At 69.1% G+C, this 53,981-nt stretch carries 44 protein-coding genes (1 of these 44 running past the window's edge); 29 read left to right on the plus strand and 15 right to left on the minus strand.

Features of this window, described 5'->3' with window-relative positions:
• Positions 1 to 527, plus strand: the 3' portion of a protein-coding gene (locus tag RN51_RS09280) for a glycerophosphodiester phosphodiesterase family protein (RefSeq protein ID WP_045263811.1). Its footprint begins 460 nt before the window's first position; only the last 527 of its 987 coding nucleotides appear in the window; its start codon lies beyond the left edge, outside the window; the stop codon is at positions 525 to 527.
• 17 nt (positions 528 to 544) lie between these two features.
• On the opposite strand, the gene RN51_RS09285 is transcribed toward RN51_RS09280, so the two are convergent.
• Both RN51_RS09285 and RN51_RS09290 read right to left on the minus strand, forming a co-directional pair.
• The gene (locus tag RN51_RS09285; protein ID WP_045263761.1) at positions 545 to 1,006 is read right to left on the minus strand and encodes a hemerythrin domain-containing protein; all 462 of its coding nucleotides are present in this window, start codon (positions 1,004 to 1,006) and stop codon (positions 545 to 547) included.
• A 70-nt stretch (positions 1,007 to 1,076) separates the two neighbouring features.
• Positions 1,077 to 1,475, minus strand: a complete 399-nt coding sequence (locus tag RN51_RS09290) for a YccF domain-containing protein (protein ID WP_045263762.1) — start codon at positions 1,473 to 1,475, stop codon at positions 1,077 to 1,079.
• 87 nt (positions 1,476 to 1,562) lie between these two features.
• Here RN51_RS09290 and RN51_RS09295 point away from each other — a divergent pair, with 87 nt between their 5' ends.
• From RN51_RS09295 to ligD, 7 genes are all read left to right on the plus strand, one after another.
• Positions 1,563 to 2,522, plus strand: coding sequence for an ABC transporter ATP-binding protein (locus RN51_RS09295; RefSeq protein WP_045263763.1), 960 nt, complete (start codon positions 1,563 to 1,565; stop codon positions 2,520 to 2,522).
• A complete protein-coding gene (locus RN51_RS09300) occupies positions 2,519 to 3,538 on the plus strand; it encodes an ABC transporter permease (RefSeq protein ID WP_045263764.1) in 1,020 nt (339 codons plus the stop codon). The genes RN51_RS09295 and RN51_RS09300 overlap by 4 nt, the downstream gene beginning before the upstream one ends.
• 153 nt (positions 3,539 to 3,691) lie before the next feature.
• The gene (locus tag RN51_RS09305; RefSeq protein ID WP_045263765.1) at positions 3,692 to 6,802 is read left to right on the plus strand and encodes a lamin tail domain-containing protein; all 3,111 of its coding nucleotides are present in this window, start codon (positions 3,692 to 3,694) and stop codon (positions 6,800 to 6,802) included.
• Positions 6,803 to 6,930: 128 nt separating this feature from the next.
• Complete coding sequence (locus RN51_RS09310) at positions 6,931 to 7,542, plus strand: LysE family translocator (protein ID WP_045263766.1); 612 nt, start codon at positions 6,931 to 6,933, stop codon at positions 7,540 to 7,542.
• 88 nt (positions 7,543 to 7,630) lie between these two features.
• Complete coding sequence (locus RN51_RS09315) at positions 7,631 to 10,102, plus strand: ATP-dependent helicase (protein WP_045263767.1); 2,472 nt, start codon at positions 7,631 to 7,633, stop codon at positions 10,100 to 10,102.
• Positions 10,103 to 10,162: 60 nt separating this feature from the next.
• Positions 10,163 to 11,338, plus strand: coding sequence for an SseB family protein (locus RN51_RS09320; RefSeq protein ID WP_052674662.1), 1,176 nt, complete (start codon positions 10,163 to 10,165; stop codon positions 11,336 to 11,338).
• Positions 11,339 to 11,441: 103 nt separating this feature from the next.
• Positions 11,442 to 12,515 (plus strand): non-homologous end-joining DNA ligase, encoded by a 1,074-nt coding sequence (gene ligD, locus RN51_RS09325; RefSeq protein ID WP_045263768.1) that lies wholly within the window; start codon positions 11,442 to 11,444, stop codon positions 12,513 to 12,515.
• Positions 12,516 to 12,554: 39 nt separating this feature from the next.
• Here ligD and RN51_RS09330 read toward each other — a convergent pair whose 3' ends face one another.
• Entirely contained in the window at positions 12,555 to 13,598 is a 1,044-nt protein-coding gene (locus RN51_RS09330; RefSeq protein ID WP_045263769.1) for an ATP-dependent DNA ligase, read from the minus strand.
• Between the two features lie 46 nt (positions 13,599 to 13,644).
• Positions 13,645 to 15,096, minus strand: a complete 1,452-nt coding sequence (locus RN51_RS09335) for a phytoene desaturase family protein (RefSeq protein ID WP_045263770.1) — start codon at positions 15,094 to 15,096, stop codon at positions 13,645 to 13,647.
• 72 nt (positions 15,097 to 15,168) lie between these two features.
• Here RN51_RS09335 and RN51_RS09340 point away from each other — a divergent pair, with 72 nt between their 5' ends.
• Positions 15,169 to 15,657 (plus strand): hypothetical protein, encoded by a 489-nt coding sequence (locus tag RN51_RS09340; RefSeq protein ID WP_045263771.1) that lies wholly within the window; start codon positions 15,169 to 15,171, stop codon positions 15,655 to 15,657.
• Positions 15,612 to 16,193 carry a GNAT family N-acetyltransferase gene (locus RN51_RS09345; RefSeq protein WP_197073223.1) on the plus strand — a complete coding sequence of 194 codons (582 nt, stop codon included), beginning with the start codon at positions 15,612 to 15,614 and terminating at the stop codon, positions 16,191 to 16,193. The genes RN51_RS09340 and RN51_RS09345 overlap by 46 nt, the downstream gene beginning before the upstream one ends.
• On the opposite strand, the gene RN51_RS09350 is transcribed toward RN51_RS09345, so the two are convergent.
• Positions 16,178 to 16,951 carry an AraC family transcriptional regulator gene (locus RN51_RS09350; RefSeq protein ID WP_231579264.1) on the minus strand — a complete coding sequence of 258 codons (774 nt, stop codon included), beginning with the start codon at positions 16,949 to 16,951 and terminating at the stop codon, positions 16,178 to 16,180. The two genes, RN51_RS09345 and RN51_RS09350, sit on opposite strands and share 16 nt — an antisense overlap.
• An 81-nt stretch (positions 16,952 to 17,032) precedes the next feature.
• Between RN51_RS09350 and RN51_RS09355 the strand changes: the two genes are divergently transcribed.
• Positions 17,033 to 18,322, plus strand: a complete 1,290-nt coding sequence (locus tag RN51_RS09355; RefSeq protein WP_045263772.1) for a CynX/NimT family MFS transporter — start codon at positions 17,033 to 17,035, stop codon at positions 18,320 to 18,322.
• Between the two features lie 22 nt (positions 18,323 to 18,344).
• On the opposite strand, the gene RN51_RS09360 is transcribed toward RN51_RS09355, so the two are convergent.
• Together RN51_RS09360 and RN51_RS09365 are read right to left on the minus strand one after the other, a co-directional pair.
• Positions 18,345 to 19,580, minus strand: a complete 1,236-nt coding sequence (locus tag RN51_RS09360) for an acyl-CoA dehydrogenase family protein (protein ID WP_045263773.1) — start codon at positions 19,578 to 19,580, stop codon at positions 18,345 to 18,347.
• Between the two features lie 62 nt (positions 19,581 to 19,642).
• Positions 19,643 to 20,305 carry a TetR/AcrR family transcriptional regulator gene (locus RN51_RS09365; RefSeq protein WP_045263774.1) on the minus strand — a complete coding sequence of 221 codons (663 nt, stop codon included), beginning with the start codon at positions 20,303 to 20,305 and terminating at the stop codon, positions 19,643 to 19,645.
• Positions 20,306 to 20,365: 60 nt separating this feature from the next.
• Here RN51_RS09365 and RN51_RS09370 point away from each other — a divergent pair, with 60 nt between their 5' ends.
• The 3 genes from RN51_RS09370 (at position 20,366) to sucD (ending at position 22,930) form a co-directional block, all read left to right on the plus strand.
• Positions 20,366 to 20,719, plus strand: coding sequence for a DUF2510 domain-containing protein (locus RN51_RS09370; RefSeq protein ID WP_045263775.1), 354 nt, complete (start codon positions 20,366 to 20,368; stop codon positions 20,717 to 20,719).
• Between the two features lie 114 nt (positions 20,720 to 20,833).
• Complete coding sequence (sucC, locus tag RN51_RS09375) at positions 20,834 to 22,000, plus strand: ADP-forming succinate--CoA ligase subunit beta (protein WP_045263776.1); 1,167 nt, start codon at positions 20,834 to 20,836, stop codon at positions 21,998 to 22,000.
• 27 nt (positions 22,001 to 22,027) lie between these two features.
• On the plus strand, positions 22,028 to 22,930 hold the full coding sequence (sucD, locus tag RN51_RS09380; protein ID WP_017204065.1) for a succinate--CoA ligase subunit alpha: 903 nt from the start codon (positions 22,028 to 22,030) through the stop codon (positions 22,928 to 22,930).
• A 254-nt stretch (positions 22,931 to 23,184) separates the two neighbouring features.
• Here the strand turns inward: sucD and RN51_RS09385 are convergent, their stop codons facing one another.
• Complete coding sequence (locus tag RN51_RS09385) at positions 23,185 to 24,660, minus strand: NCS2 family permease (protein WP_045263777.1); 1,476 nt, start codon at positions 24,658 to 24,660, stop codon at positions 23,185 to 23,187.
• 90 nt (positions 24,661 to 24,750) lie between these two features.
• On the opposite strand from RN51_RS09385, the gene RN51_RS09390 reads away from it, so the two are divergent.
• The 9 genes from RN51_RS09390 (at position 24,751) to RN51_RS09430 (ending at position 36,534) form a co-directional block, all read left to right on the plus strand.
• A complete protein-coding gene (locus RN51_RS09390; RefSeq protein WP_045263778.1) occupies positions 24,751 to 26,133 on the plus strand; it encodes a DUF6350 family protein in 1,383 nt (460 codons plus the stop codon).
• 63 nt (positions 26,134 to 26,196) lie between these two features.
• Positions 26,197 to 26,784, plus strand: a complete 588-nt coding sequence (gene purN, locus RN51_RS09395) for a phosphoribosylglycinamide formyltransferase (RefSeq protein ID WP_045263779.1) — start codon at positions 26,197 to 26,199, stop codon at positions 26,782 to 26,784.
• A gap of 36 nt (positions 26,785 to 26,820) precedes the next feature.
• Positions 26,821 to 28,428 (plus strand): bifunctional phosphoribosylaminoimidazolecarboxamide formyltransferase/IMP cyclohydrolase, encoded by a 1,608-nt coding sequence (gene purH, locus RN51_RS09400; protein ID WP_045263780.1) that lies wholly within the window; start codon positions 26,821 to 26,823, stop codon positions 28,426 to 28,428.
• A gap of 103 nt (positions 28,429 to 28,531) precedes the next feature.
• Positions 28,532 to 29,455 (plus strand): class I SAM-dependent methyltransferase, encoded by a 924-nt coding sequence (locus RN51_RS09405; RefSeq protein ID WP_052674663.1) that lies wholly within the window; start codon positions 28,532 to 28,534, stop codon positions 29,453 to 29,455.
• A gap of 76 nt (positions 29,456 to 29,531) precedes the next feature.
• Entirely contained in the window at positions 29,532 to 31,043 is a 1,512-nt protein-coding gene (locus tag RN51_RS09410; RefSeq protein ID WP_045263781.1) for a DNA-3-methyladenine glycosylase 2 family protein, read from the plus strand.
• Positions 31,040 to 31,537 carry a methylated-DNA--[protein]-cysteine S-methyltransferase gene (locus RN51_RS09415; RefSeq protein WP_045263782.1) on the plus strand — a complete coding sequence of 166 codons (498 nt, stop codon included), beginning with the start codon at positions 31,040 to 31,042 and terminating at the stop codon, positions 31,535 to 31,537. Before RN51_RS09410 ends, RN51_RS09415 begins: the two co-directional genes overlap by 4 nt.
• Positions 31,538 to 31,845: 308 nt before the next feature.
• Complete coding sequence (locus tag RN51_RS09420; RefSeq protein WP_045263783.1) at positions 31,846 to 33,777, plus strand: ABC transporter ATP-binding protein; 1,932 nt, start codon at positions 31,846 to 31,848, stop codon at positions 33,775 to 33,777.
• Positions 33,774 to 35,588, plus strand: a complete 1,815-nt coding sequence (locus tag RN51_RS09425) for an ABC transporter ATP-binding protein (protein WP_045263784.1) — start codon at positions 33,774 to 33,776, stop codon at positions 35,586 to 35,588. Before RN51_RS09420 ends, RN51_RS09425 begins: the two co-directional genes overlap by 4 nt.
• 127 nt (positions 35,589 to 35,715) lie before the next feature.
• Complete coding sequence (locus RN51_RS09430) at positions 35,716 to 36,534, plus strand: hypothetical protein (RefSeq protein WP_045263785.1); 819 nt, start codon at positions 35,716 to 35,718, stop codon at positions 36,532 to 36,534.
• A gap of 100 nt (positions 36,535 to 36,634) precedes the next feature.
• On the opposite strand, the gene RN51_RS09435 is transcribed toward RN51_RS09430, so the two are convergent.
• Entirely contained in the window at positions 36,635 to 37,093 is a 459-nt protein-coding gene (locus RN51_RS09435) for a GNAT family N-acetyltransferase (RefSeq protein WP_045263786.1), read from the minus strand.
• Positions 37,094 to 37,268: 175 nt separating this feature from the next.
• Between RN51_RS09435 and RN51_RS09440 the strand changes: the two genes are divergently transcribed.
• The gene (locus tag RN51_RS09440) at positions 37,269 to 39,488 is read left to right on the plus strand and encodes an NADP-dependent isocitrate dehydrogenase (RefSeq protein WP_045263787.1); all 2,220 of its coding nucleotides are present in this window, start codon (positions 37,269 to 37,271) and stop codon (positions 39,486 to 39,488) included.
• 195 nt (positions 39,489 to 39,683) lie between these two features.
• Here RN51_RS09440 and RN51_RS09445 read toward each other — a convergent pair whose 3' ends face one another.
• Together RN51_RS09445 and RN51_RS09450 are read right to left on the minus strand one after the other, a co-directional pair.
• The gene (locus RN51_RS09445) at positions 39,684 to 41,174 is read right to left on the minus strand and encodes a L,D-transpeptidase (protein ID WP_231579265.1); all 1,491 of its coding nucleotides are present in this window, start codon (positions 41,172 to 41,174) and stop codon (positions 39,684 to 39,686) included.
• A gap of 108 nt (positions 41,175 to 41,282) precedes the next feature.
• Positions 41,283 to 41,687, minus strand: coding sequence for a RidA family protein (locus RN51_RS09450; RefSeq protein ID WP_045263788.1), 405 nt, complete (start codon positions 41,685 to 41,687; stop codon positions 41,283 to 41,285).
• Between the two features lie 25 nt (positions 41,688 to 41,712).
• Here RN51_RS09450 and RN51_RS09455 point away from each other — a divergent pair, with 25 nt between their 5' ends.
• The 5 genes from RN51_RS09455 to nagB all read left to right on the plus strand — a co-directional run bounded on the left by RN51_RS09455 (position 41,713) and on the right by nagB (position 49,241).
• Positions 41,713 to 42,930: an alanine racemase gene (locus RN51_RS09455; RefSeq protein ID WP_231579266.1), complete on the plus strand. Its 1,218-nt coding sequence runs from the start codon at positions 41,713 to 41,715 to the stop codon at positions 42,928 to 42,930.
• On the plus strand, positions 42,921 to 46,193 hold the full coding sequence (locus RN51_RS09460; protein WP_045263790.1) for a family 20 glycosylhydrolase: 3,273 nt from the start codon (positions 42,921 to 42,923) through the stop codon (positions 46,191 to 46,193). Before RN51_RS09455 ends, RN51_RS09460 begins: the two co-directional genes overlap by 10 nt.
• Positions 46,194 to 46,272: 79 nt before the next feature.
• The gene (locus tag RN51_RS09465; protein ID WP_045263791.1) at positions 46,273 to 47,460 is read left to right on the plus strand and encodes an ROK family transcriptional regulator; all 1,188 of its coding nucleotides are present in this window, start codon (positions 46,273 to 46,275) and stop codon (positions 47,458 to 47,460) included.
• A gap of 43 nt (positions 47,461 to 47,503) precedes the next feature.
• Positions 47,504 to 48,469, plus strand: coding sequence for an ROK family protein (locus RN51_RS09470; protein WP_197073224.1), 966 nt, complete (start codon positions 47,504 to 47,506; stop codon positions 48,467 to 48,469).
• Complete coding sequence (gene nagB, locus RN51_RS09475; RefSeq protein WP_045263792.1) at positions 48,462 to 49,241, plus strand: glucosamine-6-phosphate deaminase; 780 nt, start codon at positions 48,462 to 48,464, stop codon at positions 49,239 to 49,241. Before RN51_RS09470 ends, nagB begins: the two co-directional genes overlap by 8 nt.
• Before the next feature lie 29 nt (positions 49,242 to 49,270).
• Here the strand turns inward: nagB and RN51_RS09480 are convergent, their stop codons facing one another.
• From RN51_RS09480 to RN51_RS09495, 4 genes are read right to left on the minus strand one after another with little or no spacing between them, the layout of a single operon-like run.
• Positions 49,271 to 49,678 (minus strand): NUDIX hydrolase, encoded by a 408-nt coding sequence (locus tag RN51_RS09480; RefSeq protein WP_045263793.1) that lies wholly within the window; start codon positions 49,676 to 49,678, stop codon positions 49,271 to 49,273.
• The gene (locus RN51_RS09485; RefSeq protein ID WP_045263794.1) at positions 49,671 to 51,035 is read right to left on the minus strand and encodes an FAD-binding oxidoreductase; all 1,365 of its coding nucleotides are present in this window, start codon (positions 51,033 to 51,035) and stop codon (positions 49,671 to 49,673) included. The genes RN51_RS09480 and RN51_RS09485 overlap by 8 nt, the downstream gene beginning before the upstream one ends.
• Positions 51,036 to 51,045: 10 nt before the next feature.
• Positions 51,046 to 51,417, minus strand: a complete 372-nt coding sequence (locus tag RN51_RS09490; RefSeq protein WP_045263795.1) for a YrdB family protein — start codon at positions 51,415 to 51,417, stop codon at positions 51,046 to 51,048.
• A gap of 9 nt (positions 51,418 to 51,426) precedes the next feature.
• A complete protein-coding gene (locus tag RN51_RS09495) occupies positions 51,427 to 53,436 on the minus strand; it encodes a sigma-70 family RNA polymerase sigma factor (RefSeq protein ID WP_052674665.1) in 2,010 nt (669 codons plus the stop codon).
• Positions 53,437 to 53,981 lie beyond the last annotated feature (545 nt).

Below are 53,981 nucleotides of genomic sequence, written 5' to 3' on the forward strand. Positions count from 1 at the left end.
TCGCGAGTCTCGGCCTGGACCTGGCCCCGCTCATCGACCAGGAGCTGCGTGAGGCGGGATGGGCCGCGGGCGAGCTGCCACTGGTCATCGAGAGCTTCGAGTCGACGGTGCTCGGACAGCTGCGCGAGCGCGGCATCTCGGCCTCGTACATCTACCTGATCGAAGCCTCGGGGCGTCCCTACGACCTCCTGGTGGCCGAGGGCAAGCGGGCTCTCACGTACAAGGAGACGGTCGCGCCGAAGGGGCTCGATGCTCTCGTCGGCCGGTTCGACGGCATCAGCGTGAGCAAGAAGATGCTGCTCGATCGCGGCAACACGATCGTCGCGGATGCCCATGCGCGAGGTCTGCAGGTCTTCACGTGGACGTGTCGACCGGAGAACGCCTTCCTCGCCGCCGAGTTCCGCGGGGCGGGCGGTCGCGGAGAGTTCGGCGACTACGAGGCGGAGTGGAGCGTCATCGCACGCCAGGGCATCGATGGGGTGTTCGTGGATCACCCGGATCTGGGCGTCGCCTTCTTCCGCGGCTGAGGCATTCCCCGACCCGGTCAGAGCGGGCCGAGCACGCTCTTCACGTCGCGGTCGAGCGTCAGCGTGCGCAAAGGTCCGAGGATCTCCCGTTCCTCGAATCGGAAGTGCGACTCCATGATCGCCGCGATCCCGTCGAGATGTCCGCCGATCGTCGCCGAGTCATCCCCTCGCTCCGCCGCACTGCGCAGCGAGGCGAGCAGGTGGGCGAGCATCGAGTGATCCTGCATGAGCTTGTCGATGACTCCGCCGAGCTCGGGATGTTCGGCGCGGAGGGAGGGGAAGAGCTGTCGGTCTTCTGCACCGTGGTGACCGTCGAGAGCGGCGCAGAAGCCGATGCAGTAGAGCACGAGCTCCGACGTGGCGTCCGGGACTTCCTGCCCCTGATCGAGAGCCTCGCGGGTCGCGGCGAGGGCGGCACGCAGGCGGGAATGCGCCGAGCGCAGCTCCTGATCCCACGCGATCAGACGGGCGGAATCCATCGGGCCAGTGTAGATCGGCGCAGTGTAGATCCGCGCAGTGGAGATCGGCGCAGTGTCGGCAGCGTCTCGCTCAGAGGGTGCGGTCGAAGGCGCCGCGGCGTGTGGAGACGATCTCCTTGCCCAATGGCATGAGGGAGACGGGGACCATCTTGAAGTCCGCGATGCCCATCGGGATGCCGATGATCGTGATGCACAGCAGGATGCCCGAGACGATGTGGCCGATCGCGAGCCACCAGCCGGCGAGGATCACCCAGAGCACGTTGCCGAGGAACGAGCCGACTCCGGCGGTCGGCTTGCTGATGACCTCTCGTCCGAAGGGCCAGATCGCATAGGCGGCGATGCGGAACGAGGCGATCGCCCAGGGGATCGTCACGATCGGGATGCACAGCAGGATTCCGGCCAGGACGTACCCGAGGAACAGGGCCCAGCCGGCCAGGATGACCCAGATGATGTTGAGGATCGTGCGCATGAGCCGATTGTGTCACCACCGTCGCCGGGACTGAGCATCCGCCCGGAGGTCCCGGATGGGACGGTGTCCGGATGCCAGACTGACCGCATGACCGGAATCGTTGTGCAAGACGTCAGCAGAGCGTTCGGGGCGGTGCAGGCGGTGAGGGGTGCCACGCTCCGTGCGCAGCCGGGGCGCGTGACCGGCCTCGTGGGGCCGAACGGTGCGGGCAAGACGACGCTGCTCCTGATGCTCGCCTCCCTGCTCGCTCCCGACTCGGGGACGATCAGCATCGGGGGAGTCGATCCGTCGGTCGATCCGCTCGCCGCGCGCCGTCTGCTCGGCTGGATGCCGGACACGCTCGGTGCCTGGCCGTCGCTCACGGCTCGGGAGACCATCGTCACGACCTCCCGCCTGTACGGGATCGAGAAGCCCGCGGCGGACGTCCGCGCCCAGCAGCTGCTCGCCCTCGTCGGTCTCGCCGACCTCGCGGACTCCCCGGCCAAGGTGCTCTCCCGCGGGCAGAAGCAGAAGCTCGGACTCGCGCGGGCCCTCGTGCACGACCCGCAGATCCTTCTCCTCGATGAGCCCGCCTCCGGTCTCGATCCCGAGGCGCGGGTGCAGCTGCGCGTGCTGTTGCGCGGCCTCGCCGCCGAGGGCCGCACGGTGCTGATCTCCAGCCACATCCTGTCCGAGCTCGACGAGGTCGTCGACGACGCGGTGTTCCTCGTCGCAGGTTCCGTCGTCGATGCCGCCCCGGCGCAGCGCGTGATGCGAGCCTGGCGGGTGCGTCTGGCCGGAGCCACGGAGGAGCGGACGAAGGCCGACGCGTGGCAGGTGGCATCGACCCTCGGCATCGCTCCCGAGTCGCTCGGACAGGATCGGGGTGCCGTGCTCGTCGGCCTGGAAGGGGAGGAGGCCGCAGCGCAGGCACTGCGGCACCTCGTCGAGGCCGGGCTCCCGGTCGTGGAGTTCGCTCCAGCGCAGAGTCAGCTCGAGCACACCTTCCTCCACCTGCGACAGGCGTCACCGACCCCAGCACCCACCGGAACGGAGGCGGGCGCATGAGCCTCGCGAACATCGGCATCATCGCCCGGCTCGAGCTGACCCAACGGCTGCGCAGCGTGGGGTGGTACGTGATGCTCGGCATCTTCGCCCTGGTGCTGCTCGGCGTCACTGCCCTGTCTTTCGCGGTGTACTCCTGGGGTGACGCGATCGGCGCCGGCGTCTACTCGATCGTCGTCAACATCGTCCTGCTGCTGGTGGTGCTGGTCTCGCCGACGCTCAGCGGCAACGCGATCAACGGCGACCGGGATGCTGCGACCCTCGCCGCGGTGCAGGTGACTGCCGCGTCGACCGGCGACATCATGCTGGGCAAGCTCGTCGCAGCGGTCGCCACCGGCGGTGCCTTCCTGGCCGTGGCGCTTCCGTTCCTCGGTCTCTCCCTGCTCGGCGGAGGCACGAATCCCGTCGTGCTGCTCGTCTCTCTGCTCGTGCTCGCCGCCGAGATCGTGATCGTCGCGGCGATCGGCGTGGGTCTGAGCGGCCTCATCGCCCGCCCGCTGTTCTCCGTGGCGACGACGTACCTCGTGGTCGCCGCTCTCGTGTTCGGCACGCTGATCACTTTCGGCCTGGGCGGCATGGCGGTGCGCGGCGAGGCCACCGTCTACTCGCGCCCCTACGATTCGAACGGCGTCCCCGACTGCGACCGCTGGGACGTCAACAGCACGCAGGAGGTGCCGCGGTTCGATCTGGTCTGGTGGACCCTGGCGGCGAACCCCTTCGTGGTGCTCGCGGATGCCACTCCGACCGAGTACGCGACAGGCGGCTACCCCGTCGACCTGTTCGGTCAGATCAAGTACGGCGTGCGCAGCGCCCAGCAGTCGCCGCTCGAACAGCGCTGGGACGCATGCGATACCGATGGCGGATACCCCACACCGCGCGATGTCATCGATTCCACGGTGCCGAGCTGGTTCGTCGGCCTCGGGGTGCAGGTTGTCATCGCCGGATCGCTGTTCGCGGGGGCATGGGTGCGCACCCGCACTCCGGCCCGACGCCTGCCTCCCGGCACGCGTATCGCCTGACGGGAATCGCCACCTCCTGTTCACCTGGTGTGCATCCGAGGGATCCTCGGCGGCCATCCGGAGTCGGTGGTCTGGGCTGGTACCCGACTGAGTCCCGTCCGGACCGGCCCCGTGTCTCGCGGAGCTGCCCGCCCAGCCACCCAGGAGTCCTCCATGCCCCGCATGCATCGTGCTGCGGCGGTCACGGCGGTGTGCGCATTGAGCGCTGCCGCCCTGCTCGCCGCTCCCGCCGTCGCGATCGGCGCCGATCCCGGCATCCGCCCCACCGAAGCGATCTCCGCAGCTCCGAGCCTCGTGCTGAACGAGATCGTCTACGACGACGCGGCGACCGGCCTCGCCGATCAGGTCGAGATCTACAACGTCGGTACCGAGACGATCGACCTCACCGGCTGGACGATCGCCGACGAGAAGCGCGACAGCTTCGGCACAGCGCCGGATGGCACGTCGCTCGCACCGGGGGAGTTCCTGGTGCTCGTGAAGGATGTCGACTTCGCCTTCGGACTCGGCAAGGGCGATGAGGTCGTCCTGTTCGATCCGAGCGGCGCCGAAGCGGACTCCTACGCATATGCGAAGACCGCTCCGCTGTCGGTGTGGGCACGGTGCCCTGATGGCACCGGGGCCTGGGCTCCTGCGACGAAGGCGACGCCCGGAGCCGCGAACGACTGCGCGGTCGCGCCCGTCGACGGCTCCATCGTCATCAACGAGGTGGACTCGCAGCCCGCCGACTGGGTGGAGTTCTACAACCCCGGCACCGAGGCGCTCGACATCTCGGGCTACGAGATCCGCGACAACTCCGACGACCACCGCTGGCAGTTCCGTCCAGGCACGTCGATCTCCGCCGGCGGATTCCTCGTCGTCGAGGAGGGGACCATCGGACTTTCCGGCGGCGTCGAGGCCGCGTTCCGCGAGCCGATCGGCATCGGCAGCGCCGACCGCATCCGGCTCTTCGACGTCGCGGGGACGATGATCGACGACACCCTGCCCTGGCAGGGCCACGCGGCGATCGACGGCGACTTCGCCGCAGCCACGCTGGCCCGCTGCCCCGACGGCATCGGGGCGTTCGTCCTCGCCCACCCGACTCCCGGCGCGACGAACTCGTGCGTCATGCCTGACGTCGTGATCAACGAGATCGAGTCGAACGGCGACACCACCGACTGGGTCGAGATCGTCAACACCGGCGGCGCGGCGGTCGACCTCTCCGGCTGGACCGTGATGGACAGCGACCCGACGGGGCACGCCGCCGAGACCACGCCGCTCCCGTCCGGGACGATCCTGCAGCCGGGCGGCTACTTCGTCTTCGACCAGCCGGCGAACTTCGTCTTCGGTCTCGGCAACGGCGACACCGTGACGATCCGCGACGCGAACGGCAACACGGTCGATGAGCACGTCTACACCGCGCACGCGGCCGGCGTCCTCGCCCGCTGTGCCGACGGCGTCGGGGACTTCGTCGACATCGCGGTCTCGACCAAGGGGCTGCGCAACGCCTGCGGCAACCCGGTGCGGATCAACGAGGTCGAGTCCGACGGCGGCTCACCCGACGATTGGGTGGAGCTCGTGAACCCGACGGACGCCGCACTCGATGTGTCGGGCCTCGTGGTGAAGGATGACGATGACGCGCACGCCTACGCGATTCCGGACGGCACCATCATCGGGGCGGGCGAGTACCTCGTGATCGAGCGGGCTCAGCTCGGCTTCGGACTCGGCGCGGGCGATGCAGTGCGGGTGTTCGACGGAGATCTGCTCGTGGATTCGACCTCGTGGGGCGATGGCCACGCCGCGACGACCTGGGGCCGTTGCCCCGACATGACCGGCTCCTTCGCCGTCACCGCTGCTTCCACGAAGGGCGTCGCGAACGTCTGTGCCGGCGAGGTCGCCGTGGGGACGTGGCCCGGCTCGCCCGAGGTGCGCGTGGTGGACAGCATCCCGACGTTCCTCGAAGACAGTTCGGGACTCGACGTGCAGGAGACCGCCGACGGGGCGTTCCTCTGGGCGGTCGACAACGGCGAGGGGCGCATCTGGAAGCTCGAAGCGCACGCCGACGGCTCGATCACGAAGGTCGACGGCTGGGATGCGGGCAAGCGGGTGCGCTTCCAGAAGGATGCAGCGAACCCGGGAGCCGCAGGTCCGGACACCGAGGGCATCACGGTCGACGGCGACGGCTTCGTCTACGTCGCATCCGAGCGCGACAACAGCGCCAAGGGTGTGAACCAGAACATGGTGCTGAAGGTCGATCCCGACGCCTCGGCCGGCGACCTCGTCGCTCAACAGGAGTGGGACCTGACCTCGCTGCTGCCCGCGGTGGGAGCGAACCTCGGCATGGAGGCCGTGCAGTGGGTTCCGGACTCCGCGCTCGACGGAAAGCTCTTCGACGACCGGAAGGGCGCAGCGTACGACCCGAAGGACTATGCGGGACACGGGGGCGGGCTGTTCCTCGTCGCGGTCGAGGACAACGGTCATGTGTACGCCTTCGCCCTCGGCTCCGACGGCTCGGCGACGCTGGTCTCGGAGATCGCTCCCGGCCTGGCCGGTGTGATGGCGCTCGACTACGACAGCGTGCGCAACAGTCTCTGGGCGGTGTGCGACGACGGGTGTCAGGGGCGCTCGGCCGAGATCACGCTGAACGGAACCGCGCAGCCGGGCATCGCGCACTACGCCCGCCCGGCGGGTATGCCGGACATCAACAACGAGGGCTTCGCCACGGCGCCGGCCTCGCTGTCGATCGACGGGCAGCGCCCGGTCTGGTGGTTCGCCGACGGTTTCGCCTCGGAGGCGCTGCGCACCGGGACCCTCCCCAGCGGCGGCGGCACCCCCGGAGGCGAGAGCCCGCCCCTTCCCGGTACAGAGCTCGTCGACGGCAACCGCGGCGGTCTCACCGTGGATCCCGCGGTCGCGACGCGAGGGCAGACGGTCACGATCACCGTCGATGCGAAGGCCGCGGGCACGGACGTCGCGGTGTGGATGTACTCCGACCCGATCCGCATCGCGACGGGCGCGCTCACGGAGGGCGGCACCATCGCGGCGAGGATCCCCACGGATGCGCCGCTCGGCGCACATCGGATCGCGGTGTTCGATGCGAGCGGCGCTCTCCTCGGCTGGGCCGACATCCGGATCTCTGCGGAAGCGGGAGCAGAGGCCGGTGCAGGAGCCGGCGCAGGTGGGCTCGCGGCCACCGGCTCCGAGCTTCCCCTCGCGGCTGCAGTCCTGGCGCTGCTGCTGCTCGCCGCCGGCGCGGCGACGGTGCGGCGCCGACGGCGCGGGGCCTGAGTTGTGAGCGGGGGTGCGAACTGCTCGTGCCCCCGCGCACCCGCCTCATCTTCCTCCAGGGGGTGCGCGCACGACGCCCGACCGACTAGACAGGGTGTGAGCGCGGGGAACCGCAGGAGAGGACGTCGATGAGCATTGCATTCCTGCTGACCACGCTGGTGATCGTCGCCACACCGGGTACCGGCGCCGTCTACTCCATCGCCGAGGGCATCTCGCGTGGGCGCAGAGCCGGCATCATCGCCGCATTCGGCTGCACGCTCGGCGTCATCCCCCACATGATCGCGGCGATCACGGGTTTGGCCGCGATCCTGAACGCCTCCGCCGTGGCATTCGAGACGATCAAGTGGGTCGGCATCGCGTACCTGCTGTTCCTCGCGTGGCAGACCCTGCGGGACAAGTCGCTGATCCAGGCGGATGAGGACCCTGCCCCGCGGTCGTCGTGGCGCGTGATCGGCACGGCGGTGCTCATCAACGTGCTGAACCCCAAGCTCACGATCTTCTTCTTCGCGTTCCTCCCGCAGTTCGTGCCGTCGCAGGCGCCGGACGCCGCGTGGCAGATGGCAGGACTCAGCCTCGTGTTCATGGTCCTGACCTTCGTCGTCTTCGCGATCTACGGCATCTTCGCCGCCACCATGCGCACTCAGGTGCTGGGTCGTCCGAGGGTCGTGACCTGGCTGCGCCGCTCCTTCGCCGCGACCTACGTGCTCCTGGCTGGACGCCTTGCAATGGAGAGCCGGTAGCGTCACCCGGCGCCCAGCCGCGGTACGCCTCCGGGGCGCCGCTATCCCGTGCCGCGGTGTCGGTGCCGACGCCTAGACTCGAAGGGCCATGACCGAAGCTCCTCTCATCGTCCCCTCCACCGCCGGTCCTCGCTCGTCGGGAGCCCCGGGGCAGGACGAACTCCTCGCCGGCCTCAACCCGCAGCAGCTCGAGGCCGTCACCTATCGCGGCCCGGCGCTGCTCATCGTCGCGGGCGCCGGATCGGGCAAGACCAGCGTGCTCACCCGGCGCATCGCCTCGCTGCTGCGCAGTCGCGAGGCGTGGCCGAGCCAGATCCTCGCCATCACCTTCACGAACAAGGCCGCCGGTGAGATGCGCGAGCGCGTCGAGGGACTCATCGGCGACGCCGCGCGCGGCATGTGGATCTCGACCTTCCACTCCGCGTGCGTGCGCATCCTGCGCCGTGAGGCCCAGCAGTTCGGGTTCACCAAGAACTTCACCATCTACGACTCCGGCGACTCGCGCGCGCTCATCAAGCGACTCGTGAAAGAGCACGAGGCTGACGCGTACGGTCTCACCCCCGCCGCCGTGCAGGGGCGCATCTCCAAGCTGAAGAACGAGTTGTCCGATGCCGAGGCTTATGCGCGTCAGGCCAACATGTCGGATCCCGCCGAGCGCGTGTTCGTCGAGGTGTTCGCCGACTATCAGCGGCAACTGCAGAAGGCCAACGCCTTCGACTTCGATGATCTGATCGGCCAGACCGTCTACCTGTTCCGTGCCTTCCCCCAGGTGGCCGACACGTACCGCCGTCGGTTCCGGCACATCCTGGTCGACGAGTACCAGGACACCAACCACGCCCAGTACGCGCTCATCCATGAGCTCACGCGGCCGGTGTCGGGCGCGGGCGCGGCATCCGAGCCATATGCCTCGAACGGCATGATGATCTTCGAGCCCGACCCCGAGCCGGCGCCGGGGGCAGGCGAGGCCGGCGCGTCGCTCACGGTCGTCGGTGACTCGGACCAGTCGATCTACGCCTTCCGTGGTGCCGACATCCGCAACATCAGCGAGTTCGAGCGCGACTTCCCCGGGGCGAAGGTCGTGCTGCTGGAGCAGAACTACCGCTCCACCCAGAACATCCTGTCCGCCGCGAACGCCGTGATCGGCAACAACTTCGACCGCAAGGACAAGAAGCTCTGGAGCGACAAGGGCGATGGCGACGCCATCATCGGCTTCACCGGGTACTCCCAACACGACGAGGCGCAGTTCGTGGCCGACGAGGTCGAGGCGCTCCACCGCAAGGGGATGCCGTACTCGGAGATGGCCGTCTTCTATCGCACGAACTCGCAGTCCCGCGCGCTGGAGGAGATCTTCATCCGCTCCGCTGTGCCGTACAAGATCATGGGCGGCACGAAGTTCTACGAGCGCGCCGAGATCAAGGACGCGCTCGCCTATCTCGTCGCTGTCGCCAACCCCGCCGATGAGATGGCCGTCCGCCGCATCCTCAACAAGCCTCGACGCGGCATCGGCGACGTCACGGAGACGGCGATCGCGCGCTTCGCGGAAGAGCACGGGATCTCGTTCCGCGACGCTCTGTCGCTTCCGGGCCAGCTCGGGGTCGGCCCGAAGATCCAGGCCGCGATCGCGCAGCTCGACGCGGTGCTCGCCGAGGCGACGGCGATCATGCTGCCGGCGACGGGCGAAGTGCCGCCTCCCACCTCGGTGGCCGACGGGCTGAGCCTGCTGCTGTCGAAGAGCGGTTACCTCGACGCGCTGCGAGCCAGCCGCGACCCGCAGGACGAGGCTCGTGTCGAGAACCTCGACGAATTCGTCGCCGTCACGCGCGACTTCGCCAGGAACAACCCTGAGGGCACCATCACCGACTTCCTCACCGAGGTCGCGCTGGTGTCGGACGCCGACGATCTCGACGACGAATCCGGTTCCGTGTCGCTCATGACGATGCACACGGCCAAGGGCCTGGAGTACGACGCGGTGTTCGTCACCGGCGTGGAGGAAGACCTCATCCCGCACCGCATCTCGGCGGGAGAGCCGGGTGGGCCGCAGGAGGAGCGTCGACTGTTCTACGTGGGGATCACCCGCGCCCGCAAGCGCCTGCACCTGTCCTTGGCGATGACCCGCGCACAGTTCGGTGAGGTCACGGTCGCGATGCCCAGCCGCTTCCTGCAGGAGATCCCCGCCAACCTGATCGACTGGCGGCAGTCCCCGGGCGATGTCAATTCGCGTGGCGGGATGCAGTCGCGTGCGCTGAACTCGCGCCGTCAGGGCGGTTTCGGCAGCTCGGGCTCCGGGGACCGCTTCGCGGTGAAGTCTTTGCCGGGGCGAGACTCCTTGAAGCCGCTGTCGACGGCCATGGACAAGTTCCCCAACCGGGTCACGGCCAAGATGCGCGACAACGGCGATCTCGAGCTCGCCGCCGGCGACCGCATCCGTCACGTCGACTTCGGCGAGGGGCGAGTGGACGCGGTGACCGGCGAGGGTGCGAAGCGCATCGCGCACGTGCGCTTCGACTCGGCGGGACAGAAGAAGCTCCTCATCAAGGTCGCGCCGATCGAGAAGATCTGACCCACTTCGGTTCCCGGCGTCGGCGGAGCGTCGGGAGGTTTGACGGTTAGGCTGGCTCATATGGCCCTCTTCTCCCGCCGCAAGAAGTCCGGTGACGATGTCGTCACCCCCACCACGCAGCCAGACACCGCCGATGCTGTCGAGACCGGCGCCGCGCTGTCCGACAGCACGGCATCCGAGAGCACGGCGTCCGAAGGCACCGTCGAGGAGCAGCCAGCGGCGCCGTCGATCGGGATCTCGGTGCAGGCGTTCCGCGGCGTCGGCGCGGAAGCCGGTCCTGAGGTCGAACTGCCGTCCTCCGACGCGCCGTCGAGCACGCCGACGCCGCCCGCACCCTCTGCCGCGCCGCAGAACCCGCCGCGTCCCGCTGCGCGGGCCGAGGCGTCCCCGGAGCGGCGTCTGCCCCTCGCCTCCGCGCTGCCTCCGGAGCAGACGGAGACGGTCGCCGGCATGAAGGACAACGTCCTGCTGCGTGAAGCCCTCACCGAGATCGAGGCGGGCGCGACCAACGACCAGTTGCTCGGCGTCATGCGTCAGGCGCTCCAGGGCCACCTGTACATCCGCGTGAACGGCGATGCGCGTGCGCAGATCAGCGAGGGCAAGGCGCTCTCGGTCGCAGTCGTCCGCGACAGCGAGGACCGCCAGTACATGCTGGCCTTCAGCTCGGCCGCCGCCGTGCGCGATTCCGTGCAGCTCGAAGCCGACCCCTCGTCGACGTCGGCGGTCGCTCAGCCCGTCACCTCGGTGCTGCAGCAGGTGGTATCCGGTGACTTCGCCGGTCTGATCGTCGACAACGCCTCGGCTCCGCACCGGGTGGTCTTCCCGACCGAGCTCCTGCAGAAGACGCTCGAGCAAGCCGACGTCGACATGACCGTGAAGAGCATCCTCGCTGCCCCCCGCCAGCAGGATTCCGCTGTCAAGGTCGGCGAGGCACTCGCGACCACGCGTATGTGGGTCGCGGTCAACGACGGCTCCGGCGGGGGGCCTGTGGGCATCGCCGAGGCGCAGACGACGGATGGACGTCGCTTCCTGCAGCTGTTCTCGCACCCGCTCGAGGTCATCGCGCTCGGCCGAGGTGACCGTCCGCTCCCGTTCGCACCCGAGCAGCTCGCGAAGGTGCTCACCGGTCATGCCGACATCGCCGGTGTGATCGTCGACTCGGCGGGCCCGTCGATCGTCGTCGAGCGGGATGCGCTCACGCCGGTCCTGGTGCTGGCCGTCGACCTGGGCGACTGACGGGCGCATCGAACCCGGCTTCTCGAAGCCGGCTGAGTCGAGCCCGGTGCGCTGCCGCGTGGGCGGGGTTCCGTCTGTGCTGACCGCGCTCTAGGGTCGGAGCATGGCCTCAGAACGCGTGACCCTGATCGTCGCCGACCTCGACGGAGAACGCGAGGTCGCGCTCTCCAGCCCGAACCGCGTGGTGTGGCCCGACCTGGGCATCACCAAGGCGGAACTCGCGGAGTATGCGCAGCTGGTCGCCGGTCCCTTCCTGGCGGCCAACGGCAACCGCCCGGTGTCGCTGGAGCGGTTCCGTGACGGCGTCGGCCCGTCCGGAGGGGCCAGGGCGGACGGCTTCTTCTCCAAGAACCCGCCCAAGGGAACGCCGGATTTCGTCGACGCCGTCACGGTGACCTACAACAGCGGACGCCGGCACCCGCAGATCGTCCTGAACCGTGCCAGCGCGATCGTCTGGGCAGTGCAGATGAACACGATCGTGTTCCATCCGTGGGCATCGCTCGCCACCGACCCCGACAACCCCGTCGAACTGCGCATCGACCTCGATCCGCAGCCGGGCACCGACTTCGCCGACGCCGTGACGGCCGCCCACACCCTGCGCGACGTGCTGCGCGAGGCGGGTCTGGAAGCCTTCGCCAAGACCAGCGGCAACCGCGGCCTGCACGTGTTCGCGCCGATCGAGCCGACCCACGAGTTCCTGGATGTACGTCACGCCGTCATCGCCGCCGGACGCGAGCTCGAGCGGCGGATGCCCGAGCAGGTCACGACGAACTGGTGGAAGGAGGAGCGGGGAGAGCGCATCTTCGTCGACTTCAACCAGGCCAACCGGGACCGGACGATGGCGGGCGCCTACAGCCCGCGTGCGCTGCCGGGAGCGACGGTCTCGACGCCGGTCGCGTGGGAGGAGCTCGATGGCCTCGACCCGACGGTGTTCACTGTCCGCAGCGTTCCGACGCGTCTGGACGAGGTCGGCGATCCGTGGGCGTCGATGCAGGAGACTCCCGGACGGATCGACACGTTGCTGGAGTGGTGGGAGCGCGACAAGGAGAACGGGCTCGGTGAGCTGCCCTTCCCGCCGGAGTTCCCGAAGATGCCCGGCGAGCCGCCGCGGGTGCAGCCGAGCAAGAAGGTCGCGGCCAACTGGGAAGACGACGGTACTCCAGCCGAGAAGGGCTGACCCCCGCCGTCAGCTCAGTGCATCTCAGCTCAGTACATCTCAGCTCAGCACGTCGGCGAGGTCGTAGCCCGCGACGGTGTCCAGCTGATCGTAGGTGCACGAGCGGGCGTCGCGATCGGGCCGCCAGCGCTCGAACTGCACCGTGTGACGGAAGCGAGCGCCTTCGAGCTGGTCATATCGCACCTCGAGCACGCGCTCCGGACGCAGCCGTACGAACGAGACATCCTTCGATCCGCTGAAGCGCGATCGCTCGCCCTCCGCTGTCACGGCTTCGCCCGACTCGTCGCGCTCGACCAACGGGGCGAGCTCCTCGACGAGTTCCTGCCGACGGGCATCGCTCCACGCCGCCACACCTCCGACCTGGCGAAGAGTGCCGTCGTCGTCGTACAGCCCGACCAGAAGGGAGCCCACCCCCGAGCCGGACTTGTGGATGCGGTAGCCGAGCGCGACCACGTCGGCTGTGCGGGCGTGCTTGATCTTGAAGAGGGTGCGCTTGCCGGGCGCGTAAGGCTGGTCGAGCGGCTTCGCCACGACGCCGTCGAGCCCGGCACCCTCGAACTCGGCCAGCCAACGCACCGCGGCCCCGCGATCGCGGGTCGTGCGGGTGAGATGCAGCGGGTGCTCCACCGTCTCCATGAGGGTCTCGAGGCGCGCCCTTCTCGTCTCGAACGACTGGGCGAGCAGGTCGTCCTCCCCGGCGGCGAGCAGGTCGAAGGCGATGAACATCGCGGGTGTCTCCGCGGCGAGCTTCGCGACGCGCGAGGCAGCGGGGTGGATGCGCTGGCTGAGCGCCTCCCAGTCCAGTCGCTGCGATCCGTGCGGACCCGTGGCCACGACGATCTCGCCGTCGAGCAGGCACGGTTCCGGCAGCAGCTGGGGGATCGCATCGACCAGTTCCGGGAAGTAGCGGGTCAGGGGCTTCGCGCCTCGTGACCCGATCTCCACCGTGTCGCCGTCCCACGCGATGAGCCCGCGGAAGCCGTCCCACTTCGGTTCGTACAGGAGTCCGCCGGAGGACTTCGCCGGGTCGGGGACGGCCGGCACCGCTTTGGCGAGCATCGGCGCGGGGATCTCGTAGCGCATGGTCCCATCCTGGCCGCGAGCGATCTGCGACGGAAGAGGAGTTCGCTCAGCCGAACAGGTCGGACAGCTCCGCAGGTTCTCCTGCATCCCGCAGCGCCGTGCGTGCAGCGTGCCAGCCGGCCATCCCGTTCACGGACGGACCGGGGGGCGTCGAGGCGGAGGCCAGATACACGCCGCGCATCGGCGTGCGCCACGGCGCGGGGGAGAGCACCGGGCGCCGTAGCGCCTGGCGGATGTCGAACACGCCGCCGGAGATGTCGCCGCCGATCTCGGTCGGGTTGATCGCCTCGCGCGATGATGCCGGTACCGCGTGGTGTGCCAGGATCAGGTCGCGGAACCCGGGGGCATAGCGCTCGACCTGCGCGGTGATGAGCTCTGTGGGGTCGAGGTCGGAGCCCGGGGGGACGTGGATGTACGCCCAGAAGACGGCTTTGCCGACGGGCGCGCGGGAGTCGTCGAGGACCGAGGGCTGCACGGCGAGCACGTAGGGACGCTCGCTCACGCGCCCTGCGGCGACGGCGTTCTCGCTCGCCCAGACCTCGGCGCGCGTGCCCCCCAGGTGCACGGTCGGGGCGCTGGCGACGTCGGGGTTCGTCCACGGGATCGGTCCGTCGAGGGCGAAGTCGACCTTCGCGGCACCCGGACCGTAGCGGTAGGAGCGGATGGCCCGTGCGTAGCCTGCCGGCACGTCGGGATGCGTGAGCGCGAGTCGCGGCGACGTGTTCAGAAGCAGCAGGTCTCCGCGACTCGGATCGCCCCAGTCCAGCGTCCCGAGGTCCGAGATCTGTGTGCTCGCCTCGACGGTGCCCCCGTGCTGCTCGAGGTCGGCGACCATGGCGTCGGCGATGCGCTGCGCACCGCCGCGTGGATACGGCCAGCCCCCGGCGTGCCCGAGCGCGGCCAGCAGCAGCCCCGCGGCAGCGCCCGCCAGTGTGGGTTGCGGGGAGTTCGCATGCGCCACCACTCCGGACATCAGAGCGGCGGCTTCCTCGGTGCGGAACGCCCTTGCAGCCAGGGGTGTGCCCTGATCCAGCATCCGCAGGGCGTAGCGCACGGCGGTCACCGGATCGCGCGGAATACGCAGCAGCTGATTGCCGGTGAAGTCGACGACCCCCTCGATGTGCCTGCTCAAGGGGCGCAGTCGGGACAGCCAGGCCTCGCCGTCGGTGCCGAGCTCCGCCGCCGTGCGATCGATGTCGCGCCATGCCACCGCCGCACGCCCGTCGTCGAGGGGGTGGGCGTAGGAGGCCTCCGGCCGGATCCACTCGATCCGGCGATCGAGGCCGAACGCCTGGAAGAACGGGGAGGAGGCGGCCGCGGGGTGCACCGCGGAGCACACGTCGTGCTGGAAGCCGGGAAGCGTGGCTTCGCGGGTGCGGACCCCGCCACCGATCGTGTCCGCGCCTTCGAGGACGCGCACCGTGTAGCCGGCACGAGCGAGCGTCACCGCCGCTGCGAGGCCGTTCGGACCGGATCCGATGATCGTCGCCTGAGCCATGTCGTCAGTTTGGCACGTATACGAGTAAAAAACGGTCGGCCGCACCCGGCGGAGCGTGCGATCCTGGAAAGAATGAAAGAAGTACAGGGGCCGACCCCCGCAGGCACCTCCCGTCCATACCGTTCGCTTCCGGAAGCGCTCCGTGCGCACCGCATCGATCCGTCGAACCACGCGTTCATCACGGCGATCGTCGAGGCCATCGGGATCAGTTCGTTCATCGACCGCGGTCGATACATCGAGGCGATCCGTCGTGGCGAGGGAGCATCTCTCCACATCGGGCGCACCTACACGAACGGCTTCACAGAGGACGAGCGACTTGTCGTCGGGTCCGCCCCGTTGCGCCTGCAGCCCAGCGAGGGTCGCGCGCCGTACTTCTACGTCAGCCATCCGAGCGAGTTCATCCCGCTGACTCCCCAGCGCGCCGCGAAGCGCGCGACGACTCCTCGCGTCGCCGCTCCCCGCGCGGAGAAGGCGCCGAAGCCGGTCGAGGAGCGCGACTACGGCGTCTGCGACGTGTGCTTCATGGTGAAGACCCCGTCGGGTGGCTGCGGCTGCGACTGACGGTGGCCGTCAGCGCTGGGTCGGGAGCGGGCCGACCGCTGATCCGGCTCGCCGACCTGACGGGGCCCGATGCCCCCGAGGTCGGTGCAGCTGTGCGTGCGTATCTGCTGCAGACGGAGCGCGAGAAGAGTCAGCAGGAAGGCGGCAGCGAGCCCGATCCTTCCGGAGCACTTCCCGAGCGCTACCGCTGCGAGGTCGATGACCCCTCAGCGGCGTACGCGGGTCACCGCGTGCGCGTGGCCCAGCTCGGCGAGAGCGTCGTCGGGGTCGTGGTGCTCTCCGTGAGCGACGACGTGGCCGAGATCAAGCGACTGTGGGCCGTGCCGGAGGTGCGTGGCCGCGGTGTCGGGTCGGCGCTGCTCGACGCCGCGCTCCACGATGCGCGCGACCTCGGCACCGCTCGGGTGCGACTGTCGGTGTGGGACTGGCGGACCGGGCCGGTGCGCCTCTATGAATCGCGGGGTTTTCAGCGCGTGCCGTCGTGGGATGACCGCGAGCGGCTCGTGTGCATGGAGCTGTCTCACACTGCGGGCTGAGACTGTCGGTATCGGCCGGGGGTCATCCCGACGAGCGGTGTGAACTGCTGGATGAACTGACTGGTCGTCGCCCACCCGCACGCGGCGGCCGTGTCGGTCACCGAGGTGCCGTCGGCGAGGAGGACGAGCGCGCGGTGCACCCGCAGCTGGAGGCGCCACTGCCGGTATCCCATACCCGTCTCCTGGGGGAACAGGCGACTCAGCGTCCGCTCGGCGGTGCCGGTGCGCTTGCTGAGCTCACCGAGCGACACGGGCTGGGCGAGATCGTCCTCGACGATGCGGGCCGCCCGGCGCAGACGGGGATCGTGGGGCTCGGGCAGGTGCAGGGGCTGCTCCGGCGCGGTGACCGCTTCGTCGACGATCACTCGGCGCAGGTGGTCCAGCGCACGGGTGCTGCGCGTGCGGCCGGACGTCATCGCCAGCAGGGCCTCGCGGGCGAGCGGCGTCGCGACGAGCACGACAGGGGCGGGCGGAAGCAACGCGGCGAGCTCGTCCGTCAGATGGACGATGCGCATGTCCGTGCGCCCGTGCGCGCGATGACGATGCTCGGCCCCGGCGGGCACCCAGGCCACGCGCGTCGACGGCGCGATCCAGGCGCCGTCGTCGGTGAGCAGCGACAGCACACCTGATGCGGCATGCACCAGGTGTCCCAGCGGGTGGGCGTGGCGCGGCGATGTCTCGGCGTGTGCGAACCGATAGGCGCCCTCCATCGGCAGTGCGTCGAGGGAGTCGAAGTCGACCAGGTTCAGATCGACCATTGGAGATGATTGGCGAGTATTCGACATCGAGATGCAGTCTACGTGTTTCCTGACGGGTGGTGCGGGTGCTGGACTCGGAGCATGACCACGATGCAGGAACCGTTCGACACCGCCCCGACCCCGCTGACGCCGTCTCTGCGTCGCGGTGGCATCCTCACCGGGATCTACGTGGCTGCCGGCCTGCTCCTGATCGCGCTGAACCTCCGCATGGGCGTCGCCTCGGTCGGACCCGTGCTCCCCGCGATGGAGCGGAGCCTCGGCCTCCCGGCGGCTGCGGCAGGACTGCTGACCACGATCCCGGTGTTCGCCTTCGGCGCCTTCGCCTTCCTGACCCCGACGCTGACCCGCTGGATCGGCCTGCATCGGCTGCTCGCCCTGACGATGGTCGTCGTGGCAGTCGGCATCGGCGTGCGTCTGCTTCCCTCGCCCGTGGCACTGTTCGGTGGCACTGTGCTGGTCGGTGCGGGCATCGCCGTCGCGAACGTGTGCATGCCCGCCGTGATCAAGCAGGACTTCGCACACCGTGTCGGCCTCATGATGGGGCTGTACTCCACCGCGCTGTTCCTCGGCGCTGCGGCGGCTGCAGCGCTCACCGTGCCCTTCATGACCGCGCTCGACGGTTCATGGCGGGGCGCCCTGGCGGTCTGGGCGATTCCCGCAGTCCTCGCGTTCCTGGTGTGGCTGCCGTGGGCGTTGCGCGGGGGCGCCGGTGCGGCGGCCCGCCCTGGCGCGTCCGGAGGTCCCGTCGATGCGATCCTCGAGCCTCGGGATGAGCCGCGGATGTCGGCGCTGCTTCGCGACCCGGTCGCCTGGGCGGTCACGGGGTTCATGGGGTTGCAGAGCCTGAGCTACTACGCAGCGCTGACCTGGATACCGACCATCCTGCAGGACGCCGGGGTGCCGGTGTCCGATGCCGGGCTGCTGCTGTCGTACTCGAGCCTCCCGGGGATCGCCGCTGCGCTGCTCGTACCGACGATGCTGCGTCGCCTCCGACCGAACTGGCTGCCCGTCCTGCTCTCCGCGCTCCTGTGCGCGACAGGTCTCATCGGGCTCCTCGTCGCGCCGGGCGGCGCCGCTCCCTGGGTGTGGATGACGCTCCTCGGGCTCGGACAGGGCGCGGCCATCGCGCTGTCGCTGACCTACATCGTGCTGCGTGCGCCCGACGCACAGCACACCGCGCACCTGTCGACCATGGCGCAGGGCATCGGCTACCTGCTCGCCGGCCTCGGCCCGATCGGTATCGGTCTGCTGCATGCGGCCATCGGGGGATGGGTCGTCCCGGTCGTGGCGCTGGTCCTCCTGTTGGGCGTGCAGGCGGTCGCGGGATCGGCAGCGAGTCGTGAACGCCACGTGAACGCCCGGCGGGGGTGAGCCGGACGTCGAGGGCGGCGGCTCAGGCGAACGCGCTCATCCCGGTGATGTCGCGCCCGAGCAGCAGGGCCTGCACGCTCTCGGTGCCCTCGTACGTGTGGATCGCCTCGATGTCGGCCAGGTGCTGCATCACACCGTTCTCGAGCAGGATGCCGTTGCCGCCGAGCAGGTCACGGGCGGTCGAGGCGACCCGGCGTGCGGCACGCGTGTTGTGGAACTTCGCCAGCGACGCTTGGGTCGGGCGCAGCTCGCCCTTCGTCTCGAGGTCTGCCATGCGCCGGCAGTACAGCTGCATGGCGGTGAGGTCTTCGAGCATGTGGGTCAGGCGCTCCTGGACCATCTGGAACTTCGCCAGCGGTTTTCCGAACTGCACGCGCTGGGTCGCATAGGCCAGCGCCGCTTCGTAGCAAGCGGTCGCGTGTCCGAGCGCCGACCAGGCGACACCGGAGCGGGTGGCATACAGCACGATCGAGGCGTCCTTGAAACTCTTGGTCCCCGGCAGCACGGCGTCCAGCGGCACCCGCACGTCGTCGAGCTCGATGTGCGCCTGGTGGATCGCTCGCAGCGAGGCCTTTCCGCGGATCACGCTGCCGGTGTAGCCCGGTGTCTCCTGCTCGACGAGGAAGCACCGCACGGCACCGTGCTCGTCGGCGGACTCGTCGTCGACACGCGCCCAGACGAAGGTGATGCCACCGGACGCGCCGTTGCCGATCCACTTCTTCGTGCCGCGGAGGATCCAGCTGTCGCCGTCGCGGCGGGCCACGGTCTCCAGCGATACCGAGTCGGATCCGTGGTCGGGCTCCGTGAGCGCGAACGAGCCGAGCACCGTGCCGTCGGCGAGTCCGGTGAGCCATCGCTCCTGCTGCGCGGGGGAGCCGAACAGTGCAAGAGTGCGCAGGGCGAGCCCTCCCTGCACCGCGAGGATCGTACCAAGCGAGCCGTCGCCCCGTGAGATCTCCATGTTCACCAGGCCGGCGGCCAGCGGCGACAGGCTCGTGAGCGAGGGGTGCTGGACGCCGTCGACGACGAGGTCCATCTCGCCCATCCGGCGCGCGGCATCGAGCGGATACTCGGCGCGGTCCCAGGCGTCCGCCATCTGCGGAGCGACCTCGTCCACGTACGCCTTCGCTCGGTCCCACGCCTCCCGGTCCGCGGCGGGGATGTCGGCGAAGACGGCGTAGTAGTCGCTGTCCTGACGCCCGGTGACGTCGTACGACGAGACGCGCTCGCCGGGGAAGGGGGAGGCTGCAGTGCTCATGGGGCTCCTTCGTGGCACCAGGTATCGTACTCCTCGATACTGGGTTCCACGACTCGGATGTGTCAGTCGAGCTGAGACTGCAACCGGCGGCTCACCTCGGCGATCGGCATGGAGCGGGGGAAGACCGCGACCACCATGTCGTCCGGAGCCGAGGCGGTCTCGTCCGCCGCGACACCGTAGCGTCGGCGCACGTCGACCAGTGCCGTCTGCAGCGTCGACAGCGGCACCTTCTTGCGTCCTCGCAGCAGCTGACGCAGCACGTGGTTGTGCACCGCCGTGACCAGAGCGGCGAAGCCGACCGCGTCCAAGGGATCGACCCCGGGGAGGGCGCTGCGCAGGTAGTCGTCGAACAGTCGTTCGTAGCGGAAGACCGTGATGATCTCGCGCTCGCGCAGCACGGGTACCTGGCGCACGATCTGGTAGCGGCGCCTCGCGAGCTCCGGGTCGTGCGCGAAGTGCGCGAAGACGGACTCGGAGGCAGCGCACACGGCGCCCCATGGATCGTCATGACCTTCGTCGAGGAACTCCCTGAGCTGTTCCAGGAGCACCTCGTGATCCGCGAAGACCACATCCTCCTTGCCGCCGAACTGTCGGAAGAACGTCGACCGGGAGACCCCGGCTGCCTTGGCGATCTGCTCCACCGAGGTCTGGTCGAACCCCTGGGCGCTGAAGAGTTCGAGTGCGGCGGCGACGACGCCGGTACGCAGTTCTGCGGATTCGTGCATGGCGAAAGCCTAGACCGCAGCGTGCGGAGGCGCCCAGGTGTCGCCGTCATACTGAGGAGCGTGAGAGACGACGGGATCCCGGCCGGCTGGTTCGACACGCGGCGTCGTGGCACCCGGCGGTGGTGGGACGGTACGCGGTGGACCGAGCACATCCAGGTGCGCGGCAGAGAGACCACCCTGGCGGACGACGGAGCCTCGGTGCGCCGCCAGCTCCTGACGGTCGAGGTCGTGCTGGCCGTCGTCCTCGTGGTCGCGATCCTGGTCGCCTTCCTGGGCGGTCTGCCCGTGGTCGTGGTGCGCCCGGTGATCGTCGCGGTCGGCGCTGCGCTCGTGTTCACTCCGTTCGCGATCAGACGTCAGCTGCGGTTCGTCGGTGTGCCGGTGCGACGTGCGGGCGTTCCTCCGCTGCGTTGAGGGCGGGTGGGTCCGGCCCGCAGGAGCGCCCAGGCCGAGGTAGTAGGCTGGGGGACTGGTCGATGTCTCGACATCGAGAGAATTACCAGACAGCAGCCCAGTGAAGGAACCACAGTGGATCTGTACGAGTACCAGGCACGAGACGTTTTCGAAAAGTACGGAGTGCCGGTCCTCGCCGGCATCGTCGCGGACACCCCTGAAGAGGTGAGGGCGGCCGCCGAGAAGATCGGTGGAGTGGTCGTCGTCAAGGCTCAGGTGAAGACCGGCGGCCGTGGAAAGGCAGGCGGCGTCAAGGTCGCCAAGACGCCCGACGAGGCGTACGAGGCAGCGAAGGCCATCCTCGGCCTCGACATCAAGGGCCACGTCGTCAAGCGCGTCATGGTCGCGCAGGGTGCGCGCATCGCCGAGGAGTTCTACTTCTCCGTGCTGCTCGACCGCGCCAACCGCTCCTACCTGAGCCTGTGCTCGGTCGAGGGCGGCATGGAGATCGAAGAGCTCGCCGTCGAGCGTCCCGAGGCGCTCGCGCGCGTCGAGGTCAACCCGCTGACGGGCATCGACAAGGAGAAGGCCGTCGAGATCGCTCGTGCAGCCAACTTCCCGGAAGACCTCGTCGACAAGGTGTCCGACGTCTTCGTGAAGCTCTTCGACGTGTACAAGGGTGAGGACGCGACGCTCGTCGAGGTCAACCCGCTCGTGCGTACCGAAGAGGGCGACATCATCGCGCTCGACGGCAAGGTCACGCTCGACGACAACGCCTCCGAGATCCGCCACCCCGAGCATGAGGCGCTCGAGGACAAGGACGCCGCCGACCCGCTCGAGGCCAAGGCCAAGGAGTCGGGCCTGAACTACGTGAAGCTCGACGGCGAGGTCGGCATCATCGGCAACGGTGCAGGACTCGTCATGTCGACGCTCGACGTGGTCGCCTACGCCGGTGAGAACCACAACGGCGTGAAGCCCGCCAACTTCCTCGACATCGGTGGTGGAGCCTCGGCCGAGGTCATGGCCGCCGGTCTCGACGTCATCCTCGGCGACCCGCAGGTCAAGAGCGTGTTCGTCAACGTGTTCGGTGGCATCACGGCGTGCGACGCCGTCGCCAACGGCATCAAGGGCGCGCTCGAGACGCTCGGCGCCACGGCCTCCAAGCCGCTCGTCGTGCGTCTGGACGGCAACCGCGTCGACGAGGGTCGCGCGATCCTCGCCGAGTACGCGCATCCGCTTGTCACCCTGGCCGCAACCATGGACGAGGGCGCCGACAAGGCCGCCGAGCTCGCCAACGCCTGATCGCCTGAGACACAAGGAACCAGAGCTATGTCTATCTACCTCAACAAGGACTCCAAGGTCATCGTCCAGGGCATCACCGGCGGCGAGGGCACCAAGCACACCGCGCTGATGCTCAAGGCCGGAACCCAGGTCGTCGGCGGCGTCAACGCCCGCAAGGCCGGCACCACGGTCTCGCACACGGACAAGGACGGCAACGCCGTCGAGCTCCCGGTCTTCGGCTCGGTCGCCGAGGCCATGAAGGAGACCGGCGCCGACGTGTCGATCGCCTTCGTCCCCGGCGCCTTCACGAAGGACGCGATGATCGAGGCCATCGACGCCGAGATCCCGCTGCTCGTGGTCATCACCGAGGGCGTCCCCGTGGGCGACTCGGCCGAGGCCTGGGCGTACGCGCAGAGCAAGGGCAACAAGACCCGCATCATCGGACCGAACTGCCCCGGCATCATCACCCCCGGCGAGGCGCTCGTCGGCATCACGCCCGCGAACATCACCGGCAAGGGTCCGATCGGCCTCGTGTCGAAGTCGGGAACCCTGACGTACCAGATGATGTTCGAGCTGCGCGACCTGGGCTTCTCGACCGCCATCGGCATCGGCGGCGACCCGGTCATCGGCACCACGCACATCGACGCGCTCGCCGCGTTCGAGGCCGACCCCGAGACCAAGGCCATCGTCATGATCGGCGAGATCGGCGGCGACGCCGAGGAGCGTGCGGCCGAGTACATCAAGGCGAACGTCACCAAGCCCGTCGTCGGCTACGTCGCGGGCTTCACGGCTCCCGAGGGCAAGACCATGGGTCACGCCGGTGCGATCGTCTCCGGCTCGGCCGGTACCGCTCAGGCGAAGAAGGAGGCCCTCGAGGCCGCTGGTGTCAAGGTCGGCAAGACGCCGTCCGAGACGGCAGATCTCATGCGCGCGATCATCGAGTCGCTCTGATCTGAGCTACGCTTGATCTGAAGGCCCCGGGCTCCACCCCGGGGCCTTCTTTCATGCCCGGATGCATGACCGACCGACACCTGCATGATCGGCCGCTTGACCGGCTGCATGACCCGATGACACCTGCATGACCGAGGACCCCGCGTGGGTCATGCATTCGTGCGATGCTCATGCATCCGTGCCAGGGTGACGAGGCGACGGGACGAACACGCAAAGGGGCGGATGCCGCAGCATCCGCCCCTTTGCGTCTCGCGTCAGATCCCGACGCCGAACAGGGCCTCGATGGGTCCGCGGGCGAAGAAGATCAGGAAGCCGGCGCCGACGACCCACAGCAGCGGGCTGATGGTCTTGACCTTGCCCGAGAAGGCGTGGATGAGCACCCAGCTGACGAAGCCCGCCCCGATGCCGTTCGCGATCGAGTAGGTCAGCGGCATGACGGACACGGTGAGGAACACCGGAAGCAGCACGCGGAAGTCGCTGAAGTCGATGTAGCGGATCTGCGCCATCATCATCGCACCCACGATGATCAGGGCCGCGGCCGCGATCTCGGTCGGCACGATGGATGTCAGCGGCGTCAGGAACATCGCGATCAGGAACACGACGCCCGTGACCACGTTCGCCAGACCCGTGCGCGCGCCCTCGCCGATGCCGGCACCCGACTCGATGAAGACCGTGCTGGAAGAGGACGAGGTCGCACCACCGGCGATCGCTCCCACACCCTCGACGACCAGTGCCGACTTGATGCGGGGGAAGTCCCCGTTGTCGTCGGCGAGGTTCGCCTCCTTCGCCAGGCCCGTCATGGTGCCCATGGCGTCGAAGAAGTTCGTGAAGAGCAACGTGAAGACGATCATGACGATCGCGACCAGGCTGACCTTGCTCAGGTCGAAGCTGAAGTCGACGGCGCCGATCAGACTGAGGTCGGGCACGCCGATGGGGGAGCCGTCGAGCGCGGGGACCGTGAGACCCCAGCCGCCGGGGTTCACGACGTTGCCCTCGTCGTCGAAGCCGCGGGCGCCGATGTGCCAGATCGCCTCGACGATGACCGCGAGCACGGTGCCGCCGATGAGGCCGATGAGCATGCCGCCCTTGATCCTGAGCGCCACCAGGATGCCGGTCAGGAGCAGGGTGATCACGAAGAGCAGGGTCGGCACGGTCGCGACGGAGCCGTTGACTCCGAGGCCGACTGGAGGGGACGAGGCGCCCGTCGCGGTGACGAAGCCGGAGTTGACGAAGCCGATGAAGGCGATGAACAGGCCGATACCGACCGTGATGGCGATCTTCAGCTGGAAGGGCACCGCGTCGAAGATCGCCTTCCGCAGGCCGGTGGCCGCGAGCAGGACGATCACGACACCGTTGATCATCACGAGTGCCATCGCCTCGGGCCAGGTCACCTGCCCGACGACCGAGAACGCGACGAAGGCGTTGATGCCGAGTCCGGCGGCGAAACCGAACGGCAGGCGCGTCACGAGACCGAACAGGATCGTCATCACACCGGCGGTCAACGCGGTGGCGGCGCCGACGGCGTTGAAGCTGAGCACGTCTCCGGCCACGTCGGGCTTGCCGGAGAGGATGATCGGGTTGAGGATCACGATGTAGGCCATCGTGACGAACGTCACCAGACCTCCTCGGATCTCGGTGCCGATCGTAGATCCGCGCTTGCTGATCTCGAAGAAGCGGTCCAGGGAGTTCTTGGGTTCGGCGGGTGCCGGGGCGGGCGGGGCAGTTGTCATCGGGAAACCTCCGGAGAAACGCTATCGTGTCGCCGACCCCACGCGCGCCCCCGGGGCTTCGTCGACAACTCGTCGTAGTCTCGAAACGCTATGCAACGCCTCCTCGTCGCGCTCCTCGCCGCCTTCGACGCCGCCATCGCCGCGGCGGTCGGTCTCGTCGTGCTGCTCGCGCCGTTGACGCTCCTGTGGACTCTCGCTTTCGGGATCACCGCCGACTGGGGTGCGCTCTGGCCGCTCACCGGCACGCTCTGGGAGTTCGGGCATGGGGTGCCGCTGGCGGTGACGATCCCGGATGAACTACTCGTCGCGCTCGCGATCCCCGCTCAGGCCGCGTCGTTCGCGGTGTCGATCACCCCGCTGGCGTTCCTGCTCTTCACGCTGCTGTTCGCCGCGCGTTCCGGAGCCAGAGCGGCCGCTGCGGGAACCTGGCTGCTCGGCGTGCTGTCCGGCACCGTGGTGTTCACCGCGATCTCCACCGCTGTCGCGCTGACCGCGCGCCTGGACGCGGCGCAGACACCCCTTCTGCTCGCGATCGTCCTGCCCGCAGCGGTGTACTTCGTCGGCGCGCTCTGCGGCGCCGTCCGTGTCGCGTGGGAAGAGGGCGACGGCGGCATCCTCGACCGTCTGCACGATCGCCTCGACGTCCACGAGGACTGGGCACCGGTCCCCGCCGCCGTCGTCCGAGGCGCGGCCTTCGCCCTGGTGGGTGTGGTCGGTACGGCGGCCTTGGCTCTTGCGGTGATGACCCTGTTCCGCGGGGGAGAGGTCGTCGCTCTCTTCCAGGCCTCCCGAGTGGATGCGCTGGGTGCGACGGTGATGACCCTGGCACAGCTGGTGTACCTGCCGACCCTGATCGTCTGGGCCGCGTCCTGGCTCGCCGGGCCCGGCTTCGCGGTCGGCGTCGGCACCGCGGTGTCGCCGGCGGGCACGCAGCTCGGGGTCGTGCCCGGCGTCCCCGTATTCGGTCTGCTGCCCGAGAACAGCTCGATGTGGATGCTGATCGTGGTGCTCGTCCCGATCGCCGCCGGAGCGTTCGCGGGGTGGGCGGTGCGCTCCCGTCTCGTCTGGGAGGGCACACCGCTGGGAACGGCGCAGCGCGCCGTCATCGCGGTGGGGATCGCGGTCGTCACTGCAGGCGTCGGTGGGATCGCCGCCGTTCTGGCGAACGGATCGATGGGGCCGGGACGGCTGTCCGAGGTCGGGCCGGCAGCGCTTCCCTTCATGCTCGCCCTCGGCCTCGAGGTGCTCGTCGGTGCGGCTATTCTGCTCCTGTCCCCACGGCACCGTGATGAGCTGGCGGAGGAGCGGACGGATCGCTGGATCGCAGAGATGTCCGAGCTCGAACCGAGCCAGGCCCCGGTGGTGCCGGTGCCGGGGATCCCCCTCCCACGAGCACACGACCAGGCGTTCGACGATACGGCGCCCCTCGACGATGTCCGGGGCTTCAGACCGCCCACGGGCAACCGCGACTGACGGCCCCTGGAGCGCCAGCCGAGCCGGGCGGAACGGGTGTCGGCGCCCCGGTAGACTGGGCGCGTGCTCACGGTCGCCGTTCTCATCTCGGGCACCGGCTCGAACCTTCGCGCCCTCCTCGAGGCCGCTCGTCATCCCGATTTTCCCGCCAGGGTGGTCGTCGTGGGTGCCGACCGCGAAGCCGAGGGCCTCGCCCACGCCGAGGAGTTCGGCGTCCCCAGTTTCACCGTGCCGTGGCATGAGCACGAGAGCCGCGAGGCATGGGGTGCGGAGCTCGCCGGCCAGCTCACGGTCTGGAACCCTGACCTCGTGGTGCTGAGCGGTCTCATGCGCCTGCTTCCCCCCTCGCTGGTCGCGCAGTACTCGCCGCGCCTCATCAACACGCACCCCGCCTTCCTGCCCGAGTTCCCCGGCGCCCACGGCGTCCGCGACGCGCTCGCGGCGGGCGTCGCACAGACCGGGGCCAGCGTGATCGTCGTCGACGACGGCGTCGACACCGGCCCGATCCTGGCGCAGGAGCGGGTTCCGATCCTCGACGGTGACACCGAGCACAGCCTGCACGAGCGCATCAAGCCCGTCGAGCGCCGTCTGCTCATCGACGTGGTCCGTGGGATCGCGACCGGCGACCTCGTCCTCAGCTCTTCCTCCTGACCCCCTCACCCGCACCCCCGCACGAAGGAGCCCTTCATGGCCGGCCCCCGCCACGACCCCACGCTCTACCGCGATCGCGACACCGTGCCGATCAGGCGCGCGCTCGTCTCGGTGAGCGACAAGACCGACCTGCTCGTGCTGGCTGCGGCGCTCGCTGACGCGGGTGTCGAGATCGTCTCGACCGGCTCGACGGCCTCGAGCATCCGGGAGGCGGGATTCGAGGTCACCGACGTCGCCGCGGTGACGGGTGTCGCTGAGATGCTCGACGGCCGCGTCAAGACGCTGCACCCGAAGATCCACGGCGGTCTGCTCGCCGACCTGCGTCTCGAGGACCACGAGCGCCAGCTCGCCGACCTCGACATCACCCCCTTCGAGCTCGTGGTCGTCAACCTCTACCCGTTCGTCGAGACCGTCGCCTCCGGGGCGGCGGGCGACGACGTGGTCGAGCAGATCGACATCGGCGGCCCCGCGATGGTTCGCGCTGCAGCGAAGAACCACGCGAACGTGGCGATCGTGGTTTCTCCGCAGTCGTATCCCGGCATCATCGCGGCGATCGGCGATGGCGGCACCTCGCTGACGCAGCGTCGTGAGCTGGCAGCCCGGGCGTTCGCGCACACGGCGGCATACGACACCGCGGTCGCCTCCTGGTTCGCCGAGGGCACGCTGCAGGACGACGGCGACCTGCCGACCCATCTCACGATCCAGGCGGAACGGCTCGCGACGCTCCGCTACGGCGAGAACTCGCACCAGCGCGGCGCCATCTACACCCGTGCCGGCGGTCACGGCATCGCGCAGGCCACCCAGCTGCAGGGCAAGGAGATGTCGTACAACAACTACGTCGACGCCGACGCCGCCCTGCGTGCGGCCTACGACATGGTCAAGCCGGCCGTCGCCATCATCAAGCACGCCAACCCGTGCGGTATCGCCACGACTGCGCCGAACGCACTCGACCCGATCGCCAGCGCCCACCTGCGCGCGCACGAGTGCGACCCCGTCTCGGCGTACGGCGGCGTGATCGCGGCCAACGGCACGGTGACCCTGAAGATGGCCGAGAACCTCAAGGACATCTTCACCGAGGTCATCGTCGCGCCGTCGTTCGAGCCCGCGGCACTGGAGGTCTTCAAGGCGAAGAAGAACCTGCGTCTGCTGCAGCTGCCCGAGGACTGGCAGCAGGAGCGCATGGACGTGCGTCTCGTCTCCGGCGGTCTGCTGCTGCAGGATGCCGACCGCTTCCCCGACGACATCGTCTCCGTCGCGAAGAACTGGGAGCTGGTCTCGGGCGAGCGCCCCAGCGACGAGGAGATGGAGAACCTCATCTTCGCGTGGAAGGCGTGCCGAGCCGTCAAGTCGAACGCGATCGTGCTCGCAAAGGACAACGCCACGGTCGGTGTCGGCATGGGCCAGGTCAACCGCGTCGACTCCTGCCGCCTCGCGGTGGAGCGGGCAGGGGACCGTGCGGCCGGATCGGTCGCGTCCTCCGATGCGTTCTTCCCCTTCGCCGATGGTGCCCAGGTGCTGATCGACGCCGGAGTCACGGCGATCGTGCAGCCGGGCGGCTCCGTGCGCGACGAGGAGGTCGTGGACGCGGCCCGCAAGGCGGGCGTCACGATGTTCTTCACGGGGGAGCGTCACTTCTTCCACTGAGCGCACGCCTGCGCCCTGGGCGCTCCGTTCCGGGAAATCAGTATGGCTCGCGCCGACGGGCCGCCTATATACTGGGCGCTCACTGGGGCGATGGGGCGACGGTATGGAAACACAGGCGTGTGCAGGCTCGACCGACGACAGAGCGGCGGCCCCGTGGCTGAGACCATCCTCGTATTGGACGCCGGCCCATCTCGTGGATTCGGCCTGGATCACCCATGGAGCGTTCGCCGCATGGCTGATCGACGTGCTGCGCCCGCGTGATGTCGTGGAGCTGGGTACGCACAACGGTTTCTCGTGCTTTGCGTTCGCCGAAGCGGCGAAGCGGTTGGGTCACCCGATCACGATCAACGCCTTGGACAGCTGGGAAGGCGATGATCACGCGGGGTTCTACGACGACTCCACGTACCGGGGTGTGCGCGCGATCGCTCGACGGGACTACCCCTCGTCGGTGATACTGCACCGCGGATACTTCTCGGACTCGCGACCGCGTTTCGGGGTGTCGTCCGTCGACCTCCTCCACATCGACGGGCGCCATAGCTATGAGGACGCGCTCGAGGACTACGAGCTGTGGCGGGACACCGTCCGCGAGGGAGGAGTGATCCTCTTCCACGACATCGTCGAACGACGAGACGACTTCGGCGTCTGGCGCCTGTGGGATGAGATCGCCGAACCCGGGCGCTCGTTCGCCTTCCACCACGGGCACGGTCTTGGAGTGGTCGCGGTGGGGACGATCACCCAGGAGCCGTTGCGCGCGCTCTTCGATGCCGACGCCTCGGTCGCCGAAGCCATCCGTGCTGACTTCGAGCGTCTCGGAGCATCGATAGCGCGAACAGCCCGCATCCCTCACCTGGAGGCAGAGGTCTCTTCCCTGCACCGGGTCGTCGAGATGCTCCAGGCGGAGAGAGTGCGCCTCTCCGAGGCCATCGTCGCCCGTGATGATGCCCTGGCATCGTTGCGAGCGAGCGCGAGCTGGAAGGTCACGGAGCCCCTGCGCGCGGTCAGCCGCGCATTCCGCTGGGGTCGCTGACGAGGGACGGTCACTCCGCGACAGTCGTGTCCGATTTCCGCCAGTCGTTGTCGGTGGGGCATGACACAGTGGAGGCATGAGCTTCCCCGTGACGGACTTCGACGAGCGCTACCGTGCGATCAGCGCGCGCGACACCCGCTTCGACGGGCAGTTCGTGACGGCCGTCCGCTCGACCGGCATCTACTGCCGTCCGAGCTGCCCCGCGCGCACGCCCAAACCGCAGAACGTGACGTTCTATCCGACCAGCGCCGCCGCGCACGAGGCAGGCTATCGGGCGTGCAAACGCTGCCTGCCCGAAGCTGCTCCTGGCTCGCCGGCATGGGATCTCCGTGGAGACACCGCCGCGCGAGCGATGAGGCTGATCTCCGACGGTGTCGTGGAGCGCGAAGGCGTGCCGGGGTTGGCTGCGCGCCTGGGCTATTCCGGTCGACACCTCACGCGGCTGCTGACCACCGAACTCGGTGCCGGGCCGCTCGCGTTGGCCAGAGCGCACAGGGCGCACACCGCGCGGATGCTGCTCGTCGGCACCGATATGCCCGTCTCCGATGTCGCGTTCTCCGCCGGGTTCGCCAGCATCCGGCAGTGCAACGACACGATCCGCGAGGTCTTCGGACTCACACCGGGAGAGCTCAGGGCCCGTCGGCGGCTCCCGGCATCCGCCGCTCCCGGCTCGATCGACCTGGTGCTGCCTTACCGCGGTCCGCTCGACGCGAGCGGCATCTTCGCCTGGATGGCGGCGCGTGCGATCCCCGGCGTCGAGGAGAGCACAGAGACCTCGTTCTCGCGTCACCTCCGCATGTCCGGCGGTCCCGCTTGGTTCGAGGTGAGGCAGGACGAGGGGGAGCGCCTGCACCTGCGGGCGAGGGTCGCGCGGCTGGGCGATCTGGCACCGTTGGTCTCGACCGCGCGCCGCATCTTCGACCTCGATGCGGACCCTCTGGCGATCGACGAGGCGCTCTCAAAACACGACGAGATCGCGCCGCTCGTCGCGCGCACCCCCGGCATCCGCGTGCCGGGGTCGGCTGATCCGCATGAGATGCTCATCCGCGCGATGGTGGGGCAGCAGATCACCGTGGTCGCCGCCCGCACGGCACTCACCGCGCTCACCGAGGCACTGGGGGAGCGCACCGAGAACGGACTGCTCTTCCCGACGATGGCGGCCATCGCCGCTCACGGAGCCGAGGTGCTGCGTGGTCCGGCCGCCCGTATCCGCGCCATCACCGGTGCAGCGGCCGCCCTCGCCGACGGATCGCTGACGCTCACTGTCGGAGACGACGGCATCGAACAGCGCGCTGCTCTGCTCGCGATGCCCGGCATCGGACCGTGGACCGCAGACTACGTGCGCATGCGTGTGCTCGGCGATCCCGACGTGCTGCTGCCGGGAGACGTCGCGCTGCGGGCGGGTGCTGCAGCTGCCGGGCTGCCCAGCGAACCTCGACCGCTCACCACCTGGGCCATGCGCGCCGCGCCATGGCGCAGCTATCTGAGCGCCCACCTCTGGCGTGCCGCTCCGGTGCGACCTGCCAGTCCACGGCGAGTCGCTGGGGCAGGCCGCCTCATCGAGACGACGACGAAGGAGAACTCATGACCGCCCTGATCCAGACCATCCAGACGCCGGACGGCGCCTTCACGGTCCTCGCCGACGACCGTCAGCGTGTGCTGTCCTCGGGGTGGACGTCCGATGTCGAGGCGATCCTCGGACGGCTGTCCGTGGCGAACCGACCCGAGTCGCTGCGCGACGCGGAGACGGATGCCGCGGACGCGGTGGTCGCCTACTACGCGGGCGACCTCTCGGCGATCGACTCCGTCTCCGTGAAGCAGACCGGCACCGCACTCCAGCTCGCCGGCTGGTCGGCGCTCCGGGAGATCGAGCCCGGTGGGCCGCTGACCTACACCGAGTTCGCCGCACGCCTCGACAACCCGCGGGCCGTTCGCGCTGCCGCGTCGATCTGCGCCCGCAACGCCCCCGCGCTCTTCGTGCCCTGCCACCGGGTGCTGCGCACCGACGGGAGTCTTGGAGGGTTCGCGTGGGGCGTCGACGTCAAGGAGAGCTTGCTCGCGAGGGAGAGCGCCGCGGGCTGAATCGACAGCGTCACGGAGGCAGGGGGGTGCGGCGTTCGGACTGATCGGGAATGTCTCTTGCTTTCAGCTGGTTCACAGCAATAGGCTGGTGGGCTGTCGCGCCAACCGGACGACATCGCCGAGCCCCTGAGGAGGACACCATGTTCACGATCGCCACCGCGCGGATCGCAGCTCTCGGCTCGACCCCGGCGCGTCCGCTCTCCTAGAGCCACCCCGCCCCTTCTCCGTCGGATGCCGGACCCTGTGGGTCCGCTCTCGCATCCGTCCCCTTCCGCAACCGCTGTCCATACGAAACTCGTCTGAGAGACATGTCCTCCTCGCCTTCCGCGCAGAATCCCTCGCCTTCATCGACCCTTTCCACTCCGGCTGCACTGTGGCGCCTGAAGCCCTTCGTGAAGCCGGTCATCTGGCGGCTCGCCGGCGGTGCCGCCAGCGCGCTCATCGCCGCCGTCATCGCCCTGATGATTCCGATCGTCCTCGAGCAGATCATCAGCGGACCCGTCCGTTCGGGTGAGATCAGCGCCATCATCTGGGGTGCTGTCGCCGTGTTCGCGCTCGCCCTGGGCGAGGCCCTCATGGTATGGCTGCGACGTCAGTTCGTGCTCAACCCGGCCACGCAGGTCGAGTACAAGATGCGCACGGAGCTCTATTCGCGCCTGCAGACCCTCCCGGTGTCCTTCCACGACCGGTGGGGCTCAGGACAGCTGCTCAGCCGCATGATGCAGGACATCGGCCTCATCCGCCGCTGGCTCGCGTTCGGCCTCGTGCTCCTGGTCGTCAACATCCTCACGATCATCATCGGCTCCGTGCTGCTGTTCCGGTGGCACTGGCTGCTGGGCACGATCTTCCTGGTCACGGCGATCCCGCTGTGGATCCGCGGCTACCTGTTCGAGAAGCGCTACGGCGCCCTCACCCGCCGCAGCCAGGATCAGGCCGGCGACCTCGCGACCAGCGTCGAGGAGAGCGTGCACGGGATCCGCGTGCTGAAGGCGTTCGGGCGCGGCAAGCACGCCCTGAGCCGCTTCAGCAGGCAGGCCGAGACGCTGCGCGAGACCGAGATGAGCAAGGCCGGTGCGATCGCGTCGATCTGGTTCTGGCTCGACCTCATGCCGCAGATCGCGTTCGGCCTCAGCCTGATGTCCGGCATCTGGCTGATCTCCGTCGGGCAGATCGGCGAGGCGCAACTGTTCGCCTTCTTCGCGATGGCCGTCGTGCTGCGCTGGCCCATCGAGTCGATCGGCTTCCTGTTCTCGTTCATGCTCGATGCGCGCACGGCGACCGACCGCGTGTTCGACATCTTCTCGGAGACAAACACCATCACCGACCCCGAGCACCCGGTGCACATCGAGAACCCGCGCGGAGAGCTCACGTTCGAGAACGCGCACTTCCGCTATCAAGACGCCGGCGCGCACGAACGCGACCTGCTCGACGGCATCGACCTGGTGCTGCGACCAGGGGAGACCATGGCGCTGGTCGGTCTCACCGGCAGCGGCAAGACCACCCTCACCACGCTGCCCACGCGTCTGTACGACGTGACGGGAGGCAGGGTCACCCTCGACGGGGTCGACGTGCGCGATCTGCCGCTCGCGGAACTCCGTCAGCACATCGCCATGGCATTCGAAGACGCGACGCTGTTCTCGGCCACCGTGCGCGAGAACGTGCTGCTCGGTCGCGCCGAGCTCGACGTGCATGGTGAAGAGGGCGAGCGCGTGTTGCGCGAGGCTCTCGATGTCGCTCAGGCGTCGTTCGTCGACTCGCTGCCGGACGGTGTGGAGACGGTGATCGGCGAGGAGGGGCTCAGCCTCTCCGGCGGGCAGCGTCAGCGACTCGCGCTCGCTCGCGCGGTGGCGGCGAAGCCGAAGGTGCTCGTGCTCGACGACCCGCTGTCGGCGCTCGACGTCGACACCGAGGCGCTCGTGGAGGAGGCTCTGCGGCACGTGCTCGCAGACACGACCGCGTTGATCGTCGCGCATCGTCCCTCGACCGTCGCGCTCGCCGATCGCGTCGCCCTGCTCGAGGCCGGTCGTGTGACGGCGGTGGGGACGCACTCCGAACTGCTGAAGACGAGTCGGCATTACCGTCACGTCATCTCCAGCCTCGAAGCGGAGGAGGCCGCGCGTACCGGCGCCATCCCGGTGATCCGCGATGAACAGGCGGAGATCGAGGAAGAGGTCCGTGCGGGCCTCGGGATGCAGGACGCCGACGAAGACCCGATCACCGAGAAGGAGGTGCAGCGATGAGCTCCGCCATCACCGGAACCCAGAACGAGGACCGTTCCGAGTACACCCGCGAGGAGAGCAGAGAGATCCGTCGTCGGTCCCTCCGTCTGCTCGGATCCCTGGTCAGCCCGCTGAAGCCGCGGATCGTGCTCGCGGCCGCGGTTCTGATCGTGTCGACCGCGCTCCAGGTCGCCGGCCCGATCCTCATCAGCATCGGTCTCGATCGTGCGCTGCCGGCGGCGATCGAGAAGGCCGACTGGATGCCGACGTTCATGATCGGAGGGATCTACCTGCTGGCGGGCGCCCTCGCCGCCGTTCTGATCGCCTGGTACGTGATCATCGCGGCGAAGCTCACCCAGGCGGTGCTGCTGGATCTGCGCAAGCGCATCTTCCTGCACACCCAGCGCCTGAGCCTGGAGTTCCACGAGTCCTACACGTCGGGGCGCATCATCTCCCGTCAGACCAGTGACCTCGACTCGATCAAGGAGCTGCTCGACGGCGGTCTGAACGAACTCGTCTCCGGCGTGCTCTTCGGGCTGTTCACCTTCATCGCCCTGTGCGTCTGGGACTGGCAGTCGGGGTTGATCCTCGCGATCGGCGGAGTGCCGCTGTTCTACCTGATGCGCTGGTTCTACTCCCGCTCGCAGCTCGTGTACCGCGAGTCGCGCGTGATCAGCGCGAAGGTGATCGTGCAGTTCGTCGAGACGATGACCGGCATACGCGCCGTCAAGGCGTTCCGCAAGGAGCCGCGCAACGACAAGGCGTTCCAGGAGATCGCCGGCGACTACCGCGACGTCAACCGTCGCTCGATGCTGCTGTTCGGTACGTTCGAGCCGGGCCTGATGGGCGTCGCGGCTCTCGTGCTCGGCATCGTCGTGCTGTGGGGCGGCATCCGGGTGTCGGAGGGGGCGCTGACGGTGGGTGTGCTGCTGTCCGCAGTGCTCTACGTGCGCAACTTCTTCGCGCCGATGCAGGAGATCGCGATGTTCCTGAACTCGTACCAGTCGGCCACGGCCGCGCTGGAGAAGGTGTCCGGGGTGCTCGAGGAGGTTCCGACCGTTCCGGACCCCGAGAACCCCGTCGACCTCTGGGAGGCCCGTGGGCACGTCGAGTTCGACGAGGTGACCTTCGGCTACAACGGTGAGAAGACGATCCTCCCGAACTTCTCGCTCGACATCCCGGCGGGGCAGACGATCGCCCTCGTCGGTACGACCGGCGCCGGGAAGTCCACGCTCGCCAAGCTCATCTCGCGGTTCTACGACCCCTCCCAGGGGCTGGTGACGCTGGACGGCGTCGATCTGCGCTCGTTGCACCCGAAGGATCTCCGCCGCGCGATCGTCATGGTCACGCAGGAGGCCTACCTGTTCAGCGGCACGGTCGCCGACAACATCGCGCTCGGAAAGCCGGATGCGACCCTCGACGAGATCAAGGCGGCCGCGAGAGCGGTCGGTGCCGACGGCTTCATCTCATCGCTGCCTGACGGGTACGGCACCGATGTGAACAAGCGCGGCGGCAGGGTGTCGGCCGGTCAACGTCAGCTGATCTCGTTCGCCAGGGCCTTCCTCGCGGATCCTGCGGTGCTGATCCTCGATGAGGCCACGGCATCTCTCGACATCCCGTCCGAGCGCTTGATCCAGGATGCCCTGCAGACCCTGCTGAAGGACCGCACGGCGATCATCATCGCGCACCGCCTGTCGACGGTCGCGATCGCCGATCGAGTGCTCGTGATGGAGCATGGGCGCATCATCGAGGACGACACCCCTGCTGCGCTCATCGGAGGCACCGGCAAGTTCGCGCAGCTGCATGCGGCCTGGCAGGAGACGCTCGTCTGACCTCACCTCCTCCGGTCGCGATACGACAGCCGTCCGCACAGGTCGGCCGGCGTATCGCGACCGGAGTCGTTTGCATATCCTGCACCGGGGCCGGGCGTCGATCGCGTCACGTGGGTAGCATCGAGGTATGGACCCCCTGCTGCTCGTCGCCGAGTGGTGGTGGATCGCGCCGGCGACAGTCGCCGCGGGGACGGTGGGTGTGATGGGAATGCGACGTCGCAACAGCACGGTGAGCGGACGCCGGCTCGCGGTCGATGCCGCCCGCCACGACCTCAGGGAGGCGCAGCTGGTCGCCGCTGAGCGGCGTACCGCGTGGAAGATCGCCCGCGCCGACCTCGCCCGTATCACGGCGGAGCGGGCCGCCCAGCGAGCGACGCCCGAACAGGTGGCCGGGGCTCGACGGATGCTGAAGGAGCGGGAACGCGATGCGAAGGCCGCGTCGGCCGATGTGCGCGCGCGCCAGGTACGGCTGAACGCGGCTCGCGGTGCGGTGCCTTCCGCGTCGGAGCCGCGTCCCCTCGAACGACTCCACGCCGCGCATGAGGCGGTGACGTCGCGCTGGATGCATTACGAGACCGATCCCGCGTTGCAGATCTCCTATCCGGCGATGACCGATGTGAAGTCCGCGCAGACTGCCGCGTACCTCCGTGCCGCCGGACACGCGGCGGAGATGCGCCGCGCGGCCTCCGGACGCATCACCCCGGCCGAGTTCGCCGCCTATCGTGACGCGGTCGCCGAGCTCGAGCGGGCGTTCGAGGCTGCCGAGCACGCCGCGAAGGTTCACGCGGGGGAGGCGCCGGCGACGCCGGCGTGGCAGGACGCCGCTCAGGACATGCTGAATCATTCCGCCGAGGCCATCGACCGTGCAGCCGGAGCAGCCGCGGCCGCGCTCTCGTCGTGGACGAGCCGGCGCAGACCAGGCGGCACTCCCGACGACCGTTCCTGACGACGAGAGGGACGTCGGTCTGTGAGAGCGCTCCCCTGAAGGGGAGTGAAGGGCGACGAGGTCTCGATGGGGGAGGGGATTCGAGACCCCGCCGCCCGGTCTAGGTGGTGACGCGGATCTCGGCGATGACCTCGCCGTAGGCCGTCTCCCCGACAGGGGTGAAACCGACGCGGCGGAAGAAGGCCTCGGGGCCGTCCTCGCCGGCTTCGTAGATCACGTTGACGTGGTCGACTCCGCGTTCGCGCGCCTCGTCGATGAGCGCCTCGACGGCGAAGCGGCCGACGCCGCGGCCCTGGTCGTCTGCATCGACGTTGATGCGCCACAGCACGGAGCGGAAGTGCTCCTCCGGGGCCTCGTCGTCGAAGTTGGCGCTGACGAAGCCGACGACCTCGTTGCGGTCCAGGATCACCCGCTGCCAGGAGGTCTGCGGGTTGATGACGGTCGCTGCGATCCCGTAGGAGACCGGAGCGAGGAACTGCTCCTGTCCGGGCTTGAGCGACAGGTTGTTCACGGCGACGATCGTCGCAGCGGAGAGTTCGACCATGCGCAGTTCGGACATGGACCCAGGCTAACCCCTCCGGAGAGGTGCGACACGTCTCCGGCGAAGTTTTCGCCGCTCTGTGGCCGTTCGTCGACATGGAGCGGCCGCGGGTCATCGGCCTGGACCACAGGGTCAGACCGGCTCAGGTATCTTGGTATCGAGACAAATTTCCCCGCGAACGGAGTACCTCCCGGTGACCGACGACGCCATCATCTACACGTACACAGACGAGGCACCGGCGCTCGCCACCGCCTCGTTCCTCCCGATCATCCAGGCATACACCGGCCAGGCCGGCATCGAGGTCGAGACGCGCGACATCTCGCTGGCAGGCCGCATCCTCGCCGCCTTCCCCCAGAAGCTCACTCCTGAGCAGCAGGTGGGCGACGCTCTCGCCGAGCTCGGTGGTCTCGCCACCCTTCCCGAGGCCAACATCATCAAGCTGCCGAACATCTCGGCATCGATCCCTCAGCTGAAGGGTGCGATCGCCGAGCTGCAGAAGCAGGGCTTCGACATCCCCGACTTCCCGGACGACCCGAGCTCCCTCGAGGAGAAGGACGTCCGCGCCCGGTACGACCGCATCAAGGGCTCCGCCGTCAACCCGGTGCTGCGCGAGGGCAACAGCGACCGTCGCGCGCCCCTGGCCGTGAAGAACTACGCCAAGAAGCACCCGCACCGCAACAAACCGTTCGCTGAGGGCTCGAAGACCCGTGTCGCGACCCTGGGTCACGACGACTTCAAGCACAACGAGCGCTCCTGGGTCGCCGCTCACGACGACGTCCTCTCGTTCCGCCACACGGCCGACGACGGCACGGTCACGGTCCTCAAGGAAGGCCTCAAGGTCCTCCCGCGCGAGATCATCGACGCCACGTTCCTGTCCGCGAAGGAGCTGGACGCGTTCCTCGCCGAGACGCTCGAGGCGGCCAAGGCCGACGACGTGCTCTACTCCGTGCACCTCAAGGCCACCATGATGAAGGTCAGCGACCCGATCATCTTCGGTCACGTGGTGAAGGCGTTCTTCAAGGACGTCTTCGACCAGTACGGCACGCAGCTCGCCGAGGCGGGCCTGAGCGCGAACGACGGCCTCGGTTCGATCCTCGCGGGTCTGGCCGACGTCACCGGCGGCGAGCAGATCGCTGCGGCGTTCGACAAGGCCATCGCCGAAGGACCGCGCCTGTCCTACGTGAACTCCGACAAGGGGATCACCAACCTGCACGTGCCGAGCGATGTCATCGTCGATGCGTCGATGCCTGCCCTCGTCCGCAACGGCGGGAAGCTCTGGGGCAAGGACGGCGAAGAGGCCGACACGATCGCGGTCATCCCCGACTCGTCCTACGCGAGCGTCTACCAGGCGGTCATCGACGACGTGATCGCGAACGGCCCGCTCGACCCCGCCACCATCGGCACCGTCCCGAACGTCGGGCTCATGGCGCAGGCGGCAGAGGAGTACGGCAGCCACGACAAGACCTTCGAGATCGCGGCAGACGGCATCGTCCAGGTGCTCGACAGCGAGGGCACGGTGCTCATCGAGCACACCGTGGGCAAGGGCGACATCTGGCGTGCGACGCAGACCAAGCACATCCCGGTGATGGACTGGGTCAAGCTCGCCGTGACCCGTGCACGTGCGACCGGCGACCCCGCCGTGTTCTGGCTGGACGCCAACCGTTCGCACGACGCGCAGATCATCGCCAAGGTGCACCAGGGGCTCGCCACGCTCGACACCAAGGGCCTGACGATCACGATCCTCGCTCCGGAGGAGGCCACGCGCTACACGCTCGCCCGCATGCGGCACGGGCTCGACACCATCTCGGTGACCGGCAACGTGCTGCGTGACTACCTCACCGACCTGTTCCCGATCCTTGAGGTCGGCACGAGCGCCAAGATGCTCTCGATCGTGCCGCTGCTCGCCGGCGGTGGACTGTTCGAGACGGGTGCCGGTGGCTCCGCTCCGAAGCACGTGCAGCAGCTGGTCGAGCAGAACTACCTGCGCTGGGACTCGCTGGGTGAGTTCTTCGCGCTGGCGGCATCGCTCGAGCATTTCGCCGACCGCACGGGCAACGAGAAGGCCCGCGTGCTGGCGGAGACGCTCGACGCCGCGACCGGAACCTTCCTCGAGGAGGACCGCTCGCCCGGCCGTGCGCTCGGCACGATCGACAACCGTGGCAGCCACTTCTACCTCGGCCTGTACTGGGCGAAGGAGCTGGCCGCGCAGACGAAGGATGCCGAGCTCGCTGCGGCCTTCGCGCCGATCGCCGAGAACCTCGCCGCGAACGAGGAGGCCATCGTCTCCGAGCTCAACGCCGTGCAGGGACAGCCCGCGGAGATCGGTGGGTACTACCGTCCGGACGAGAAGCTCGTCGAAGCCGTCATGCGCCCGTCCACGACGCTCAACACGATCGTCGACGCCCTGCGTTGAGACGACGGAAGGGGGCGGATGCTGCGGCATCCGCCCCCTTCTTCGTACCCGGCTCGTCGAGTGGAGCGCTGGACGCCCTCGACAGGAGTGGGCGTCCTTGTCAGGAGTGGACGTCCTCGTCAGGAGTGGACGTCCTCGTCAGGAGTGGGCGTCCTCGTCAGGAGTGGACGTCCTCGTCAGGAGTGGGCGTCCTCGTCAGTAGTGGACGGAGATCTCGAGGCCCTTGGGGGACCAGTCGTACACGTACTTCGCGAGGTCGATCGGCAGGTTGACGCAGCCGTGGCTCATGCGCTGGCCGAAGTTGTTGTGCCAATACGTGCCGTGGAAGCCGATGTTCGGAGCGAACCAGGTGATCCAGGGCACGTCCTTCGTGCAGTACGGTGCGCCTTCGTAGCAGCCCATGTCCTGGATGCGGGTGTGCGCGAACACCTTGAAGTTGCCGGTGGGGGTCAGCGTTCCGGGGAGTCCGGTGGATACGGCCCAGGAGTTCACGACCGCGCCGTTCTCGTAGAGGACGGCGCGCTGCGAGCTGAGGTTGATGTCGATGCGGCGGAACAGGCTCACCGTCTCGAACGGGGTCTCGGTGACCGAGAGTGCGAACGCTCCATTGCCGGCTTCCAGCTGCGTGGCAAACTGGGCGGCGATCCCCGTCGTGTCTCCGAGCGCTCGGCCGACCGCGCCCTCCTGCTCCGCTCGGAGCACGGTTCCGGCGGAGTCGACGATGTTGGTCGCGTTGACCGGCGCGCGGTCGACGGCGGCGGGAAGCCCGTCCACCGTGGCCTGGATCGCCTGCGGGTCGGCCTTGATGGCCAGCTGACCGTCGTCATCGACGACCGTCAGCCACGAGGCGGCGACGGCGGGGTCGACCGGGACGGTGCGCTCCTCGCCGATGTAGAAGCCGACCGTGGGGAGCATCGTGTTCAGGGCGGTCGCAGTGGCGGTGGCGTCGTCATCCGAGATCGCGGGCTTGGCCTCCGCGGCGTCTCCCGAATACTCGAGCGCGGTGCGACCCTCTCCGATCGCTTCCGCGAAGGCGGTGTTGAGGCCCGCGAGGTCGATCCCGGTTCCGGCCTCGGCCGGTGTGATCACGAAGGCGCCGCTGGCAGCGTCGAAGACGACCCCGGCATCTACGGGGTCGTCGAAGCTGGTCGGCACGGCGCCACGCAGTGCCGCGTCCGCCTTCGCCGTGTCGAAGGCGATGTCGGCGGGGACCGGGTCACCCATCCAGGCGCCGAGGTTCCACAGCGGGTGTTCGGCGAACGCCTTGTCGGCGAGAGCGGTGGCATCGACGTTCGCGCCGAGGTCGGCACCGGTCAGGACCGTTCCGTCCCCCGCGCCGGTGAGAGTGATCTCGGTCTGGGCGAGGCGTGCGTCGATGGTGTCGGCGGCCGCGCCCGGAGTCATCCACCCGACGGGGATTCCGGCGACCGTGGTGCCTGGAGCGATGAGGATCATCGACGCGGCACCCGCGCCGATGGCGACCACTCCCAGCCCGAGGCCGATCCAGAGGCCGAGGCGGCGCTTCTTGGGAGACGGTTCGATCGGAGCCCAGGCGAGCGGCTGGTCACCGGTGGTCGGCGGGACGGTCTCGGTGGGAGCCTCCGTCGGTGCGAGCACTGCAGTGGGCGCGGAGTCATCTCCACGCGCCTCGGCTGCTGCGCCCGGCGCAGAAATCAGATCGGTCACGAACTTCACCCCCCGGATCTCAAACGTGTCCTGACGTCCAATGGTACGGGATGGGAGGTAACGGGGAGGCAACGGTCCGTGATAACGTGCCTCCCCGCAACTCGGGTGTCAGTCGATGATCGCGATGCCGTCGATCTCGACGAGCATCTCCTCGCGCGGCAGGCCCGTGAAGACGGTGGTGCGCGACGGCAGGACGCCGTTGGTCGTGTGCGCGGTCACGAACGCGCCGTACGCGTCGTTCATGATCGGGAAGTCCTCGCGCTTGGTCAGGTAGACGCGCAGCATCACGACGTCGTCGAACGTCGCGCCGGACGCCTCGACGATCGCCTTCACGTTCTCGAGCGTGCGCGTGGTCTGAGCCGCGACGTCTCCGGGATACAGGTACTCGTTCGTCTTGGGGTCGACGGGCCCCTGGCCGGAGACCTGGACGAACGGGCCCTTGCGGATTCCCTGCGAGAACGTGTGGGCGGGGGCGGGGGCGGCGTCGGTGGAAACTCGGATCTTCGCGGTCATGTCGCCAGCCTAGTAGCATTGTTAGATGCCTCTACAAATTCCGGATCCCGTTCTCGGCACCTGGACCAAGGGCTTCCCGGCGCACGCCGCGGGACTCCGCCTGTCGCAGGTGGGGGATGCGGATCTGCATCTCTCCGACCTCGTGACGCCGGTGCTGACGGTTCACGAGAGTGCCCTCGCACACAACGAGGAGACGGTCTTCGCTTGGGCGAGGGAGCAGCGAGTGCTCCTCGCACCGCACGGGAAGACGACGATGGCTCCGGCCCTCTGGCAGCGACTGCTCGACGCGGGAGCGTGGGGCATCTCCGTCGCGACGCCCTGGCAGGCCGAGGTCGCCATCGACGCCGGTGTCTCGACCGTGCTGATCGCGAACGCGGTCACCGACCTCGCCGCGGTGCGACGCCTGGGGGTGCTGCTCGCTGCCGATCCGGAGCTGCGCGTGCTGTGCTGGGCGGATTCCCTCGAGGGGGCGGCGATCCTCGCTCAGGGCATGCGTGATGCCCCGCGACCGCTGGAGGTGATGGTCGAGCTCGGAGGTGCGCACGGTCGCACAGGGGCACGGACGATGCAGGAGGGCGAGCGGATCGGGAAGGCCGTCTCGGAGGCATCCGGCCTGCGCCTCGCCGGCGTCGCGGGATATGAGGGTCCGTTCGGTCCGGACCGTTCCGAGGCCTCCGTCGTCGCCGTCGACGCGTACCTGCGTACCCTCGTCGACCTGCACGCACGCCTCGAGTACCCCGAGGGAATCCGCCCGGTGCTCAGCGCCGGCGGCAGCGCCTTCCCTGACCGGGCGGCGGCGGTGCTCGCATCCGCGGGGGGCGACGTCGACGTCGTCCTGCGTTCGGGCGCGTTCCAGATCCACGACGACGGCTTCTACTCGCGGATGTCCCCGTTCGGGCCGCTCGTCGGGACCGCACCTCTCCGTTCGGCGATGCATGCCTGGTCGCGGGTGGTGTCGCAGCCCGAGGACGGTTTGGCTCTCCTCGACGCCGGACGGCGCGATGTGCCTTTCGACCTCGACCTGCCGATCCCGCAGAACGTGCACGGGGAGATCACGGCGCTGAACGACCAGCATGCGTTCCTCGGTCTCTCGGGCGACGATGCGGTCGCCGTGGGCGATGTCGTCCGTCTGGGTCTCTCTCACCCGTGCACGGCCTTCGACAAGTGGCGGGTGGTCGCCGTGATCGACGACCCCGACTCCGCCGACCCGCGCGTGATCGGGGCGGTGGCGACATGCTTCTGAGTGCCGAGAAGGCCGCGGCCGGACGCGTGCGGGTGTACCGCGGAGCCACCGTCGTCGACGGGACGGGTGCGCCCCGGTACGTTGCCGACGTCGCGGTCGAGGGTGCGCGGGTCGTCGCGGTCGTCCCCGCCGGTGCGGGGGGTCCCGAACTCGAGCTCCCCGATGGCGCGGTGGAGGTTGCGGCGAGCGGCCTCTTCCTCGCGCCCGGATTCATCGACATGCACGCGCACAGCGAGCTCGCGGTGCTGAGGGGGGTCGCGCACGAGGCCAAGGTCCGCCAGGGCGTGACGACCGAAGTGCTCGGCCAGGACGGCCTGGGTTACGCGCCCCTCGACGACGCGGCTGCCGCGATCATCCCCGCGCAGATCGCCGGATGGAACGGGACCCCCGCCGACGTGCCATGGCGGACGATGGACGACCTGCTCGCGGCCATCGACGACGCAGCGGTCGCGAACGCCGCCGTCCTCGTTCCCCAGGGCAATCTGCGGATGATGGTCGTCGGTCACGAGAACCGTCGGGCGACCTCTGCCGAGCTCACAGCGATGGGCGAGATCCTGGGGCGCGCGCTGGATGCGGGAGCCTTCGGGATGTCGAGCGGCCTCACGTACACGCCGGGGATGTACGCCGACACGGCCGAGCTCGAAGCCCTGTGCCGCGTCGTCGCCGAGCGCGGAGGTTACTGGGCACCGCATACCCGGAGCTACGGGGGAGCGGCGCTCGAGGCGTACCGGGAGGCCCTCGACATCGGTCGACGCACCGGATGCCCCGTGCACCTCACGCACGCGACGATGAACTTCGCCCCGAACCGAGGGCGCGCCGATGAGCTCCTGGCCCTGATCGACGAGGCGATCGCGGACGGTGTCGATGTGACACTCGACACATATCCGTATCTGCCGGGCGCCACCACTCTGTCCGCCCTGCTGCCGAGCAGGCTGGCGGAGTCCGGCGACCTGCTCGCCGCCCTCTCCGCGCTCGACGAGGCGGGCAGAGAAGCCGTCCGCGTGGAGCTGGAGGACGTCGGCTGCGACGGCTTCCACGGCGAGAAGGCCGATTGGACGCAGATCCAGATCTCCGGCACCGTGAACCCCGCCCTCGCCGGTCTGGTCGGTCGGACGATCGCCGAGATCGCGAGCACGACCGGTCGCCGCGCCGTCGACGTGGTGCTGGACACGATCGTGCAGGACGCCGCCGCCACCGGAATCCTCATGCACATCGGAGACGAGGACAACGTCAGGGCGATCATGCGTCACCCGCGGCACACGGGCGGCAGCGACGGAATCCTGATCGGAGCGCGCCCGCACCCGCGTGGGCGCGGCACGTTCCCGCGGTACCTCGGACACTACGTGCGCGAACTCGGCATCCTCACCTGGGAGGAGGCCGTCCGTCACCTGGCCGGCACTCCGGCGCATCGGCTGGGGCTCGACCGAGGCGATGCGCCTCGGGGCGTCCTCCGGCAGGGTGCGACCGCCGACCTCGTGCTCTTCGACCCGGACACGATCGAGGCCGGGGCCACGTTCGATTCCCCGTTCGACGCCCCGCGCGGCATCGTCGAGGTGCTCGTCGGGGGAGTGCCGGTGGTGTCGCACGGCGAGATGACCGGACTCACCCCCGGCCGCGCGCTGCGGATGCCTCCGCCGGCGCATCGAGCGACGGTGCCCCACGTCGATGCCCGCATCGATCCGACCGCCCCGGGATTCGAATGGACCGACCGGACGCCCGTCGTCTGCACGCCCGGTCTCGCCCCTTCCGCCGCCCGGCTGAGCGGCATCTCGGGGACAGCCGATGCGACCCTGGCGCCGATCCGTCTGGTGGTCGATGAGACCCTCGGCGCGGAAGCCGCGAACGAAGGCCGCGTCGGCGACGAGGCTTTCCGGGTGAGCGTGAGCGCCGCCGGCATCGAGGTCAGAGGGGCGACACCTGCCGGCGTATTCCGTGGCGCCACCACCCTGCGCCAGCTGCGGGATCCGGACGCCGTGACGTCCCGCATCCCTGCCGGGGTGTGGACGGGATCGCCCGCCTACAGCTGGCGCGGCACGATGCTCGACGTCGCCCGGCACTTCCGGCCGGTGGAAGAGGTCCGCCGCCTGGTCGATCTCCTCGCCGATCACCACCTGAACGTGCTGCACCTGCATCTCACCGACGATCAGGGGTGGCGTTTCGAGGTGCCCGGCTTCCCGCGACTCACGGAGGTGGGGGCACGTCGGGAGGCCACCCAGCTCGGACACGGTCCGCTGGCGACCGTCGAACCCGGAGTGCACGAGGGCTTCTACACGACGGCGGAACTGCGGGAACTCGTCGCCTATGCGCGCGAACGCTTCGTGACGCTCGTGCCGGAGGTGGAGCTGCCCGGACACATCCAGGCGGGTCTCGCCGCATACCCGGAGCTGGGCAACGTCGATGTCGGAGAGCCGGTGGTGTCGGCATGGGAGCGCTTCGGGGTCAACCCGCGCACCCTCGCCCCGACGGACGCGGCCCTGGCCTTCGGATACGCCGCGATCGATGTCCTCTGCGACGTGTTCGACTCGGAGTGGATCGGTATCGGCGGCGACGAGGTGCCGGTCACCGAGTGGGAGCAGAGCGCCGCCGCGGCCGAGCGGATGCGACAGCTCGGACTCGACTCCGCTCACGACGTGCAGCCGTGGTTCACGGAGCACTTCGTCGCGCATGTCCGTGAGCGCGGTCGCACGGCGCTGGCCTGGGATGAGGTGCTCGAGGGGGACGTTCCCGAGGGAGTGCGCATCCTTGCATGGCGGGGCCCTGCGGCGATGCGCGAGGCACTGCGACTCGGCATCGAGGTCGTGGCGTGCCCCGACCTCGAGGTCTACCTCGACTATCCGCAGTCGGAGTCGGAGGAGGAGCCGATCAGAGTGGGCCCTCCGCTCACGATCGAGCGGGCCTACTCCCTGCGCGTCGAGGACGGCGCGGTGGGGGGACAGGCGAACGTGTGGAGTGAGCACCTGCCCACCAGGGATCGCGTCGACTTCGCGATGTTCCCGCGCCTCTCCGCGATCGCCGAGAGGCTGTGGGACGGAGGGGAGCCTGCGCCGTACGCGGACTTCGAGCGGCGTCTGCCGACGCATCTGCGACGGCTCGCCGCATCGGGGGTGCGGTATCGTCCCCTTGACGGGCCGGAGCCCGCGCAGCGCCGACCGGGCGTGCCGGGCAAGCCGCTCACGATCGAGGCGCGGGAGCAGATCGTCGCCCGCCTGGTCGAGCGCCTCCTCGGGCGCTCACGCACGGTCGTCGCCGACGATCGAAAGTAATGTAACGTTTCGGTAACCCTGCCCGCACGTCCGCGGGCAGAGGTTGCGCAAATTTTGTTCGTAAGGTCTACTAACAAACATGTCCGTTTCGGATGAACAGCGTTTCGCATCGCCGTCAGAGTACGCCGGTGCGAATGCGCACGCCTTCGGCCCAGGGCGCCATCTGCGCTCGCGATCAAAGGTGCTGCCTGAGCACGCGCGCGGACACAACCGTGCGCTGGTGCTGCAGACGCTCTATCACGCGGGTGCGATGAGTCGCGCCGACCTGTCCAGGGAGACGGGCCTCACCCGTGTCACCATCTCCGACCTGGTCGCCGAGTTCATCGCCGACGGCATCGTCATCGAAATGGGCGTGCGAGAGGCCGTGGGGCCCGGGAAACCGCCCATCCTCATCGACATCGACCGTTTCGGACATCAGATCGTCGGTCTCGATCTCTCCGGTCCGGACGCCTTCACCGGAGCGGTGCTGAGCCTCGACGGCGACGTGCTCGAGCGTCGCGAGGTGGCCCGCCCGAAGTCGCCTGACGGCGAAGCCGCGTACGCAGCGCTGAGAGAGCTCGCGCAGACCCTGGTCGATGTGTCGACTCAGCCGCTGCTCGGCGTCGGCATCGGCACCCCGGGTGTCGTGCGCCCCGACGGCCTCGTGCTGAGCTCTCCCAACCTCGGTTGGACGAACTTCCCGCTGGAGGCGAAGCTCGGGGTCGATCTCGACCTTCCCGTCCTCGCTCGCAACGACGCCAACGCCGCGGTGCTCGCGGAGTACACGTTCGGGGAGGCGAAGGCCGACTTCATGCTGATCAAGATCGGCAAGGGTGTGGGAGCCGGTCTCATCACCGGAAGCCAGCCGCTGCTGGGCAGCCGATTCGCCGCCGGGGAGATCGGCCACGTGGTCGTCGGAACCGACGGCGGACCCCGCTGCGCGTGTGGCAAGGACGGCTGTCTCGAGGCGTGGCTCAGCGTCAGCCGGCTCGAGGCGGCGATCGCCGCTGATCCCGACGCTCGTGACGAGATCCTGCGCGACGCCGGCACGCGGATGGCGATCGCCACCGCACCGATCGTCGCCGCACTCGACCTCTCGGAGGTGGTGATCTCGGGGCCGGCGGAACTGCTCGACGGCATCCTGATCGAGGCCGCCATCGCCACTCTGCACGCGCGCACGCTCGAGGGCGTGTTCGAAGACGTCGTCGTCCGATTGACGCACCAGGAGGACATCGTCCTGCGTGGAGCTGCCGTCATGGTGCTCTCGGGACAGCTGGGAGTGTCGTGAACGTCACCTGCATCACGACCGTCACGGTGCGGAGCAGCATCCGATGACGGGTGCGAGCGATGCCGACCCCGCCGGTCGGCGGATTCGAGTGGGCCTGGACGTCGGCGGCACCAAGATCGACGCCGTCGCCGTCGACTCCTCTGGGGTCATCCGCGGACGGCTGCGCCGACCCACGGGGTGGGGTGACGAGGCGGTCGTCGACAGCATCGTGGCGGCCGTGACCGCACTCGCGGAGGAGAGCGGATTCCCCCTCTCGGACGTCGGCTCCGTCGGAATCGGGATCCCCGGGCTCGTCGACGCCGAGACCGGGCGCGTCGACCACGCGGTCAACCTCGGTGTGGAGTCCCTGGACCTCGCCGTCAGAGCCGAGCTCGCACTCGGGGTCCCGTTCCGCGTCGAGAACGACGTGAAGGCCGCAGCCCTCGGCGCGGCCGTGCTGAGCGGAGTGGCCGGTTCCATGGCCTACCTGAATCTCGGGACCGGCGTCGCCGCCGGGATCGTGATCGACGGGCGCATCTGGCGCGGAGCGCGGGGAACCGCAGGCGAGGTCGGCCATCTCTCCGTCGATCCGCGAGGACGCCTGTGCGGCTGTGGGCAGCACGGGTGCGTCGAGACGTTCTGCGGCGGAGGCGCCCTGGCCAAGGCCTGGGGCCGTCCAGGGGCATTGCCCATCAGGGACATCTTCGACGCGGCGGAGGCCGGCGACCCGCAGGCCGTCTCGCTGCGTGATGACCTCTTCCACGGAGCAGCCGCCGCCGTCCGTGTTCTCGTGCTCTCCGCGGACGTGGAGAAGGTGGTCATCGGGGGAGGGCTCACGGCTCTCGGCGACCGACTCGAGAGCGGACTCCGCGCCGCCCTCCATGCCGGCGCTGAGGCCTCGCCGTTCATGCGGTCGCTCCGCCTGGATGAGAGAATCGAACTGCTTCCCGCGGGCTCTCCCGCCGCCGCATTCGGCGCCGCACTCGTCGGCGCCTCCACCACCGAGAAGGAGATCGTCCCGCATGGCTGAGGTCGTCATCGTCGAGAACGCCGAGGCCGCAGGTGCCCTGGTCGCCACCGAGATCGTGGAGCTGATCGCGCGTCGTCCGGACGCCGTGCTCGGCCTCGCGACGGGGTCGACCCCGTTGCCGGTGTACCAGGCGCTGCGCGCTCAGCTCGCAGGTCGAGACGTCTCGCAGGTGCGAGGTTTCGCCCTCGACGAGTACGTCGGCATCGACCCGGCGCACCCGGAGAGCTACCGCTCCGTCATCACCCGCGAGGTCGTCGAGCCCCTCGGCCTCGACCCTGAGCGCATCCACGTGCCGAACGGGGCTGCGGCGACCATCCAGCATGCGGGTGAAGACTACGACGCTGCCATCGCGGCGGCCGGTGGAGTCGACCTGCAGATCCTCGGAATCGGCACCGACGGGCACATCGGGTTCAACGAGCCCGGCTCGTCCTTCGCCTCCCGCACGCGTGTGAAGACCCTGACGGAGCAGACGCGCGAGGACAACGCCCGCTTCTTCGACTCGATCGACGAGGTCCCGATGCACTGCATCACGCAGGGACTCGGGACCATCCTGGAAGCCCGCCACCTCGTGCTGCTCGCCTTCGGTGAGGGCAAGGCCGAAGCCGTGGCCGCTGCCGTCGAGGGACCGCTCACCGCGCTCCTGCCCGGTTCCGCGATCCAGCTGCACCCGCATGCGACGATCGTCGTCGACGAGGCTGCGGCGTCGCGTCTGGCGCTCGCCGACTACTACCGGTACACCTTCGCCAACAAGCCGGCCTGGCAAGGCATCTGACGCCCGCGTGAAGCCTGCCCCGGCTGAATTCAGACCGCCGGGGCGGGCCAGGCGATCGGGAGCAGATGCTCGACGCTCAACGGCGCCAGCGGGAGCGTCCCGAGGTCTGCGGGGGTGATCCAGCGCAGCTCGGCGAGTTCGGCCTGAACGGTGACGGACGCAGGATCGATGGAGGTCGCGAAGGCGTCCGCGATCACCCGGTGTCCCGGTTCGTTCGCCGCGGCCGAGACGAACGTGCCGAGGGGGCGGAGCGCGGCTTCATCGAGCACCAGCCCGAGCTCCTCGTCGAGCTCGCGGATCAACGTCTGCGCGGGGGTCTCACCGGGTTCGGGCTTACCGCCGGGCTGCATGAACATGCTCGTGCCCTGTTTGCGGACCACCAGCACCCTGCCCGCCTCATCGACGATCACGGCAGCACTCACATGGATGTCAGGCATCGACGCTGAACACCTTTCCGGGGTTGAGGATGCCGAGCGGATCGAAGACCGCGGCGATCTGGCGCTGAAGGTGCCACTGGTCATCGCCGAGTTCGTCTGCGAGCCAGCGGCGCTTGAGCACGCCGATGCCGTGCTCTCCCGTGAGCGTGCCTCCGAGGCGGATCGCGGCGCGGAACAGCTCATCGGCGGCCGCCCACACATGTGGCGGCGTCTGCGTCCCCTCGAAGATGAAGTTCGGGTGCAGGTTGCCGTCACCCGCGTGCGCGACCGTCGGGATGACCATGCCGTACTCGCGCTCGATGCGCGCGATCTCGTCAAACATCGCGGGCATCGCGCTCCGCGGGACCGAGACGTCTTCGATCAGCGTGGTTCCGAGCGAGGCCATCGCCGCGTGCATCGAACGGCGTACCGCGAGGAGGCGCTCGCCCTCTTCGCGATCGTGCGAGACGACCGTGAGACCGTCGTGGGCCCGCAGGATCGCGGCGATGGCGTCCGCCTCGGCAGCGGCGGCCGGGCCGTCGGTCTGGATGGTCAGCTGGGCTGCTCCCGGACTCGGCTGGGGAAGGGAGAGAAGCGCGTGCACGGCCGTGAGGCTCGCGGAGTCCATCAGCTCCATGATGGCGGGCTGGAGGCCGGCGGCTGTCACGGCGGCCGATGCGGCGGCGGCGCCTCGCACCCCCGGGAAGGTTGCAGCGACCGTGCAGGCCTCGCCAGGGACCAGCCTGCGGAGCTTGAGGGTGGCCCCGACCACGACGCCGAGCGTGCCTTCCGAGCCGACCACCAAGGCGGTGAGGTCGAGCCCTGTCACGCCCTTGACGCTGCGGTGTCCGAGGTGCAGCAGGCGTCCGTCGGCGAGGACCAGGTCGACGCCGAGCACCGCATCCCGCACCACTCCGTACTTGGCGCAGAGCAGACCCCCGGCGCCTGTCGCGATGTTCCCGCCGACCGTGGAGATGTCTCGGCTGGCGGGGTCGGGCGCCCACCACAGCCCGTGAGCCGCGAGCACGGCATTGAGGTCGGCGTTGAGGATTCCGGGTTCGACGACGGCGAGCAGATCGTCGGCACGGATCTCCCTGATCGCGGTCATCCGGCGGAGGGAGAGCACGATCTCGCCCGTACCGGCGTTCGCGCCTCCGGCGAGTCCGGTGCCGGCACCGCGCACCACGACCGGCGTGCGGGTGGCCGTCGCGATGCGCATGGTCTGCTGCACGTGCTCCACGCTCTCCGCATGGATCACGGCGAGCGGACGGCCCGCGGCCGCGTGCCCTGAGCGGTCGGATCTGGCGTGCTCGAGCGACGTCTCATCGGTGTCGACGAGGGATCCGAGAGACTCCTTCAGGAGTGCCAGCACACTCACGAGGCCGACCTCACGCCAATGCGCGCCGGCCGCTGAGCACGCCTGCGACCACGGCGACGAGAGCGAACGCGGTGCCGATCAGTGCCTGACCCATCGACCACCAGGCGATCGTGACACCGACGTAGATCAGCAGCTCGACCGCGGCGCGAAGGAACGGGTGCACGCGCAGGACCGGCCGCGGTGACAGGAAGAGCGCCCACACGAGGAGCACCAGCACCGGCGCTCCGACGCCGATCACGATGTTCCACGGAAGATCCCAGCTCGCGAACCCCCACAGCGCCAGCGAGGCGACGGCGACGATCAGGACGACGGCGCGCACGATGTCGAGGGCGGTGATCACCGGACGGTCGACGCCGGGAACGGGAGCGGGATCCGAGGGCATGGATCCAGTCTATTCGGCGGCGAGGGCTTCCTCGGCCGACGCGACGGGCACCTCGGTGGGCGCTGCCGCGGGTGTCGTCTCGGCCGGCGGAGTCTGGACGGGGGCCGTCTCGACCGGAGCTGATGCAGCGTCGACCGTGGCCGGTGCATCGTCGGCCGGTGCCGGTGCCGGTGCCGGTGCCGGTGCCGGCACCGGGGCGGGCGCGGGTGCTTCCGGCTCGGGAGCGACCGGAGCAGACTCGGACGGCACCGACGACGCGGAGACGTCGCTCGTCGTGGTGGGCGTCGCGGTGGCCGATTCGACCGGTGCCACTTCCTCCGGGATCTCGGGGCGGTTGGGCTCGAGCTCGAGAAGGGTGGTGACAGCGGAAGGGCCCGTGCCGGATGCGAGGACGTAGCGGAACGTGACGGTCGTGAGGTCGGCGTCGATGAACTGCCAGAAGGTGGGACGGAGATCGATGACACCGAAGCCGGACTCGTCGAGCAGGATGCTGTCACCCCCGCCGGAGCGGTCGTCCAGGAGCGCCTCGACTCGCTGACCGGCCACGCCTGAGACCGGGATGCTGTAGTGGACCTGGAGTCCGTTGAACCAGATGGTGGCGGTCTGCCACGTCGGTGCCTCCGTGGGCGTGACCGGTCCCACCGGGTCGACGGGGTCGACGGGCTTCTCGGGCTCGACAGGGTCCACGGGATCGACCGGAGGAACGGTGACCGGTGGGACCGTGACGGGCGGCACGGTGACGGCCGGGCCCACCTGATCCGCGCCCGGCTGCGGTTCCGCCACCGGAGGTGCAGGACTCTCGTCCGGGACGGTGGCCGGCGGCTCGACGAGGACGGGCTCGTCGAGGCTCATCTTCTCGTCGGGTCCGACGTCTGCGGAGATCGAGGACGGCTCTCCGTCTGCGGCGTTCGGGAGCGAGGTCGCGGGATCGGCGCCGGCCAGACCAGGCACGATCGCGGCGGCGGCGACGACGCCGGCCACGACCAGGGCGGCGGATCCCACCCCGACGAGCGCACCGATCCCGGTGAACATGCCACCGGCCGACCCTGCGCCTGACGACGCTCCCGCCGTTCCACCCGCCGAGCCGCCGGCGCCGGAACCGGAGCTTCCGTGCGCGGCGAGACCGGTCGCGGCGTGTGCGGCGCCGGGGTCGCCGGCGAAGACAGCGCCGGGGATGGTCGAGGGCATCCCCGCCAGAGCGACGATCGGCGTGCCGGCGCCCTGGAGCGTCGCGAGGTAGCCCGCGGCTCCGGTGACGCCGAGGACGAGGGGGAGCAGCACGAGGGCGAGACGCTTGGAGACGTCCTTCGCCTCAGCCGCGACGATCATGCACCGGGCGCATTCATCGAGGTGCCGTTCGAGACGCTTGTGGTCGCGGGTGCTGAGGTTGCCACGCGAGTAGGCGCCCAGGTGCTCGATGGTCCACTGGCATTCGGAGCCGTCTTCGGCGCTGCGCAGATGGGCCTGGATCCAGGCTTCACGCAGACCTTCGCGGGCGCGGAAGGCCAGCTGCGACACGGCACCGGCCTTCATCCCGAGAAGAGGCCCGACCTCCTGGGGCTTCATCTGCTCGATCTCGGTGTACCAGAGCACCTCCTGCCAACGGGAGGGGAGGCTGCGGAACGCCTGAGCGGTGAGGCTGCGGTCGAGTGCCTCGCTTGCGGCCTGGTCGGTGCTGTCGGGGTCGGCGACGGTGTCGAGTTCGTCGATCGCTGTCTCGCGGCGCGCGCGCCCCCAGCCTGCCGCCGTGTTGCGGATGCTCGTGAACAGGTAGGCGCGGAACGAGCCGTTGGGGCCGCCGCCCTTGAGGATCGCCTGGTAGATGCGCGTGTACGACTCCTGAACCAGATCGTCCGGGTCGATCGAGGAGGTCACGGAACGAGCGACGGAGAGTCCGGACGGGTAGTGCCGTCGCCAGAGTTCACCGAACGCCCCCGTGTCTCCCGAGCGGGTGCGGAGGATCAGGTCGGCGTCGCCGATCGTTTCGTCGTGAGTCGTGTTCTCTTCGTGCACAATCATCCATCTGTCGCGGGGCGCAGCTGCGCCTCCACCGGAAGAGACGCATGAGAGCGCCTCTCATCACGCGACTCCACCATTCTCTCGCGAATCTCCCAGGGAAGCCACCCTCGGCCCGAACTCCAAGCGGATGCCCGGCTGGGAGCAGCGGTGCCGTCCAGGCGGTGGACGCGGCGTTCGCAGCTCATCGAAGTTTTTTCGGGAAGTCGCGTAATGAATCGGGATGTGCCACGTCTCATCCCATGTAGACAGCCGTAGCGATCCCACCGGGGGGCGGGATCCAGGCGCTGGTGCGGGGGGTAATCGCGCCGGTCGGGCGGGTCGGGATCCTCGGGGGAGGAGAACCCGGCCGCCCGTCTCACGAGGGGGAACAGAGGCCGCCGATCTGGGGAACGGCGGCCTCCCACACTCTGATCAGACGATCGAGAGCGCTTCTCGAAGTTTTTTCGGGAAGTCGCGTAATGAATCGGGATGTGCCACGTCTCATCCCATGTAGACAGCCGTAGCGATCCCACCGGGGGGCGGGATCCAGGCACTGGTGCGGGGGG

This window comes from Microbacterium oxydans (assembly GCF_000956405.1).
Classification (GTDB): domain Bacteria; phylum Actinomycetota; class Actinomycetes; order Actinomycetales; family Microbacteriaceae; genus Microbacterium; species Microbacterium oxydans_C.

Bases quoted from the DNA above. Each gene is read 5' to 3' on its own strand.
- RN51_RS09285 (WP_045263761.1), bottom strand. From the start codon at position 1,006: ATGGATTCCGCCCGTCTGATCGCGTGGGATCAGGAGCTGCGCTCGGCG.
- RN51_RS09290 (WP_045263762.1), bottom strand. From the start codon at position 1,475: ATGCGCACGATCCTCAACATCATCTGGGTCATCCTGGCCGGCTGGGCC.
- RN51_RS09295 (WP_045263763.1), top strand. From the start codon at position 1,563: ATGACCGGAATCGTTGTGCAAGACGTCAGCAGAGCGTTCGGGGCGGTG.
- RN51_RS09300 (WP_045263764.1), top strand. From the start codon at position 2,519: ATGAGCCTCGCGAACATCGGCATCATCGCCCGGCTCGAGCTGACCCAA.
- RN51_RS09305 (WP_045263765.1), top strand. From the start codon at position 3,692: ATGCCCCGCATGCATCGTGCTGCGGCGGTCACGGCGGTGTGCGCATTG.
- RN51_RS09310 (WP_045263766.1), top strand. From the start codon at position 6,931: ATGAGCATTGCATTCCTGCTGACCACGCTGGTGATCGTCGCCACACCG.
- RN51_RS09315 (WP_045263767.1), top strand. From the start codon at position 7,631: ATGACCGAAGCTCCTCTCATCGTCCCCTCCACCGCCGGTCCTCGCTCG.
- RN51_RS09320 (WP_052674662.1), top strand. From the start codon at position 10,163: ATGGCCCTCTTCTCCCGCCGCAAGAAGTCCGGTGACGATGTCGTCACC.
- ligD (WP_045263768.1), top strand. From the start codon at position 11,442: ATGGCCTCAGAACGCGTGACCCTGATCGTCGCCGACCTCGACGGAGAA.
- RN51_RS09330 (WP_045263769.1), bottom strand. From the start codon at position 13,598: ATGCGCTACGAGATCCCCGCGCCGATGCTCGCCAAAGCGGTGCCGGCC.
- RN51_RS09335 (WP_045263770.1), bottom strand. From the start codon at position 15,096: ATGGCTCAGGCGACGATCATCGGATCCGGTCCGAACGGCCTCGCAGCG.
- RN51_RS09340 (WP_045263771.1), top strand. From the start codon at position 15,169: ATGAAAGAAGTACAGGGGCCGACCCCCGCAGGCACCTCCCGTCCATAC.
- RN51_RS09350 (WP_231579264.1), bottom strand. From the start codon at position 16,951: ATGGTCGATCTGAACCTGGTCGACTTCGACTCCCTCGACGCACTGCCG.
- RN51_RS09355 (WP_045263772.1), top strand. From the start codon at position 17,033: ATGACCACGATGCAGGAACCGTTCGACACCGCCCCGACCCCGCTGACG.
- RN51_RS09360 (WP_045263773.1), bottom strand. From the start codon at position 19,580: ATGAGCACTGCAGCCTCCCCCTTCCCCGGCGAGCGCGTCTCGTCGTAC.
- RN51_RS09365 (WP_045263774.1), bottom strand. From the start codon at position 20,305: ATGCACGAATCCGCAGAACTGCGTACCGGCGTCGTCGCCGCCGCACTC.
- sucD (WP_017204065.1), top strand. From the start codon at position 22,028: ATGTCTATCTACCTCAACAAGGACTCCAAGGTCATCGTCCAGGGCATC.
- RN51_RS09385 (WP_045263777.1), bottom strand. From the start codon at position 24,660: ATGACAACTGCCCCGCCCGCCCCGGCACCCGCCGAACCCAAGAACTCC.
- RN51_RS09390 (WP_045263778.1), top strand. From the start codon at position 24,751: ATGCAACGCCTCCTCGTCGCGCTCCTCGCCGCCTTCGACGCCGCCATC.
- purH (WP_045263780.1), top strand. From the start codon at position 26,821: ATGGCCGGCCCCCGCCACGACCCCACGCTCTACCGCGATCGCGACACC.
- RN51_RS09405 (WP_052674663.1), top strand. From the start codon at position 28,532: ATGGAAACACAGGCGTGTGCAGGCTCGACCGACGACAGAGCGGCGGCC.
- RN51_RS09410 (WP_045263781.1), top strand. From the start codon at position 29,532: ATGAGCTTCCCCGTGACGGACTTCGACGAGCGCTACCGTGCGATCAGC.
- RN51_RS09415 (WP_045263782.1), top strand. From the start codon at position 31,040: ATGACCGCCCTGATCCAGACCATCCAGACGCCGGACGGCGCCTTCACG.
- RN51_RS09420 (WP_045263783.1), top strand. From the start codon at position 31,846: ATGTCCTCCTCGCCTTCCGCGCAGAATCCCTCGCCTTCATCGACCCTT.
- RN51_RS09425 (WP_045263784.1), top strand. From the start codon at position 33,774: ATGAGCTCCGCCATCACCGGAACCCAGAACGAGGACCGTTCCGAGTAC.
- RN51_RS09430 (WP_045263785.1), top strand. From the start codon at position 35,716: ATGGACCCCCTGCTGCTCGTCGCCGAGTGGTGGTGGATCGCGCCGGCG.
- RN51_RS09435 (WP_045263786.1), bottom strand. From the start codon at position 37,093: ATGTCCGAACTGCGCATGGTCGAACTCTCCGCTGCGACGATCGTCGCC.
- RN51_RS09450 (WP_045263788.1), bottom strand. From the start codon at position 41,687: ATGACCGCGAAGATCCGAGTTTCCACCGACGCCGCCCCCGCCCCCGCC.
- RN51_RS09455 (WP_231579266.1), top strand. From the start codon at position 41,713: ATGCCTCTACAAATTCCGGATCCCGTTCTCGGCACCTGGACCAAGGGC.
- RN51_RS09460 (WP_045263790.1), top strand. From the start codon at position 42,921: ATGCTTCTGAGTGCCGAGAAGGCCGCGGCCGGACGCGTGCGGGTGTAC.
- RN51_RS09465 (WP_045263791.1), top strand. From the start codon at position 46,273: ATGTCCGTTTCGGATGAACAGCGTTTCGCATCGCCGTCAGAGTACGCC.
- RN51_RS09470 (WP_197073224.1), top strand. From the start codon at position 47,504: ATGACGGGTGCGAGCGATGCCGACCCCGCCGGTCGGCGGATTCGAGTG.
- nagB (WP_045263792.1), top strand. From the start codon at position 48,462: ATGGCTGAGGTCGTCATCGTCGAGAACGCCGAGGCCGCAGGTGCCCTG.
- RN51_RS09480 (WP_045263793.1), bottom strand. From the start codon at position 49,678: ATGCCTGACATCCATGTGAGTGCTGCCGTGATCGTCGATGAGGCGGGC.
- RN51_RS09490 (WP_045263795.1), bottom strand. From the start codon at position 51,417: ATGCCCTCGGATCCCGCTCCCGTTCCCGGCGTCGACCGTCCGGTGATC.
- RN51_RS09495 (WP_052674665.1), bottom strand. From the start codon at position 53,436: ATGATTGTGCACGAAGAGAACACGACTCACGACGAAACGATCGGCGAC.